The sequence below is a fragment of the Bhargavaea massiliensis genome (assembly GCF_018390575.1).
Classification (GTDB): domain Bacteria; phylum Bacillota; class Bacilli; order Bacillales_A; family Planococcaceae; genus Bhargavaea; species Bhargavaea massiliensis.
Window position 1 is genome coordinate 57672 of the sequence record NZ_JAHBCJ010000007.1, and the last position, 52161, is coordinate 109832.

The following is a 52161-nucleotide window of genomic DNA, read 5'->3' on the forward strand; positions in this document are numbered from 1 at the left end:
TCCGACATGATCCACATGATCATATGGGCGGATTCCTGGTTATTGGCGACAAAGTCCCAAAATGTATCATGCGCTGTGGACGCTTGCGGGATATCGTTGTCCGGTTCGGGTTTGAAGGAATGCACAACATCGGGGAATTTAATGGCATCCTGGATGAAGAAAACAGGGATGTTATTGGCAACCAGGTCGTAGTTGCCTTCCTCCGTATAAAATTTCGTTGCAAACCCTCTGGCATCGCGGGCAGTGTCCGCAGAGCCGCGGGAGCCGTTTACCGTAGAAAACCGGACGAATACAGGGGTCTTCTTGGAAGTGTCCTGCAGGAATTTCGCGCTTGTATACTTTTTCATGTTGTTGTAGAGCTGAAACTCTCCATGCGCCGCAAAGCCTCGAGCATGGACCACCCGCTCCGGAATCCGTTCGTGGTCAAAGTGCGTCAGCTTTTCACGGAAATGGAAGTCTTCCATGAGCGTCGGTCCCCGGGCACCCGCTTTCAGGGAAAATTCATCTTCTGACATTTTTAATCCCTGGTTGGTCGTCAGTGCCTTGCCTTTGTCATCCGTTCGGAATAACTCCAATTGCTTGTCTTTGCTGTTTTGCTCTTGGCTGCGATTGCGCTCATCTTGACGATCATCCATAAGAATCCCCCCTCATCGTTAAAAGATATGTATGACATGCCGAAATTATTGAAACGTTTTACGGCGACTTCCCGTTCCCCACATTCAAGGAAGTCGGGTCGAATCGTCATTCTCGGAGAGGGAATCATCATTCTCAGGAGCCGAATCGTCATTCTCGGAGACCGAATCATCATTCTCAGGTGCGCGTTCATGTGCAGATTACAAAAACACCCTCTCCGCCGTTTTAGGGAGAGGGTGCAGTAATGGGATCAGATCGAGTAGTTGTATTCCTCCGGCAGGACCCTGCGGAGGAACTGTTTGGTCCGTTCCTCTTTTGGCCGTCCGAAGATTTCATCGGGAGTGCCGGATTCCACGACGACTCCGCCGTCCATAAAAATCACTTTGTTCGCTACATCCCGCGCAAACTGCATCTCATGGGTGACGACGAGCATCGTCGTGCCTTCGGCGGCGATCTGGCGCATGACGCCGAGTACTTCGCCGACCAGTTCCGGGTCGAGCGCGGAAGTCGGTTCGTCGAACAGGATGATTTCCGGATTCAGCGCCACTGCGCGGGCAATGCCGACGCGCTGCTGCTGGCCGCCGGAAAGCTGGGAAGGGTAGGCGTCATATTTGTCGGATAGCCCGACTTTATTCAGTGCCTGCCTGGCTGTTTCCTGGGCTTTCTTTTTTGGGATTCTGCGTCCGGTGATGAGGCCTTCCGCCACGTTTTCGATCGCTGTTTTATTGTTGAACAGATTATAGTTCTGGAAGACGAACGCCGTTTTCTGCCGGACCGAATGGACTTCTTTTTTTGAGGCTGAGCGGAGGTCTACCTGCATGCCGCCGATCCTGGCTGTGCCTGCATCCGCCCGCTCCAGGAAGTTGATGCACCGCAGCAATGTCGTCTTCCCGGATCCGCTGGGCCCCAAAATGACGACGACATCACCTTTACCGACCTCGAGATCCACCCCCTTCAGGATCTCCAGGGGCCCGAATGATTTATGGATACCGGTAATTTCAAGCATGAGCGAAACTCCTTTCGTCAGGCATGCTGCACTTTATAGCGGGAAGCCCGCCGTTCATACCACTTAAATGCGAATTCAACGATGCTGCACAAAATCAGATAGACCAGGAAAATATCGATGTATGCCTCAATATAGTTATAACCGGCGTTTGCCGCGACTTTGGCTTTTAATGTAATCTCCTGCAGGCTCATCGCATACCCGAGGGAAGTCGCCTTGATCAGGTTGACAGTCGCTGTGGCGAGGTTCGGCAGCGCCGAAACGAGCGCCTGAGGGATGATGATCCGGCGGAATGCCTGGAACGAAGTCAGTCCTACAGACTGGGCGGCTTCCAGCTGTCCCCGGTCGACCGTACCGAGCGAGGAGCGGAACACTTCCGATAAAACCGCCGTCGTGCTGAAGGAGAAGACGATAAACGCGTACCAGATCGGGTGGATGTCATAGACATTCGCCTGAATGTCATACCTCTCAAAAAGGGCCGTCAGGAGCAGCGGCACGCTCGCATACGTGATGAAAATCTGGACGATGATCGGCGTGCCCCTGACAAAGGACACATAGACCTTGGTGATCTGTCGGATGACGGGGATCTCATTAACCCGCGAAAGGGCGAGAAGAAAGCCCGCCGGTATGGCGGTGAGGAGCGCCACGGCCGTCACGAAAAGTGTGACGGGCACACCGGACAAAGCGACAAAGAACGTGTCAATCATGAATGGGATATTAAGTCCTTGCTGCACGGGTGCTCCTCCTTACGTAGTCTTGATGGAACGTTTGCCTTTGCTGAACAATCGCTCAAGCAGGCCGAAAAATTGCTCGATGAAGATGGACAGCCCCCAGTAGATGAGAGCAAGGGCGATAAAAACCTCAAGTGCATGGGCATTGTAGTTGGATGCGATGATCAGGTTGGCCTTGCCGACAATATCGATCAGGCCGATCGTATAAGCGAGCGCACCTTCCTGCAGGAGGGCGAGCAGGCCGTTCGCGAAATTCGGCAGGGCGACGACAAAGGCTTGCGGAAACATGATCCGCCGGTAGGCCTGCATCGGTGTGAGGCCTACGCTGACTGCCGCCTCGAACTGTCCCCTCCCGACAGAGAGGTAAGCCGAGCGGATCACTTCCGACATGATTGCCGCAAACTGTAATGTGAACGTGATTACGACGAATACGGCAGTGTGCAGATCTTGCAGATACAGTCCGAACTGTCCGGCAAGAAACGGTACGCCGTAATAGACAAGAAACAGGAGGACAATCGATGGCGTACAGCGCATGATTGTCGTGTATCCTTCCGCGAAGGCTTTTGCCGGCCGGTTCCTTCCGAGCTTCATCGATGCAAGCAGCAGTCCCAGAAGCGTGCCGAACAAAACCGAGAGACCGGCGACCAGAAAGGTCACTTTGAGAAAGGGCAGGAGCGCGGGAATCGAGCTCCAGATATAAGAGGCATCAAAATACTTTTCCATCATCCCACTCCATATTCAAAGGTTGCGTGACCGCTCAGCGCTCGACCTCTTCAAGCACTTCGAACAGGTTGCGGCCGTAAAACTTCTCACTGAGTTCCTCGCGTTTTTTCTCGTCCGCAAGCTTTTTGATGGCTTCATCATAGGCAGCCGCCAGTTCCTGCTCATTTTTATTAAAGAGCGGCCATGTCTTGATGACTGCGAATTCGTTGTAAACGACTTCGTCTTTCAGATGGTGATAAGGGCCGTCTTCTGCAGTGACCTGCTTTTCAAACGGTCCTTCGATCATGACGCCTCCGTCTACACGGCCTTCATTGACCCACTGGACCACGTCGACCGTGAAGGAATCGCCCGCTTCAAGTTTTACAGGATTATCCGGGTTTGCTGTGTTGTATTCTTCGATGACCGTGTACTGGGCGTTGTTCGCTGCAATCGGAGCAAGCGAGTAGCCGGCTGACGCAAAGTCTTCCAAGGACTTGATGTTCTCGTCTTCTTTCCGGAGGACGAGTCCTGCGCTGCTCAGGCCGAGAAACTCTTCCGGATAAGTAAACTTCTTCGTTCGTTCTTCCGTCCAGAAGGCATTTTTCACGCCGGCCTGGAACTTGCCCTGCTCAACGCCGATCAGAAGATCATCGCTTGTTGTGCCGACAAATTCAAATTCATATTCCGGCAGCAGCTCATCGACCAGTTTCATCACTTCCACGTCATAGCCGGTCGCCTCACCGTTTTCGTCCAGCCAGGACATCGGCTTTGACTGCTGGTCATAAGCGATCTTCACTTTGCGGACATCCTGATCACCTTCGGTTGCTTCTCCTGACCCGCACGCCGCCAGCATCACTGCCGCGGCCGTTCCCAACAATGCCATTTTCAATCCTTTTCCGATCGTCATTTTCATTTCCCCCTTGGTTTTGTTTTGCCGCTCCGTGAGCGGAAGTTGTTCAGCATGTGCCGGTCGTTTATTTGCCGACAGAAGGTTCGTTAATCCCGTGGCCGAGTGCTTCTTCCGCAAGCGACCGGATGGTCATGTCATCGGCGGGCGGATTGTGAAGACCTGCCCGGACGTTCCGATAATAACGCTGGAGCGGATTGGTCCGCTGCAGGCTTTTCGCGCCGACAACGCGCATCGCTTTGTCGACAATTGAGATGGCGGCATTCGTGACAGCCGTTTTGGCAACCGGTACTTCATTTCCGAGATGCGGCCGGCGTGCAGGATCGTCATGCGCATCCGCCACGCTGTACAGCACATGGCGGGCCTGCGAGAGTTCCAGGTCGATTTCTCCGATCAGCTGGCGCACGTTCGGCAGCTGGCTGATCGGCCCCTTCACGCTGTTTGGCGCATGGCTTCCGGCAAATTCCACCGCGTAATCCCTGGCTGCCTGCGCAATCCCGAGATAGGTGGCAGGAAGGTGGAGCAGCCAGCCATCAAACTTCGGTCCGCCGGCATTCTTCACCGGAAGTTCGACCAGCGCTCCTTCGTCGACCCGAACGCCGTCCAGAACGAGGTCATGGCTTCCGGTACCGCGCATGGAGACGACATCCCACGTTTCATCAATAGAAAGTCCATCAAGGTCTTTATGCAGGAGGAAGAACCCGATGCGTTCTTTTTCCTCGATCCATGCCGATGTAAGAAAATAAGTCAGGGCAGGGGAACCGGTCGAGAACGATTTCCGCCCGCTGACGATGTAGGAATCGCCGTCCCGGACCGCGACGGTTCCCGGACGGCCGCCGCGTGACGGGCTTCCCGTGGCCGCTTCGCTCACGGCCCGGTTGACGAGCGCGCCTCCGAGCAGCTCGCCCGCGAAAAATTGGAGCATTTCTTCCGGCCAGCTGCGCTGTTCGAAAATGCCGCCGGGAACACCGAGGTTCCAGCCGATTGAGAGCGCGACATTTTCATCGTACTTGGCAAGGGTCTCCTGAAACAGGACCATGTCATGGACACCCGCGCCGGCTCCGCCGAACTCCTCCGGTACGGCAAGCGCCGTATAGCCGGAATCGGCCAATGCCCGGATCTGCTCTGCCGGATAAGTCCCTGCCTCATCCCGTTCCTGTGCGTCTTCAGCGAACACCATGCCAAGTGCATTTAACTTGGCCACCCATTCTCTCTGCAGTTCCGTCCTGATGAATAGTTCCATCTTTTTGCCCTCCTGCTGATCACCGAATTCCAAACTATTTATAATATAGTGGTTTAGTCGGTTTTTTGTGTAAAAAAGTTTTCTCCGCCGAGACGGAGAAAATTATGGAAAACGAAAGCCCTTCATCCCGCAGGAAGAAGGGACCGGTTTAGAAAAAGACGGAATCCCTCATCTTTCCGGCCGTGCCGGTCTGGAGTTAGCACCTTTCTGCCTTTGGCAGTGGTTGCTGAAGCATCACCGGGCCAGTCCCTCCGCTTCTCTCGATAAGGCAAATATTGTTGTCCGAAAACACTTTATATAAAATTACCTATAAAGTCAATAGGTATTGTAAAGTAAACGCTTTGGCTCAGTCAGGCCGCCGACGGGACGGCTTTCCGGCTCTTGGCCGTTACCGCAATGGCACACAGGAAGGCGGCTGCCATCAGGGTGCCGTCCAACAGAAGCGGGACGCCCCAGTTCCCCGAAGCATCCCGGAGAGCTCCGGAAACAACAGGCGAAAGGATTGCGCCGATTTCGGCGACCAGGTTCAGCATGCCGAACATGGAGCCACGCTGTGCTTCCGGTGCATGTTCCGATGCAAGCGCGTGGGCCACAGGCTGGAGAGCAAAGAAGAAGAGCCCTGAAGTGAACAGCAGCAGGGATAGGACAACCGGGTTGCTGTAACCGGCCATCACATATCCGGCGAAGGCAAATGTCAGGACTGCGACAATGCCGGTCTGAAGCGCAAGCACATTCCGGCGGCCATTCGGCCGGGATGCTGCCCGGTCCGAAATCATGCCCCCAAGCGGGAAACCGATGATGCCGGCCAGTCCGTTAAACGATGCAATCAGCGCAGCGGTGACGAGGGCGTTACTGCCGAAGTCCCTGACAATCGATACTGCCCAGAACCCGTAGAACCAAAGGTGCCACATGACCGGGATAAAGAACACGTACATGAGGAGAAGATTCCGGTTTTTCAGGATCGGTCCGATTTCTTCCTTTCTTCGCCGGTAGACGTACACAATCAGGATCGGGCAGAGTGCAGTCAGGAGAACGGCGATGCCGACATCGGAGACCCCGAATTTTGTGGCAAGCAGGTAAATGCCCATCACGATTACCAGGAAAACAGCGCTATAGCCGAATAGAGGGGGGAGCGCTTTGCGGTATTCCGCCTTGATGGCTGGTGATTGAGGATCCAGGTTGGCGGGAAGCTGCTTCGGTTTAAGGTAAATTGTGATCAGTACTCCTGATAATAGCGTGATGCTCCCGAGGACGAAAAACGGGACCCGCCATGCATGTTCGCCAAAATGAGGTTCCGCCCAGCTGAGCAGCAGTGGGACCCCAAGTGTCGCAACGGTCAATCCGACCGAGACCCCGGTAAGTGCAACTCCCATCCCCAGCCCGATTTTGTTTGGCGGGGAGTGGAAGGAGATGTAGGAACGGTCATTGGAATAAAAGACGCCTTCCCCAAGCCCGAGCAGCACACGCAGGAGGATGAAGGTGATGAGCCCGCCCGCGATGCCTGTGAGGAGCGTCGCAATGCCGGCCCAGAAAATACTCAGGACGATGATGGCGCGGTAGCCGAACCGGTCACCGAGATATCCGCCGGGGAACTGCATCAGCATGAATCCCGCAAAGAACAGGCTGCCGATCAGGCCGCCGATCGCATGGGGATTGTCCACGCCGGCAAAAAAGGCGACCTCATGCTCGATCATGTAGGTGATGAGCGGGCCGGTGGCCGTCCGGTCGATATATGAAACGAACCATCCGAGAAACAGCATGGTCCAGATGGTATGGTACTGCTTCCAGTTTCCAGATTTGATCATGTCGGTCACTCCGTCCGTTTAATTGGGTTGGAGCAAATGGCAAAAGCCCCGCAAAGCGCGGGGCTCCTCATTCCCATCGCTCTCATGTTCAGGCGAAATCACGCCTCCGGAATTGGCACCTTGCCGGAGTGGTTTCTCCGCGCGGTTGCCGGGCTTCAACGGGCCGGTCCCTCAGCCGCTCTTCATAAGAGTGTCATCTATTGGCGGTGCCTCTGTTCAGCAAACGATCAGTTGGTGTCTTTGCCCCAGATATCTTCTGCGATTTTCACGACGTGGCGGATCTTCGCCCATTGTTCGTCTTCCGTCAGGTTATTGCCTTCTTCCGTCGATGCGAATCCGCACTGGGGGCTGAGGGCGAGCTGCTCAAGCGGCAGATACTCGGACGCTTCCCGGATGCGGGCCTTGATGGCTTCTTCATCTTCCAGTTCCGGATGCTTGGACGTGACCAGTCCGAGAACAACGGTGAGGTCCGGGCGATTGACATGGCGAAGCGGTTCGAATCCTCCGGAACGCTCATCGTCAAACTCGAGGAACAGGCCGTCCACATCCAGGCCTCCAAAGATGATCTTGCCCGCATCCTCGTAGCTTCCGCTTGTGAAGAACGTCGAACGGAAGTTGCCTCGGCAGATGTGCATCGTGACCAGCAGGTCGTCCGGGCGATCCGCGATGGCCCCGTTAATGGCATCGGCGAACTGATGAATCAGCTGATCAGGGTCGGAACCTTCCGCCCTCAGCCGGTCGCGTTCTTCTTCCGTGAAGAAAGACGTCCAGGCTGTGTCGTCGATCTGCAAGTAGCGGCATCCGGCATCGTACAGGTCGCGGATCAGCGCGTGGTATGCCGGAATCACGTCACGGTAGAAATCTTCTTTCTTATCATAGAAATCCGTTTCCAGCACTGCACGGCCAAAAACAAGGTTCGGGCTAGGGATTGTGAACTTCACGGTTGTATCATCACCGGCAATTTCTTTCAGTTTCTTGAAATGGTCGATGAACGGATGGTTGCCGCTGTAGCCGATTTTCCCCGTGACTTTGATGCCGACGGGACGCACCTCAACGCCAGTGAACTTGCGCGTGCCGTTTTCGCCTTCACGGAACTCAATGCCGTCGAGCCCCGCAAGAAAGTCAAAGTGCCACCAGCTTCGGCGGAATTCCCCGTCCGTGACGCCGCGGAGGCCGTTCGCTTTCTGGGCTTCGACGAGCCGGCGGATCTCTTCGTCTTCGACACGTGTCAGCTCGTCTCGGGTAATCTCTCCCTGCTGGAACTTTGCGCGGGCTTCCTTCAGAGCAGCGGGGCGGAGGAAGCTCCCGACATGGTCGGCGCGAAATGGTGCACGGGTTTTTTTCTGTTCGTTGATGGATGTTGTCATTATGATTCCTTCTTTCTGTGGGTGATAGTCTATGATTCAGGGAAGCGATGTTCAGGCCTCAGGATCCCAGACGTCCTTGGCGATCTTGGCAACATGCCGGACCTTCGCCCATTGCTCTTCCTCGGTGAGGATGTTTCCTTCCTCAGTGGATGCGAACCCGCACTGCGGGCTGAGTGCGAGCTGACTGAGCGGCACATAAGTGGCCGCCTCGCGGATTCTTGCCTTGATCTGTTCTTCATCTTCAAGCTCAGGAAACTTCGAAGTGACGAGGCCGAGTACGATGGTCAGGTCCGGACGGTTGACGAAGCGGAGTGGTTCAAAACCTCCGGAGCGCTCGTCATCGAACTCGAGGAACAGGGCGTCGACGTTCAGTTTGCTGAAGATGACCTCTGAGGCACCTTCGTAGCTTCCGCTTGAAGCATAGGAAGAGCGGAAATTGCCTCGGCAAATGTGCATCGTCACCAGCAGGTCATCCGGCCGGCCATCGATGGCTCCATTGATCGCCTCTGCAAACTTGTGGACAAGCTGATCCGGGTCGGAACCGAAGACGCGTGCAAGCGCGCGGCTTTCTTCGGAGAAGAACAGCGACCATGCCGTGTCATCCAGCTGAAGGTAGCGGCATCCGGCATCATACAAGTCTTTGATGAATGCGCGGTAAGCCGGAATAAGGTCTTTATAGAAGTCTTCGCCGTTCTGATAAAGGTCGGTTTCGATTCCGCTATGGAAAAAGAGCATGTTTGGGCTCGGGATCGTATATTTCACTTTGACCCCTTCGCCTGCGATTTCCTGGAGCTTGCGGAAGTGGTCCAGGAATGGATGGTTTCCGGAATAGCCGATCTTGCCGGTCACCTTATAGCCGTGGGCTTTTGTTTTGACCCCGTTGAACGGGATGCCTTCGCCAGTTTCAGTGTACTCGATGCCGTCCAGGCCAAGAAGGAAGTCCATATGCCACCAGGTCCGGCGGAATTCCCCGTCCGTGACAGCGGTGAGCCCGTTTTCAAGTTGTGCACTGACGAGCTTTGTAATTTCTTCATCTTCCACACGGGTCAGTTCCTCACGGGGGATCAAGTCTTCTTTAAACTGCTCACGTGCTTTTTTCAGGCGTTCGGGGCGGAGGAAGCTGCCGACATGGTCGGCTTTGAAAGGTGTACGGACAGATTTTGTTTCCGGAAGATTGGCGGTCATCATGATTCCTCTTTTCGTTTGATTTTTTCGACTCAAACAGATGGCTGTCCGGCTTTGGCCAAGGCGACCTGGAAGGCCTGCTTCAGGTCATCGATGAGATCCTCTGCGTCCTCAATGCCGACGGACAGCCGAAGAAGCGTGCTGTCGATGCCGCGTCTCGTGCGTTCTTCAAGCGGGATGTCCGCGTGGGTCTGCGTGGAAGGGTAGGTGATAAAACTTTCGACGCCGCCGAGGCTTTCCGCAAACGCGATCAGGCGGAGTTCTTCAAGAAGCGGTGCGACGATGGCGGAATCCGCCGTCCTGAACGACAGCATCCCGCCCCGGCCGGGATAAAGGACCTCGGTCACTGCCGGCTCCGTTTCCAGGTAGGCGGCGATCTCTTTGGCATTGGCTTCATGTTGCTTCATGCGGAGCGGGAGTGTCTTCAGCCCCCGGATGACGAGCCATGAGTCGAACGGGGAGAGAACCGCCCCTTCCGCGTTGTGCTGGGCAGCAAGCTGTTCGCAAAGGGCTTCGCCTTTTGCCACGACAAGCCCGGCCAGCACATCATTGTGGCCGCCGATGTATTTGGTCGCGCTGTGGACGACGATATCCGCGCCCAGGGCGATCGGCTTTTGGAGGATCGGCGTGTAGAATGTGTTGTCGACGATCAGCAGGAGGCCGTGCTTTTTCGCGATCCCTGCATAGGCTTCGATGTCGATCTCCTGCAAAAGCGGGTTCGTGGGGGATTCGATGAAAAGCGCTTTTGTCGTGCCGGTGATCGCCCGTTCCACTTCATCGGGATTGCGGAACGTCAGGTAATCGACCGGAACCCCGTACTGCTTCCGGTAATGTTCCAACAGCCGGTACGTTCCGCCGTACAGGTCCTCGGGAGCCAGGATGCCGTCTCCCGGACGGAAAAGGGACAGCACGAGCCCGATTGCCGCCATGCCGGAACTGCAGGCAAACGCTGCGTCGCCCTCTTCCAGCTCCGCAAACCCTTCCTCAAGGAGGGAGCGGGTCGGATTCTTCGTGCGTGAATAGTCATAGCCGGTTGATTGCCCGAGCCCGGGATGCTCGTAGGCAGTGGACAGATGGAGCGGAGGATTCACCGCACCGGTCCGCGGGTCTTTCCGGTTGCCGAGTTGTGCCAAGAGAGTGGCTGTCTTTTTCGTAGTCATGGATTCGTCATCCTTTCAATGGTTGGGTCGGGAGGGTATAAAAAAGAGCCCTCCGAATAAGAAGAGGACTCTGCGGGTGAACAGATGATCTTCTTATCTTCCGGAACCTTGCAGGATCCGCTGGAAGTAGCACCTTTGCCTTGCGGCTGGTTGCTGAGACATCATAGGGCCAGTCCCTCCGTCTCTCTTGATAAGAATTGCCTGATTCAATTGTTTGAAAAAAGTGATTGCTCTCACTTTAGCACCCTTTCAGGCGGGCGGCAAGCCTTTTTTTGAAAATGAAAAATGTAAGCGATTCCTTTTCCGGGCGAGCAGTTTTGCGGATAGATCCGGACATTTCGTATATGATAACTTACGACATGAATACACAATTGCCGAAGGAGTGTCTGATCATATGCCGATTAAAGTGAAAGCAATCATCGGGAGCACCAGCTCCACTTCATATAACCTGAAAGTCGTCGAAGCCATGCGCAAACGATATGCGGACCGCCTGGAGATCATGCCGATCTTCATCAATGCCCTTGAGCCGTTTTCGATCGATAACGAAAACAATCCGTCTGAAGACGTTATCGACTTCAAGAAAGACGTGGCTGATTCGGATGCGGTGCTTTTTGCCGTGCCGGAATACAACTTCTCCATCCCGGGCCAGCTGAAAAATGCGATCGACTGGATGAGCCGGGGCGAACTCGTGCTGAACAATAAGCCGACATTCATCATCGGCGCGTCGATGGGCGTGCTCGGATCCGTCCGTGCCCAGCAGCATCTGCGCGAAATCCTGTCGAACCCGAACCTCGCTCCCGCGATTTTGCCGCAAAACGAAGTCTATATCGGGGCTGTCCATGAAAAGCTGGATGAAGCGGGCAACCTGACCGACGAAGGGACTGTCGCGTTCCTCGATATTGTCGTTGACAACTTCATCAAGTTTTACGAGAAGGAAAAAGCGGCTGCGGCTGCTAACTGACCATATCGTCCATCCGGCTTTGCCGGGTGGGCTTTTTCATTAGGGGTCCATGGCTGATTGCTTCCGGGCACTTGCGGGTAAACTATGGTTGAGAGATCAATGGAAGGAGCGATTGCCATGAACGATAAGAAAGACCGTGCGGGCAAGGCGGAAGACCAGGCGCTCGGACCGGACGGCAAAAATGACTTTACCGGCATGCCGGACAAGCAGATGCCGGACCTCGAGCCCGATCAGAGCCCGGAAGGACAGGTTGAACAGGCAGAACAAAGCATAAAGCGGGACAAGGGTGGGGAATAACCCATTCCGGTTCCCGAAATAGGGGGTAAACTCCCATGGGCCGCACGGCGATTGACACCGTGCGGCTTTTTATGTGCGCAAAACGGGCGAAATCATCGGAAGGCACCGATAGATTCGCCCGAGCTGGTGCTTGCTTTCCGAATACAGTGATAGAGCAAGGTGAAAAGGCCTTGCGAGAAAAAGCAGAGGAGGTGAGAAACATGGGAAAAGAACAACAACTGATGGCCATGATCAAGGACGAGATGCCAAGGATCATGTACAACATCGATGAGCAGATGGCCGTTGCAAAAGCAGCAGGCAATATGGAAGAAGTGCGGGAACTTCAGGCACTCCGCGCAGAATTTGCACAAACGGATATCAACGGGATCATTGACCGCCTGGTCTTCGATCTGGCCACCTTCACTCTGCCTGAGGCATCCATCATGGATGGACCTTACAGCTACGCGCCGCCTGTCATCTGGCCCAAAACCGATGCTGTTCTGGAGTGCTGCCTTGCAGCTGCATCAGCACCGGCTGCCGGCCAGACAAACGGCCAAGTCTACAATCCGTGCGGCTGTGGCCCAGGACCAGGCCCGGTTCCGACAGAGACATTCGACCTGAAAGCCTGCGGGTTCATCAACTGGTACCTCAAGCTTTGCCTCAACACAACACTGATCGGAAAATACGATGCCTGCGGCAGTACAAATTATCTGCCGTTCTCGGCTGCCGGCACGACTTGTGTCGACAACATTCTTTGCAGGAATGTAACAGACCTGGCAAGATGTCCGGAAATGGATCTGTGCAAAGTCCGTTCCATTGCGATCCGATGCAAGACTTGCCCGATTGCGCAATTGGCAGTCGACAACAAAAAGGTGGTCACGTACCTGATCATCTTCTTCCTGCCGCCGTGTGAAGCCCCGGCAAACGGAGCCCTGTGATGCAGCAACCGGAAAAGGAGGAGCCTTCCCGAAAAGGGGGGCTCCTTTGTTTTATTTTCGGCCGATACCACTCGGCGACGGACTGGATCCGCCGCTGATTGTGTCGGGTGATGGCGGGGTATAGTCATGTTACTATATAGTTAGTGTAAATTCTGAACTTGGAAGAAGGGATTCTGATGTCGACAAAATACGCAGACGACAGTCTGATGCTCCATACCGACTTGTATCAGATCAACATGGCCGAGACGTACTGGGCGGACGGCGTCCATGAGCGGCGCGCGGTTTTCGATCTGTATTTCCGCAAGTTGCCGTTCGGAAACGGTTATGCGGTGTTTGCCGGGCTGGAACGGGTATTGGAATATTTAAAGGGGTTCCGCTTCACGGAGAGCGATCTGGCTTATCTCCGGGATAATGTGGGCTACCGCGATGATTTCCTGTCGTATCTGGCAGATCTGCGCTTTACCGGGGATGTGTATTCCATGGTCGAGGGGGAGCTGGTTTTCAGCAATGAGCCGATCATCCGGATCGAGGCGCCGCTGATCCAGGCGCAGCTGGTCGAGACAGCTGTTCTGAATATCGTGAACTACCAGACGCTCATCGCGACAAAGGCAAGCCGCATCAAGCAAGTCGTGAAAGACGATGTCGTCATGGAGTTCGGCTCGCGCCGCGCACAAGAGATGGATGCGGCGATCTGGGGTGCCCGTGCTGCCGTGATCGGCGGTGTCGAGGCGACGAGCAATGTCCGGGCGGGCAAGCTGTTCGGCATTCCTGTCGCCGGAACGCATGCCCACTCGATGGTGCAGGCCTATGAGAGCGAGTATGAGGCGTTCCATGCGTATGCGCGCAGGCACAAAGATTGCGTGTTCCTTGTCGATACGTACGACACGATCAAGATCGGCGTGCCGACAGCCATCCGGGTGGCGAAGGAACTCGGGGATAAAATCAATTTTATCGGCATCCGCCTCGACAGCGGGGACATCGCCTATCTGTCGAAGGAATCCCGCCGCATGCTGGATGAGGCCGGCTTCCCGGATGCAAAGATCATCGTCTCGAATGACCTCGATGAGTACACGATCATGAACCTGCAGATGCAGGGGGCGAAGGTGGATCAGTGGGGAATCGGCACGAAGCTGATCACCGCCTATGACCAGCCGGCGCTCGGTGCGGTGTACAAGCTCGTCGCAATCGAAAACGACAAAGGCGTGATGGAGGACCGGATCAAGATTTCCTCGACCGCCGAAAAAGTGACGACACCCGGCGTCAAGAAAGTGTACCGGATCATCGACCGGGAAAACGGCCGGGCGGAAGGCGACTACATCACGATGTGGGACGAAAAGCCGGAAGAGGAAGAGCGCATAAAAATGTTCCACCCGGTCCATACGTTCATCTCAAAGTTCGTGACTAACTTCGAGGCGATTAACCTTCATCAGCAAGTTGTCCGCGAAGGGAAGATCATCTACGATCTGCCGGAACTTCCGGAAATCGCGGAGTTTGCCCGCGGACAGCTTGGCCTGCTTTGGGACGAGTACAAGCGCTCGCTCAACCCGGAGGAATACCCGGTTGACCTCAGCCAGAAGTGCTGGGACAACAAGATGCGGAACATCCACGAGGTCCAGGACCGCATCCGCGAGTTCCAGGCGAACGGAGCGGAAGGCTGACCCCTGCCTGAGTTAAAGGAGGAAGAAACACCATGACACTGCAGGAAGAGATTATCAGAGAACTGAAAGTAAAGCCCGAGATCGACCCGCGGGAAGAAATCCGCGTGTCGGTTGATTTCATGAAAGACTATGCGCGCGCCCATCCGTTCCTCGAAGGGTTCGTGCTCGGCATCTCCGGCGGCCAGGACTCAACGCTCGCCGGCAAGCTTGCCCAGATGGCGGTGGATGAGCTGAACGAAGAGGAGAACACCGACCGGTATAAGTTCCATGCGATCCGCCTGCCGTACGGCGAGCAATTCGACGAAAAGGATGTCGATGACGCCATGGCGTTCATCTCACCGTCCGAATCGTATCGGGTTAACATCAAGCCTGCGGTCGATGCAAGCGCGGCAGCATTGGCAGAAGCCGGAGTGCCCCTTTCCGACTATGTGAAGGGGAATGAAAAGGCACGCGAACGGATGAAGGCACAGTTCGCAGTTGCCGCAATGAAAAAGGCGGTCGTCATCGGAACCGACCACGGGGCGGAAGCGATCACCGGCTTCTACACGAAATTCGGCGACGGAGCGGCCGACATCATGCCGATCTTCCGTCTGAACAAGCGGCAGGGTCGGGCGTTGCTGAAGGAACTCGGATGTCCGGAGCATCTTTACAACAAGGTTCCGACCGCCGATCTCGAGGAGGACCGCCCGGCCATCCCGGACGAAGTCGCCCTCGGCCTGACGTATGATGACATCGACGATTACCTGGAAGGCAAAAAGATTTCTCCGGAAGCGCAGGAGAAACTGGAAGATTACTACATGAAGTCGCGCCACAAGCGCCACCTTCCGATTACCGTCTATGACGACTTCTGGAGAAACTGATGATTGAGGACAAACCCGCCTGGCTGGCCGCCGGCGGGTTTAGTTAATTGCCAAGAAGCGGGAACCTGGCCAAAGGGCTCCGGGTTTCGTCATTCGGGCTCCCGGTCTCGTCATTCGTCCGCGCAGTTTCGTCATTCGTGCTCCCGGTCTCGTCATTCACCCGCCCGCTTGCGTCACTCGCCCATCCAATGCCCCATCCATGGCATCCTCCTTTGGAACCTCCTCAGATTGACCCATGACCTGCCTTCCACTAAACTGAAAACAGACTAATAAATTTCCAGCAGACCGGCCGGAAAACCGGATAAAGACAGGGGGAACCCGATAGTGGAGGAACACCGAAAACTGCTTAAAGTCATTGAAAATATCGAACAAGTGATGATCGGGAAACGTGAGGTGGCGGAGCTGAGTGTGGTCGCCCTGCTCGCGGGAGGGCATGTGCTGCTTGAAGACGTTCCGGGCGTCGGGAAGACGATGATGGTGCGGGCGCTGGCACGGTCCGTCGGGGCCGATTTCAAGCGGATCCAGTTTACCCCGGACTTGTTGCCGTCTGATGTGATCGGCGTCTCGATCTATAATCCGAAGGAGATGGAGTTCCAGTTCCGTCCGGGCCCGATCATGGGAAATATCGTGCTTGCGGATGAAATCAACCGGACATCGCCGAAAACACAGTCTGCTCTTCTGGAAGGGATGGAAGAAGCTTCCGTCACGGTCGATGGCCGTACACTGTCGCTTCCGGATCCGTTTTTCGTCATGGCGACACAGAACCCGATAGAGCATGAAGGCACTTATCCGTTGCCGGAGGCGCAGCTGGACCGGTTCCTTCTGAAAGTGAAGATGGGCTATCCCGTCCGCGAAGATGAAGTGGAAGTGCTTCGCCGCGCAGAAAAGCAGCCGCCGATCGATCGGATTGAGGCGGTCATCACGCTTGATGAGCTGCGGGATATCCGCATCCGGGCAGCCGAGGTGCCGGTCGATGACACCGTAAAGGGTTATATCGTTGATCTTGCCGAAAGCACCCGGAAAAGCCCGGATATCCGGCTCGGCGTGAGCCCGCGCGGCTCGATCGCGCTCATGCGCGCGGCGCGTGCGCTCGCATTCCTGAAAGGGCGCGAGTATGTATTGCCGGATGATGTCCAGCATCTTGCGCCCTATGTATTCAGCCACAGGATGATCCTGCAGCCGGAAGTCCGCTACGAGGGGATCGACGCAGAAGAATTGGTGGAGCGCATCATCACAAGAACGAAAGTACCGGTCCGGAGAGCCGGCACGCGATGAAGCCGTTTCTCCGCAAGGCGGGTCCGCTGTTCCGCCTCATCGGGATCATTGCCGTCCTTGCCGGGGCGTTTGCCTACGCCCGGTTCCAGGGAGGCGCCGTCAGCTGGACGGTGTTTTATATGGTGTTGCCATTCGGACTTTACGGAATCCTTCTGTACATTTATCCGCTTCGGGCGGTCACCGCGGAGCGGGAAGTGGGCCGCAGGGAGATTCCGTACGGCAGCCCCCTCAGGTCGACCGTCCGGCTCGGCCGGCGGTTTATGTTCCCGCTTCTCTACATCTCCGTGAAAGAGGTTACCGGAAGCGCGACACAGATCCCGATGCCTTCGACACTGTTTGTTTGGGGATTCCGCAGACAGAAGGAATGGTCCTATGAAACAGAACCGCTAAGGCGCGGGGAGCATGTGCTGGAAGGGATCGAAATTGAAGCGGCGGACTTTTTCGGATGGATGAGGAAACGCCGGTTCATCCCGCTCCGCCAGACCATCACCGTCCTGCCGAAGGTGACCGACATGCAGGAGGTCCCCTCCGCCGCATCCGAAGAGCGGGGCAGCGCGGCGGCCTCATTCGCTTCGGTGAAGGAATCGTCAGTCGCGACCGGGATCCGCGACTATCAGCCGGGAGACCGGCTGTCCAGGATCCACTGGCCGGCGTTCGCCAGGACAGGCGAGCTCCACTCGAAAGAGCTTGAGGACAGGCGGGCTCAGGACCTTCTGCTCGTCCTGGACGGATCGCCGTCCCCGCAGTTTGAAGAACAGGTCGGATTTGCGGCGTCCATACTGAAAAAGTCGGTTGAAACGCGCTCGGCCGCCGGCTTCCTGAGCCTCGGGGAGTCGGGTATCGCGATCCCGCGGGTGGAAGGGCCGGACAGCCTGCGGGCGGCGATGCTTCACCTGGCGCGGTTCAGCCCAACGCCAGCCGGCGGGTACCTGCCGCCGGCTGGCAGCCGATCGCTTGCCGCGGCCCGCACGATGACCGTCATAACGGGTCCGCTCACGGAGGCGTGGGTGTCCGCGTTTCTCCGTGAAGCCCGGCAGGCATCGGGCGGCATCCTCTTTTCCGTCATCGGAAAAGGAGAGTACCCGGGACGTGGTGCCCTTGAAGCCGCGCGTGCAGCCATTGCCGCCGGATTTGACGTGCGGTTTGTCACGGAGCGGGAATTCGGGGATCCGGAAAGAGGAGGGGTGCGCAGATGAACCAGAAAGCGGTCGACCGGATATTTCTTGGCCTCATTTATGTTCTGGTGGTCCTCCTCGTCAGGGAGTGGCTCCTCCCGATCATCGAACTGACCGGGGCGGGCCACCTGGCACTCTTTGTTGTCTTCGTCGGCCTCTGTTTTGCCTTCCCGCTTTTCGGGGTGCCCTGGTGGGTCTCGGGGCCGGTGAAGCTGATCTATGCCGTCTGGTTTGTGGCGCATGCCCATATGGACGGACCGGCGACCCCTGCTGCGACGGTGTCCTTTTTCCTGGGAGACTTATTCAAGAATGCCGGGCTTCTCGTCACGGGCGAGCTCGGAAGAATCACCGACCCGTTCCGGACGGTGCTGTTTCTTGCGCTCTTATGGATGGCGTCCTACCTGATCCAGTATTGGATCAACCTGAAAATGTCGGTCCTCATTTTCTACGGGATGACCGTCGTCTTTATCACGGTACTGGACACATTCAGCCCGTACAGCGCGGATGCGGCGATTCTCCGCATCCTGGTGATCGGCTTCCTGCTGCTCGGGCTCACGTTCCTCGCGAAGCTGGCGGATGGCCAGAAAAAGCGTCCGGGCCTGCCGGCGTTCCTGCTGATGACGATCCCGCTGCTTGTGCTGGTCACGGCGGCGGGCGCAGTGAGCCAGTTCCTGCCAAAGTCCGACCCTGCCTGGCCGGACCCGGTTCCGTTTATCAAGTCGTTTGCCGAAGGGGCTGGAGACGGCCTCGGCCGCGATGCCGGAAAGATCGGGTACGGCGAGGACGACTCGATGCTCGGCGGGCCGTTTGTCGGAGACGATACGGTCGTCTTCGAGGCAACGGCGGAGCGGGGCCAATACTGGAAAGTCGAGACGAAAGACACGTACACGTCGCGCGGCTGGATTCATTCCTCGGAAGAGCAGGAACTGCATCCAGTCGGGGAAAGGCGGCCGATCGACGAGCCGCTGCTTGCCGGTACGACCCGCGGGGAGGATACGGCGACGCTTTCGATGCAGCTGGACTTTGAATTCATCGTCCGGCCGTACGGGGCGATTGCACCCTCAGGACCTGAAGGCACCGAGTTCCTGCAGGAAGCCGGCACGGGAAAAGTCATTCCATTCGTGAACAACGCCCCTGCCGTGCTGGACGCGTACAGCGTGACTTATGATGAGCCGGCATACAGCCTGACCGCCCTTCGGAACACGTCGCCGGACACGCTTCCGGAAGGGGAGTTCGACCCGTATCTGCAGCTGCCGGACGGGCTTCCGCAGCGCGTTCATGACCTCGCTCTTGAAATCACGGGCAGGGAAGAGACGTTATACGAAAAAGCCCGGGCGGTCGAGCAGTACTTCAGGCAAAACGGTTTCGTCTATGACCAGGCAAATGTGGCTGCTCCGGGAGCCGGAGAGGATTTCACCGACCATTTCCTGTTCGAGACGAAGCGCGGATACTGCGACCACTTCTCGACATCGATGGTCGTCCTTCTCCGCTCGGCCGGCGTGCCGGCCCGCTGGGTCAAAGGATTCAATGAAGGCGAGGAAGTCGGCCGCACGGATGCCGGCCGACAGTTTGAAGTGACGAACAACAACGCCCACTCCTGGGTGGAAGCGTACATGCCGGGTGTCGGCTGGATGCCGTTCGAGCCAACCATCGGTTTTGACGGCGCAGGCGGCATCGACTACGACCTCGATCTGGATGAAATGACCGAACAGGAAACACAGGAGATGGAAGAGTCAGCCAAGCCGGAGGAGCCTGAAGAGGATGAAGCTCCGGCCGTATCCAAGGGGGACGGATTCTGGAAATCCCTCGGGGACCGGATCGCGGAAAACAGCCGCGCAATCTACATCGGGCTTGCCGTGCTTGCGGCGGCGGCGTTTGCCGCGTTCCTGCTGCGGGACAAATGGCTGCCTAGAGTGATGGTCGCCCGGTTCCGAAAACAGGAGCTTGACCGTGAAGGATTCGAGCGGGCGTATGGCCGGCTGCTCGGAAGGCTCCGGCACTACGGACTTCCGAAGGAGGATGGCAAGACGCTGTCCGCCTTTGCGCGCGAAGTGGATGCGCACTTTGGCGGAACGGACATGAGGCGGCTAACCGAAGCGTACGAAGCGGTCGTCTATGGCGGGCGGGACGCCGTCCGGCAAGAGCAGGCGGTACGGGAAAGTTGGGAAAATTTAATCAACAGGACCATCGGTTGATTTTCTGGGCGGCAAGGGGTAAACTGACTAAAAATCGGATAGACCGGGTCGCCCTCATATAAGTCCGGAAATATGGTCCGGATGTCTCTACCAGGCCGCCGTAAATGGCCTGTCTATGAAGGCGGATGCTAGACGTGCGTGCACGGGGCATCCGCTTTTTGGATGGAGATGAGAACGCGCGGAAGCTTTTTCTGCGCTTTTTTATTTTGACCCGGTCTTACAGAAAAAGGTGGAATACACGTGTCTGCAGAATCCCTCTTGCTGGAACAGGAAAAGATTGTCGTCCTTGATTTCGGCAGCCAGTACAATCAGCTCATCACCCGCCGCATCCGTGAGTTCGGTGTCTACTCCGAGCTTCACCCGCACACCGTCACCGCAGAAGACATCAAAGGAATGAACGCGGCCGGCATCATCTTCTCCGGCGGTCCGAACTCGGTCTATGGCGAAACGGCCTTCACCGTTGACCCGGCTATCTTCGACCTCGGCATTCCGGTGCTCGGCATCTGCTACGGCATGCAGCTCATGGCCCATCACTTCGGCGGCAAGGTGGAGAGGTCGTCCCGCCGCGAGTACGGCAAAGCGGAAATGAACATTAAAGAAGGCGCTAGCCTGTTCGAAGACCAGCCGTCCGACCAGGTCGTCTGGATGAGCCATGGTGACCATGTCACGGCGGTTCCGGAAGGCTTCACGACGGTCGCGACCAGCCCGAGCTGTGCGATCGCTGCGATGGAAAACCCTTCCCTCGGCATGTACGCGGTCCAGTACCACCCGGAAGTCCGCCACTCCGTCAACGGCAACGACCTGCTCCGCCACTTCGTCTTCGGCATCTGCAAGGCGGAAGGCGGCTGGACGATCGGCAACTTCATCGAATTGGAGATCGAAAAGATCCGCCAGGAAGTCGGCGACAAGCAGGTTCTCTGCGCACTGAGCGGCGGAGTGGATTCCTCCGTTGTCGCAGCCCTCATCCACCGTGCGATCGGCGACCAGCTGACGTGCATGTTCGTGGACCACGGCCTGCTGCGCAAAGGCGAAGCGGACAGCGTCATGGAGACGTTCGTCGGCAAGTTCGATATGAAAGTGATCAAGATCGATGCGCAGGAACGCTTCCTTTCGAAGCTGGCAGGCGTATCGGATCCGGAGAAAAAGCGCAAGATCATCGGTAATGAATTCATCTACGTGTTTGACGAGGAAGCAGCCAAGCTGAAGGATATGGACTTCCTGGCGCAGGGCACGCTCTACACGGACATCATCGAATCGGGCACAGCGACCGCCCAGACGATCAAGTCGCACCACAACGTCGGCGGCCTGCCGGAAGACATGACGTTTAAGCTGATCGAGCCGCTGAACACGCTCTTCAAGGATGAAGTGCGGGCACTCGGTTCGGAACTCGGACTTCCAGATGAAATCGTCTGGCGCCAGCCGTTCCCGGGACCGGGCCTCGGTATCCGCGTCCTCGGCGAAATCACCGAAGAGAAGCTGGAGATCGTCCGTGAATCCGACTTCATCCTGCGCGAAGAAATTGCAAAAGCCGGCCTCGACCGTGATATCTGGCAATACTTCACCGTGCTCCCGGACATCCGCAGCGTCGGCGTCATGGGCGACGAGCGCACGTACGACTATGCGATCGGCATCCGCGCCGTCACCTCGATCGACGGCATGACCTCCGACTGGGCGCGCATCCCTTGGGACGTGCTCGAGAAGATCAGCACGCGCCTCGTGAACGAAGTGGACCACATCAACCGCGTCCTCTACGATGTCACGAGCAAGCCGCCTGCGACGATTGAGTGGGAATAACTACGGATTTGTAAATGGATAAAAATTACAATCTGGTCTACCTCTGTTAGTATAAGATAGCTGTTTACTTGGAATTATTTTATTAGAAAATAAAGGGACTCTCTTTCTTCGCATTATTTGTGAAAATAGGGGGTCTTTTTTATAACTGGAAAGTGATACGCCGCTTTACTCAGGATTATAGGCAGAACTTCGATATGCAATGGAATTGACTTTTATAATCTTGTTTGGTTACTGGGCACTGTGGTACCCAAATGCAGCTAAGTATCTAAGGGGATTAGAGCATGGATTTAACTTGGGATCTTTAGTCCTTTGAACGCGCTTTTGCACTAAAAGTGGAAAATTCAAATATTCTTATGTAGGTAATAAGAGGGGATTTGGTATACTAGACTTATTTAATGACTATACCAATTCACTCAAGGATATCCATAATTTAATGGCTATTTCCTAAATGTCTTAGTCTTAGATAGAGAACATCACCATAGAGGCATAAGCAATTTATTAGTTATTATATGTTAATAACTGAAAATCAGATATTTTAATGTGTTATTCGAAAGTTAAGGTGGTGTGATATTCGTGTCCGTAATATCAAATGGTTATAATAAGCTGTATAAAGAAAGTAAAGATGTGTCAATTGAAAACGTGAATATCTATGTGGATTTAGATACAAAAACGGGAATAATTAAATTGAAAAGTATCATGGTGTTTTTGTTTTTATTTCTATTTTTTGAATCCATATTAAACTTGTTTATGCCTTTGCATTTTAATTTAATTTCCCTTCCTCAATCATGGAATTATAATTTTAGTTTATGGAAATTAATTTTGACTGCCTTTGTAATTAAATCATCTAATTTCTCTATTAATACATTTTATAGCTTATAGAATTGTGAAAAGAGATAAAAACAATAAAATTCTTTCGTTTAAAGAAAGATGGATTTTACTTTGCTTGATCATAGAAATTAATTTTTCGAACTTGGTTAAGGAATTAGGATTAACAAAAGTAATGATATATTTTATCTTCTCGCCAGACTATTTATATGCCATATTATACAAAGTCAAACTTAAAAATGAAGTTGGTATTTCTTGTGTTTGGGGGGAATTTAGGGATAAGAATAAAAGAGGCGTAATGGAATGGGATAGAATTAAGATTGAAAGAAAATTTTTTGTGGAATATTCAAATTGGCTAAATGTTTGTATTATTATTGCTGTTACGTTTTTAATAGTGGGGATATGGGGTTTCCACGGATTTATTGTAGATATTGTTTTTTATTTCTTGTTAATTAGGTTGTTTTCTCGTTCAATTGAAATTGTTTACGCATACTATAAGGATGTTGTTAGAGTAGATTCAATAATATTTAATAAATATACAAATAACGGGATACACACTATTTATATAAACAATTGGAAATCCTCTGCTATAAGAAAGCCAGCAAGAATATCTCTTGCTTGTTATACGCTTTTTGAAATGATTTTAACTTTTGCATTATTGTATTACTTTGTTGCATCTATTGCCCCGAGTAGCCAACTACCAGTAGAATGTGATTCTTTGTATTGGGAATTTTTCATCTATAGTTTTTCAATTAATATTTTTAATTTTTCTTATACTACATATACTTTACCGATTTGGGGTATTTTGCATGTTTTTCAAGTCTTTATTGGTGTTGTATTAATTGTTTTGTCTCTCGCACGCTATCTAGGTTTAAGTGATGAAATTACAAATCGAGATGAAAGATTCTTTATTGAGATTGAGAAAAGGAAGTCATGCTTATAACTTCATCATGGGGGTGGGAGGTTTTGGAGCAATTTTTTCGTGTTATATCTACATCTGAATTTAGTGCAACCATTGCGATTCTTTCGGTGTTATTAACAATAGGTTTTTTTTCATTCCAAGAGGTAAGACAAAAAAAGCACAGTACAAAAGAAACAATTCGCTTAACAGAAGAGCTAGTGAATCTTATCATTCGTAATTCAGTAAACCGAGATCTTAACATATCGAATGTTAATTTAACTTATATGCTTGAGGGAATGATGTATTCGAAGGATTTCAACTTAAGGCATAATACAGAACAAATTCTTAAAATGGTGTATGCTAAAGTTTATGAAAACGAACATATAAGTATGGAGATAAGACCTAGTTTATTATCTGAAATTGAAGATAGAATTAATTATTTAACGTACGAAGAAGTTGACTTACCTAATAATGGTGATAAGAGAAGCGTATGGTCATTGTCTATTTCGGTTGTAACAGCAGCGACTGTATCATTAATTCCATCATGGATTATTGGATATGTAGAACCTGGTAAGGGTACAGTCAGTAACGTTTTATTGTTGCTTGTAGTATTAGTATTTATTGTGATTATTCCTTTGATAATTATAAAAATAGTACAGCCAATAGTAAGAAATTATAAGAATGCAAAAGAGAGTTCAACTTTAACGACTAATAGTAGTCAAATAAATGTGAACACTGTCCCGGCTATAATAAATAACACTCATAGTTTTTCTTCTCCTGATAAGGAAATAGAATTTACTAGTTTTGTTGAAGATGCACCAGCTTTGCTAGAGGTTTTTAAACAGCGGTTTATACTAGAAAATTTAATTAATGAATTATTAAGAAACACTGATAAAGATGTTCAAAAGAATTACTCTCCAATTAAGGCATTAATGATCTTACGGGATAACAAGACTATCGATAGGGATTTATATGCAAACTTAAGGGATCTATTAAGGTTCGCCAATTCTGTTATACACGAGGGTCTAAGTGAACATATGAAACCCGCCTATATTGAGGGAATTATAAAGAGCATGAAATTAGAAGCGGTTAAACTTAAAGAAATAATTGATAGTACCTCTAGTGAATAAAACCGCTTAGATTTGTTTGAAAACTTGCTTTGTATAAAGTTTTTTGTTTTTCGTTATTTAACATAATACAAGGGTTGATTGAAGCATTATTATTCTTTGGGTACTCACATTTCAAGCCTGATATAGGCGACAGGCACAATACTTTCTGCAGAGCGAGACCTGTCTCGCAGAGAAGAACAGCTATTGACACCGAGCCTCTGCCCGAAGCTGGACGGAAGAAAAGCGGAGGGCCCCAGGTCAAATTGAAAGTTGTTAGAAAACGAACATTACCCTGTTAATATTGGGTAATGTTCGTTTTTGTCTTGCCTATCTATCATTATTCCGCTATACTCTCTTTATCATCAAACATAATTTCACCCGTCGTATAATCCCGGAGATAGGGTCCGGAAGTTTCTACCGAGCCGCCGTAAATGGCTCGACTACGATCGGGGGCGTGCTTCTTTGTATTTTCTTCAGTTGGGCGCGCCTCCTTTCCGGAAGGGCATGCGACACAATATTGTGGCATGCCTTTTCCTATTTTCCGGGACGGCGGACAAAAATAGGAGGCACTCATGAAAAACTATTTCAACTTCGATGAGCTCGGCACGAACTACCGCCGCGAGATCATCGGCGGCCTGACGACGTTCCTGTCGATGGCGTACATCCTTGTCGTCAACCCGCTCACGCTGTCGCTCGAGTCCGTACCGGACCTTCCGGCGGATATGCGGATGGATGCGGGAGCGGTCTTCGTTGCCACTGCGCTCGCGGCAGCCGTCGGTTCCCTGTTTATGGGGCTGATCGCGAAATATCCGATCGGTCTCGCGCCCGGGATGGGGCTGAATGCGTTCTTCGCCTACACCGTCATCCTCACGTACGGCATTCCATGGCAGACGGCGCTCACCGGCGTCCTGTTCTCGGGAATCATTTTTATCCTCCTGTCACTGTCGGGTCTGCGTGAAAAAATCATCAATGCCATCCCGTCTCAGCTGAAGTTCGCGGTCGGAGCAGGGATCGGGCTGTTCATTGCTTTCCTCGGCTTCCAGAATGCCGGCATCATCGCGAACAATGACGCGACACTCACCGGTCTCGGCGATCTGTCGCAGCCGGCGACTCTCCTTGCCATCTTCGGCCTGATCCTGACAGTCGGCCTCATGGTGCTGAATGTAAAGGGCGCCATTTTCTTCGGAATGCTGATCACCGCGGTTGTCGGCATGATTTTCAAAGTCGTCCCGCTTCCTGACGGGGTTGTCGGAGCCATTCCGGATGTGAGCCCGACTTTCGGTGCTGCATTCCAGCCGCTCATGAACGATCCGGCTTCACTCGTAACGATTCAATTCCTCGTTGTCGTCCTGACGTTCCTGTTCGTCGACTTCTTCGATACGGCGGGGACCCTCATTGCTGTCGCCCAGAAGGCCGGGCTCATGAAAGGCGACAAGTTGCCGCGTGCCGGCAAGGCGCTTCTTGCCGACTCCCTCGCAACGGTGACCGGCGCCATCTTCGGCACCTCGACGACAACTTCCTACGTCGAGTCGACCGCAGGGGTGGCGGCTGGTGCCCGGACCGGGTTTGCAGCCGTCGTCACCGGCGTCATGTTCCTCGTCTCGCTGCTGTTTTATCCGCTCTTGTCAGTCATTACATCGGCAGTCACGGCGCCGGCCCTTATCATTGTCGGCGTGCTGATGGTGTCGGCGCTCGGCCATATCGAATGGAACCGGTTCGAGATCGCCGTTCCGGCATTCCTCACGGTGATCATGATGCCGCTCGGTTACTCGATCGCCACGGGGATCGCGATCGGCTTCATTTTCTACCCGATCACGATGATCCTGGCGGGCCGCCGCAAAGAGATTCACCCGATCATGTACGGCCTGTTCCTGATCTTTGTTGCGTATTTCGTCTTTGTTCAGGGCAGATGATCAATACCGCTCCTTCCGTCAAACGGCGGGGAGCGGTTTTTTGATTTACTCCCTTGTCCGGGAAGGGCAGTTCCGATAACATTGGGGGCAACGGCATAGAGCGGGAAAGGGTGATTGGAAATGACGATGGTGCTGATCATCTTTGCGATCAACGTCGTCTACGTGACGTTCTTCACGGTACGGATGATTTTGACACTGAAAGGCTACCGTTATGCGGCGGCCGGGCTCAGCATGGTGGAAATTGTGATTTATGTCGTCGGGCTCGGGCTCGTTCTGGACAACCTGAATGAAATCCAGAACTTGATCGCCTACGCGGTCGGCTATGGAACAGGTGTTATAATCGGCTCGATCATCGAAGAAAAGCTGGCCCTCGGCTATGTGATGGTCAATGTCATCACGGAAGACATCGAGCGCAAAATGGTCCGGGTGATCCGCGAGAACGGCTATGGCATCACCGACTGGGAAGCGAACGGGCGTGACGGAGCGCGGCACGCGATGCAGATCCTGACCCCGAAGCGCTATGAACTCAAGCTCTACATGCTGATCAAGGAACTCGATCCGAAAGCATTCATCATTACATATGAAGCCCGGAACATCCATGGCGGCTTTTGGGTCAGGCAGGTACGGAGAGGAAAATTATTCAAATGAGCAAAAAAACCGTGTGGTTCGAAGTGCAGGAAGGCGAGACAATCGAGCAGTGCCTGGAACGGATGCAAAAAGAAGGCTACATGGCCGCCGGCCGCAAAGAAGAACCGGTTTTCGAAGAGCGGAACGGAAAACCCGTCCCCATCCGCCAGCGCATCCGATTCAAAGGTGTGCGTATAGAAGAATCCTAAGCTTATCCCGGTGAAGCGCCGGGATTTTTTGATTGAAATCCGAGAATTCCCTTTGATGTCATATGAAGTAAGGGGACAGCGCTTTCATGCAGAATGCCGAATAAATACGAACGATCTATGACGTTCTAAAATTTATTGTTCGGTTATTGCGTTGACTTCAATAAAAACCACTGTTAAAATAAAACACGTTAAGAACATTCCCCATATATCCCGAGGAATCGGCCTCGGAGTCTCTACCCCGGCACCGGAATGCCGGGACTATGCGGGAAAGCGGATTTCAGGACTCGGAATGGAAGGTGTGCGACGCATGGAAATGATCATGACGCTACCGACTTATCTGAACATGTTCAGGTCCCGGATCGACTGCTTTCCTCCTATTGAATAGGAAGCAGTCTATTCGGGGCTTTTATTTATTGGCGGCAAACTGCCGGAAGGAGCGATTGCAATGGACGTGAAAGTGGGCGTCATCATGGGAAGCAAAAGCGACTGGGAAACGATGAAGAAAGCATGCGATATCCTGGACGAACTGGGAGTCGGATACGAGAAGAAGGTCGTCTCCGCGCACCGAACGCCGGATGAAATGTTCACCTATGCGGAACGGGCACATGAGCGGGGAATCGAAGTCATCATCGCGGGGGCGGGGGGCGCAGCCCACCTGCCGGGAATGGTCGCCGCAAAAACTCTCGTGCCGGTCATCGGCGTTCCGGTCAAGTCGCGCGCGCTGAGTGGCATGGACTCGCTCCTGTCGATCGTCCAGATGCCGGGCGGCGTCCCGGTCGCGACGATGGCAATCGGCGACTCCGGCGCTACAAACGCCGGCCTATTTGCGGCTCAGATGCTCGCAGTGCAGGACGAAGCGCTCCGCGGACGCATCCAAGAGCGGCGCAGCCGGCTCGCAGAGCAATCTATTGAAAGCACAGGTGATCTCGTATGACCATGATTCTTCCCGGACAGACGATCGGCATCATCGGCGGCGGGCAGCTCGGCCGCATGATGGCCCTTTCCGCCAAGGAGGCCGGCTTCCGCGTCGCAGTGCTTGACCCGGCGGAAGACTCTCCGACAGGCCAGGTGGCCGATGTGAAAATCGTCGCCCCATACGACGACGAAGAAGCGCTCGACCGCCTTGCGGAAGTGAGCGACGTCATCACCTTTGAATTTGAGAATATCGACTACGAAGGGCTCAAGCGGCTGACCGGGAAAGCCTACGTCCCGCAGGGCGCGGAAATCATCCGCATCACCCAGGACCGGATCGCGGAAAAAGCGGCGATCCACGATGCGGGCGCACCGGTCGCTCCCTATGTGGAAGCCCGGACATTTGAAGAGCTGAAGGAACGCATCGGAGAGATCGGCTTCCCGTGCGTCGTAAAGACCGCGCGTGGCGGTTACGACGGCAAGGGGCAGGTCATCCTGAAAGAGGAATCCGAACTTGCCGGAGCGGAAGAGCTGTTCGCTCATTCCGCATGCGTGGCCGAGAAGTTCATCCCATTCAAAATGGAAATCTCGGTCATCATCCAGCGCGGAACAAACGGCGAATCCCGCTGCCTGCCGGTTCAGGAGAACATCCACAAAAACCATATCCTGCACGAGACGATCGTCCCGGCACGGATCGCGGATGCTACGGCTGAGGCCGCCATCACAGCGGCCGGGCAGATCGCCGACCACCTGGACCTGATCGGGACGCTGGCGGTCGAGATGTTCGTCCTCGAAGACGGCAGCATCCTCATCAATGAGCTTGCGCCGCGCCCGCACAACTCGGGCCACTATTCGATCGAGGCATGCACGATCTCCCAGTTTGGCCAGCACATCCGCGCCATCTGCGGATGGCCGCTCCGCACGCCGGAGCTCCACCGCCCGGCAGTCATGGTGAACCTGCTCGGCCAGCACGTCGCGCCGGTCCTCGATGCCATCCCTGAACAGCCGGACTGGTCGATTCACCTGTACGGCAAGGCCGGGGCCAAGCACAACCGCAAGATGGGCCATGTGACCATCCTTGCAGATGATAATGAAGAAACGCTTCGCCGGATCGACGAAAGCGGAATCTGGCGCTAATGGAGGCAAAAACCGAATGATCGAACGCTATACACGCCCCGAAATGGGCAATGTCTGGAAGGAAGAAAACAAATACAATGCGTGGCTGGAAGTCGAAATCCTCGCATGCGAAGCATGGGCGGAGCTTGGCGATATCCCGAAGGAAGACGTGAAAAAACTCCGGGAAAACGCCTCGTTCGACGTAGCGCGAATCGCGGAGATCGAGAATGAAACCCGCCACGATGTCGTCGCCTTTACCCGCGCGGTATCCGAAACGCTTGGGGAAGAGCGCAAATGGGTCCATTACGGCCTCACGTCAACGGACGTCGTCGACACGGCGCTCTCGTATCTCATCAAGCAGGCAAACGAAATCATCCGGAAAGACCTGCACAACTTCATCGACATCCTCGCTGCGAAGGCGAAAGAGCATAAGTACACCGTGATGATGGGCCGCACGCACGGCGTGCACGCGGAGCCGACGACATTCGGCCTGAAGATGGCCCTTTGGTACGAAGAAATGAAGCGGAATCTTGAGCGCTTCGAAGCGGCGGCTGCCGTGATCGAGACGGGCAAGATGTCCGGCGCGGTCGGCACATTCGCCAACATTCCGCCGTTCGTCGAGGAGTATGTGTGCGAGCGGCTCGGCCTCGCGCCGGCGCCGGTGTCCACACAGACCCTCCAGCGTGACCGCCACGCCCAGTACATCTCGACACTTGCACTGATCGCGACATCGATCGAGAAGTTCGCAGTCGAGATTCGCGGCCTTCAGAAATCGGAAACGCGCGAAGTCGAGGAATTCTTCGCGAAGGGCCAGAAAGGCTCGTCCGCAATGCCGCACAAGCGCAACCCGATCGGCTCCGAGAACATGACCGGCCTGTCCCGCCTGATGCGCGGCTACATGGTCACCGCCTTCGAAAACGTCGCCCTCTGGCATGAACGCGACATTTCGCACTCGAGCGCGGAGCGTGTCATCATCCCGGACGCCACGATCACGCTGAACTACATGCTGAACCGCTTCGGCAACATCGTGAAGAACCTCACCGTCTTCCCGGAAAACATGAAGCGCAATATGGACCGCACGCTCGGGCTCATCTACTCCCAGCGCGTCCTTCTGTCGCTCATCGACAAAGGCATGGCACGAGAAGCAGCCTACGACACCGTCCAGCCGCTCGCGATGCAAGCCTGGGAAGAACAGGTTCCATTCCGGGACCTCGTCGAATCCGACCCGGTCATCTCCGAAAAACTGACCAAAGAAGAACTCGACGACGCCTTCGACTACAACCACCACCTCCAGCGCATCGACGACATCTTCGAACGCTGCGGACTGAATGACTGACAGAGAGTAACCCGATGGACGGCAATACATTTTCTTGAAATTGATTAAACGCAGCGCAGGGCTCGAAGACTCCTGCGGGAAAAGCGGGACAGCCGAGACCCCGCAGGCGGGACGCCGAGGAGGCTTGGCGCCCGCCCGCGGAAAGCGAAGAGCCCGGAGCGGAGTATCTCCGCACTTCATCTAAACCACCACACACTCACCAATTGGGAGGCCAACCAAAATGAAAAAAGCAAATGTGTACGTGACGCTCCGTGAAAGTGTAATCGATCCTCAGGGGACTGCAGCCATCAACGTCCTCCACGCCAAAGGCCATGACAACGTAAAAGACGTCCGCATCGGCAAATACATCGAACTGACCATCGAAGACACGGGGCAAGATCTCGACACGGCCGTCAGGGAAATGTGTGAAAAGCTCTTCGTAAACACCAACGTCGAAGACTACCGGTACGAAGTGCTGGAGGTTGAAGAGGCATGAAATTCGCCGTCATTCAATTTCCCGGATCCAGCTGCGACCTCGACCTCTACCATGCCGTAACCGACGTTCTTGGAGAAAAGGCGGAATACGTCCCTCACCATGAAACGGACCTGTCCGCCTATGACGCTATCCTCCTGCCGGGCGGCGCTTCCTACGGCGACGCCGTGCGTGCGGGAGCCCTTGCGCGGACAGCACCTGTCATGGAAGGAATCATCGCTGCAGCGAAAGAAGGCAAGCCCGTCCTCGGGGTGGGCAACGGCTTCCAGATCCTGACGGAAGCGGGCCTGCTGCCGGGCGCATTCCTTAAGAACCGTGACCAGAAATTCATCTGCCGCAACGTCAAAGTCCAGGTCGTGAACAACCGCACCCTGTTCACAAGCGAGTACACCGAGGGCGAGGAGCTCAACATCCCGATCGCCCACGGCGAAGGCAATTTCTACTGCGATGAAGAGACCTACGGCCGACTCAAAGAAAACAACCAGATTGTCTTTGTTTACTCGGACGGCAATCCGAACGGATCCGTCGGTGACATCGCGGGCCTCGTGAACGAAAAGGGCAATGTTCTCGGCATGATGCCCCACCCTGAGCGGGCTGCCGAGTCCATCCTGGGCTCCGAAGACGGACTGAACGTATTCAAATCGATTGTGAATGAGTGGAGGGAATCCCATGCCAACCAAGCTTGAGCCGACGGCGGAACAAATCCGCGATGAACAGATCTACGCACAGATGGGCATGACCACGGAAGAATTCGAAATGGCGGTCAAGCTTCTCGGACGCCTGCCGAACTATACGGAAACCGGCCTGTTCTCCAGCATGTGGTCGGAGCACTGCTCGTATAAGAGCTCCAAGCCCGTTCTCCGCAAGTTCCCGACCGAAGGCCCACAGGTTCTCATGGGACCCGGCGAAGGCGCGGGCATCGTCGACATCGGCGATAACCAGGCAGTCGTCTTCAAGATGGAGTCGCACAACAGCCCATCGGCGATCGAGCCGTATGAAGGGGCAGCGACCGGCGTGGGCGGGGTTCTCCGTGACGTCTTCTCGATGGGCGCCCAGCCGATTGCGGCAGTGAACTCGCTCCGGTTTGGTGAACTCGACAACGACCGTGACCGCTGGCTGTTCGAGGAAGCCGTCGCGGGAATCGCCGGCTACGGCAACCGCATCGGCATTCCGACAGTCGCCGGTGAAATCCAGTTCGACCCTTCCTATGCAGGAAAGCCGCTCGTCAACGCGATGGCAATCGGCCTTCTTAACCACGAAGACATCCAGCGCGGCTTGGCTGCCGGCGTCGGCAACACCGTCATGTATGTCGGCGCGAAAACTGGCCGCGACGGAATCCACGGCGCAACTTCCTCGTCGGAAGAAATTTCGGATGACCCGGGCAAGGAACGCGCGCCGGTCCAGGCGGGCGATCCGTTTACTGAAAAACTCCTCATGGATGCATGCCTTGAACTCGTCAAATCCGACGCGCTTATCGGCATCCAGGACATGGGAGCTGCCGGCCTGACGTCTTCTTCCGCCGAAATGGCTTCGAAGGCGGGCTTCGGAATCGAGATGAACCTTGATCTCGTCCCTCAGCGCGATGAAGACATGACTGCCTACGAAATGATGCTTTCCGAATCCCAGGAGCGCATGCTGATCGTCGTGCAGAAAGGCCGTGAGCAGGAAGTCATCGACCTGTTCTCCAAGTACGATCTTGAAGCGGTATCGATCGGTCATGTCACAGAAGACAAGATGCTGCGCCTGCTCCACAAAGGTGAAGTCGTCGCGGAAGTCTCTGCCGATGCGCTTGCAGAGGATGCACCGGTCTACCACAAGCCGTCCCGCGAGCCGGAATACTTCCGCGAATTCCAGGAGATGGAGCAGCAGGAGCCGGAAGTGGACGACTACAGTGAAACACTGGCTTCCCTCCTGAAGCAGCCTACGATCGCGTCGAAGGAATGGGTGTACAGCCAGTTTGACCATCAGGCGCGCACCAACACGGTCGTTGCCCCGGGTTCGGATGCTGCTGTCGTGCGTGTCCGCGGTACCGAGAAGGGCCTGGCCATCACCGCCGACTGTAACTCCCGCTACATCTATCTTGATCCGGAAACAGGCGGAAAGATCGCGGTCGCTGAAGCGGCGCGGAACATCATCTGCTCTGGCGGCAAGCCGCTTGCCATCACGGACTGCCTGAACTTCGGCAGCCCGGATAATCCGGAGATCTTCTGGCAGCTGGAAAAGTCGGCAGACGGCATCAGCGCGGCCTGCCTCGCACTCGACGCGCCGGTCATCAGCGGGAACGTCTCCCTTTACAACGAACGCGCCGGCAAGCCGGTCTACCCGACACCGACAATCGGCATGGTCGGCCTCGTCGAGAACCTGGAACACACGACGACTCAGGTTGCGAAAGCGGCCGGGGACATGGTTTACCTGATCGGCGAGACAAAAACCGAATTCGGCGGTTCCGAGCTGCAGAAAATGCTGAACGGCGGCAAGATTTCCGGCAAGGCGCCGGCAATCGACCTCGATGTGGAAGCATCCCGCCAGGAAGCGCTCCTCGCGGCAATCCGTGAAGGCATCGTCCGCTCCGCGCATGATGTCGCGGAAGGCGGCGTCGCAGTGGCGCTTGCCGAGAAGGTGTTCGGTACCGGGCTCGGCGCTGATGTGAAACTCGAAGGCTCCGCCGTCACTGCACTCTTTAGTGAAACACAGTCCCGCTTTATCGTGACCGTCAAGCCGGAGCACGCGGCCCGCTTCGAAGAACTGGCTGCAGATGCACGGAAAATCGGTGAAATCACGCAAGCGGGACGCCTGGTCATCCGCGACACAGAAGGCAATCCGTTGGTCGACCAGGACGTCTCCCTGCTCGAATCCGCCTGGAAAGGGGCGATCCCGTGCTTAGTGAACTCAGAGGGCTAAATGAAGAATGCGGCGTGTTCGGCATCTGGGGCCATGACAATGCGGCCCAGATGGCGTACTACGGCCTTCATGCCCTCCAGCACAGGGGGCAGGAAGCAGCCGGGATCTGCACGGTGCATGACGACCATCTGCTCGTTGAAAAAGGGGAAGGGCTTGTCAACGACGTGTTCCAGGGCGACCGGCTAAACAAGCTGCCGGGCCATGCGGCGATCGGCCATGTCCGCTACACGACGGATGGCGGGCGCGGCATCGAGAACGTCCAGCCTCTTGTGTTCCGCTCGACAACAGGCAGCCTGGCGATTGCGCACAACGGCAACGTCACGAATGCGGGCGAACTCAAGCGCCATCTTGAGCGCCAGGGCAGCATCTTCCAGTCGACTTCCGACACGGAAGTGCTTGCCCATCTGATCAAGAAAAACATCAGCTATCCGCAAAACGAGCGGCTGAAAAAGGCACTTGCCCAATTGCAGGGCGCTTTTGCCTTCGTCCTCCTGACCGAGGATGCCCTTTATGTCGCGCAGGACCCGAACGGCATGCGCCCGCTGTCCCTCGGCTGCATCGGCGGGGAAACGTGGGTCGTTGCATCCGAGACGTCTGCGTTCGACCTGATCGGCGCGGAGACGGTGCGTTCGGTCGAGCCGGGTGAGCTCGTCATCATCGATGACAACGGCATCCGGAGCGACCGCTTCGCACCGAAGGCGAATCGTGCCATCTGCTCGATGGAATATATTTATTTCTCCCGTCCCGATTCCGACATCGACGGCATCAACATCCACATGGCCAGGAAGCGCCTCGGCAAGCGGCTTGCGCAGGAAGTCACCATTGATGCGGATGTCGTCACGGGCGTGCCGGACTCCAGCATTTCCGCAGCAATCGGATTTGCGGAGGAAAGCGGCATCCCGTACGAGATGGGCCTGATCAAGAACCGCTATGTCGGCCGGACATTCATCCAGCCGTCCCAGGAACTGCGGGAGCGCGGAGTGAAGATGAAGCTGTCTCCGGTCCGTCAGGTTGTCGAGGGCAAGCGGGTCGTCATGGTCGACGACTCGATCGTCCGGGGCACCACTTCGAAGCGGATCGTCAAAATGCTGCGTGACGCGGGCGCGAAGGAAGTCCACGTCGCGATCAGCGCACCGCCGCTGATCTCACCGTGCTTCTACGGCGTCGATATCAGCACCGACTCCGAACTGATCGCGACAGGGCGCACGCCGGAAGAAATCTGTGAACTGATCGGGGCGGACTCGCTCCAGTTCCTGTCGGCGGAAGGGCTGATCGAAGCGGTCGGACGGAACGACCAAGATCCGAACCGGGGCCACTGCCTCGGATGTTTCACAGGCAATTACCCGACGGACATCTTCGCGGACACGAAACTGCCGCATGAAAAGGAACTCGTTTAAGAGGAGGCCACTGGCATGTCAAAAGCATATGAACAGGCCGGCGTAAACATCGAAGCCGGATATGAGTCGGTCGAGCGGATGAAATCCCATGTCGCCCGTACAGAGCGAAAGGGTGTCATGGGGGCGTTCGGCGGATTCGGCGGGATGTTCGACCTGTCCGAGCTCGGCTACAGCCAGCCGGTCCTCGTTTCGGGGACAGACGGCGTCGGCACGAAGCTGAAAGTCGCCTTTATGGCGGACAAGCATGACACAATCGGCGTCGACTGCGTCGCGATGTGTGTGAATGATATCGTCGCACAGGGCGCGGAGCCGCTTTATTTCCTCGACTATGTCGCACTCGGCAAAGCCGTACCGGCACGGGTCGAAGCGATCGTCAAGGGAGTCGCCGATGGCTGCGTCCAGGCAGGGGCGGCGCTGATCGGCGGCGAGACGGCGGAGATGCCGGGTCTGTATGACGAGGACGAATACGACCTCGCAGGATTCGCTGTCGGCGCTGCCGAGAAGAAGAATATTGTGACCGGCGAAAAGGTCGCAGAAGGCGACGTCCTCGTCGGCATCGCGTCCAGCGGCATTCACTCAAACGGCTACTCGCTCGTCCGGAAAATTGTCTTCGATCAAACTGGTGTCAAAGCGGACGAACCGGTTCCCGGGTATGAGGAGCTGGGGAGTTCGGCGGAAGCGCTGCTGACCCCGACGAAGATTTACGCAAAGCCGGTTCTTGAGATGGCACGGAGCCTGGACGTCCACGGCATGGCGCACGTGACAGGCGGCGGATTCTATGAGAACGTCCCGCGCATGCTGCCGGAAGGCTTGGCTGCCGAGATCGACCTCGGCTCGTGGGAAGTGCTCCCGGTGTTCCGCATGCTGAAGGAAAAAGGGCAGCTTGCCGACCGTGACCTGTACTCCGTCTTTAACATGGGCATCGGATTCATCGTCGCCCTGCCCGAGTCGGAAGCGGCGGAAGCGATCCGCATTGCGGAAGCCCACGGCGAGAAGGCGTCGGTCATCGGCCGCGTTGTTGCGGGCGAAGGTGTCCGCTTTAACGGCGAACATGACGGCACGCTTGCGGGAGGTCCGGAAGCATGAGCCGGAAACCGCGTATCGCCGTCTTCGCATCGGGAAGCGGTTCGAACTTCGAAGCGATCGCCCAGGCGGCGGCAGACGGCGAGCTGGAAGCGGAAGTCGTGCTTCTCGTCACCGACAAGCCGCTCGCCAAAGTGATGGAGCGGGCGGAGCGGTTCCGCATCCCGTCTGTCGCCTTTAATCCGAAAGCCTACCCGGACAAGGCTGCCTATGAGCAAACCGTCCTCGGGCGGCTACAGGAAGAGGAAGTGGACTGGATCGCCCTGGCCGGCTATATGCGCCTGATCGGCCCTACACTGCTCGACGCCTATCCGAACCGCATCATCAACATCCACCCGTCGCTCCTCCCGGCCTTTCCGGGCAAGGACGCGATCGGCCAGGCGATGGACGCCGGAGTGGACGTAACCGGCGTCACCGTCCACTACGTCGACGAAGGGATGGACACCGGCCCGGCGATTCTTCAGCGCGAAGTCCCCGTTGTGGCGGGTGACCGCGAGAAGACCGAAGCCGCCATCCATGCGGTCGAGCACGATCTTTATAAGGAAGCTTTGCGGAAAGTGCTGGCGGAAAGTGCGGTTACGGAATAGGGCGTGTCTTGGGCGAGAGTGACGATTGCCCGCCTGAGAGTGATGATTCGTCCTGTGAGAGTGACGATTGCCCGCCTGAAAGTGACGATTCGCCATCCGAAAGTGACGAACCGCTCCGCTTCTGAATCTGACGACGACTTTACAACAGCCGCCGGCACCCAAAAAGCCGGCGTTCTGATTTACATAAGGAGGCCCCAACCGTGAAAAAACGAGCATTGCTCAGCGTATCGGATAAATCCGGTGTCCTCGAGTTCGCGAAAGAACTTGAAGGGCTCGGCTATGAAATCCTGTCGACCGGCGGGACGATGAACCATCTGAAGGAAAACGGCGTCGCCGTCACCGCAGTCGGGGATGTGACCGGCTTCCCGGAAATCCTCGGGGGACGCGTCAAGACGCTCCATCCGTATATCCACGGCGGCCTGCTCGCCAAGCATGACGACCCGGGACACCAGGCCGAACTGGAGGAGCACGGAATCCTTCCGATCGACATCGTCTGTGTGAACCTGTACCCGTTCAAGTCGACGATCTCGAAGCCGGATGTGACGGTCGAAGACGCCATCGAGAATATCGACATCGGCGGCCCGACGATGCTGCGCGCATCCGCGAAGAACCACGCGTATCTCACCGTGCTCGTCGACTCGGCGGATTACCCGGCGGTTTTGGAAGAGCTGAAAAATGACGGGGCGACGACTTCTGAAACCCGCCGCCGGCTTGCGGCAAAAGTGTTCCGTCATACAGCCGCTTACGATGCGCTCATCTCCGGCTACCTGACCGAGCTTTCCGGAGAGGAATTCCCGGAAAGCGTCACGATGACCTACGAACTCAAACAGCCGCTCCGCTACGGCGAGAACCCGCACCAGAAAGCGGCATTCTACAGCCGTCCGCTCGGCGGGCAGTTCTCGATCGCCCGCGCGGAACAGCTTCACGGGAAGGAACTCTCCTACAACAATATCCAGGACGCCAATGCCGCGATCGGCATCGTCCGCGAATTCAGCGAGCCGGCAGCTGTTGCGGTCAAGCACATGAACCCTTGCGGCGTGGGAACAGCGGCAACACTTTCCGATGCGTTCAAGGCAGCCTACGAAGCGGATCCTGTCTCAATTTTCGGCGGCATCATCGCGCTGAACCGGGAAATCGATGCGGCGACGGCCGAGCAGCTGGCGGGCATCTTCCTCGAGATCATCATCGCGCCCGCCTACACGGACGAGGCATTCGAGATCCTCACCCAGAAGAAGAATATCCGTCTCCTGAAACTGGACGGGGCGGAAGGCAAGCGCGACGAGTGGGCGACCGTTTCCGTCGAGGGCGGCCTCCTCATGCAGAATCCGGACACCGAGTCACTGGAGGACGCGGATATTAAAGTTGCGACCAAGCGCAAGCCGACCGAAGAAGAATGGGAAGCGCTGAAGCTTGGCTGGAAAGTCGTCAAGCACGTGAAGTCGAACGCCATTGTCGTCTCGGACGCCAACCGCACGCTCGGCGTCGGTGCCGGACAGATGAACCGTGTCGGTGCGGCCAAGATTGCACTTGAGCAGGCAGGCGACCGCGCGAAAGGCGCAGGCCTTGCATCCGACGCATTCTTCCCGATGGACGATACCGTCGAAGCGGCTGCGAAAGCCGGCATCACGGCAATCATCCAGCCGGGCGGCTCGAAGAAGGATGAAGACTCCATCAAGAAAGCCGATGAATACGGCATCGCGATGGTCTTCACCGGCATCCGCCACTTCAAGCACTGATTCCCGGCGGGCCGAGTGTTAAGCAAACGACCTCACCAATCAAGAAAAACAACCTGCCGGCTGTGCAGGTTGTTTTCATAAGGAGTGACCCCAAATGGATGTACTCGTCATCGGAAGCGGCGGCCGCGAGCACGCGCTCGTCCGCCAGTTTAAAAAGTCCCCGTCGGTGGGCAAGGTTTACGTCGCGCCGGGCAATGACGGCATGCGGGATGACGCCGAAATTGTCCCGATCGGTGTCATGGAATTCGGCAAGCTCGCAGAGTTTGCGAAAGAAAAAAACATCGGCCTGACATTTGTCGGGCCTGAGCAGCCGCTTGCCGGCGGCATCGTCAATCACTTTCAGGAGGCGGGCCTGCGCATCTTCGGACCTGACAAAGCAGCCGCCCGGCTTGAAGGCTCCAAGGCATTTGCCAAAGAGCTCATGAAGAAATACAACATCCCGACTGCGAAGTACGAGACGTTTACCGATGCGGAGCAGGCAAAAGAATACATCCGCGAACAGGGTGCGCCAATCGTCATCAAGGCTGACGGGCTCGCGGCAGGGAAGGGTGTCGTCGTCGCGATGACAATGGATGAAGCGCTCGCGGCAGTCGACGACATGATCGGCGGACGCAAGTTCGGCGACTCCTCCTCCCGTGTCGTCATCGAGGAATTCCTCGACGGGGAAGAGTTCAGCTACATGTCGTTCGTCCACGGCGGCAAGATTTTCCCGATGCCGATGTCGCAGGACCATAAGCGTGCGTTCGACAATGACGAAGGACCGAACACGGGCGGCATGGGCGCCTATTCTCCGGTTCCGCATTTGCCGGAAGAAGCCGTCCGCACAGCACACGAACAGATCGTCGAAGCGACCGTCCGCGCGATGGACGCGGAAGGCACGCCGTTCACGGGAATTCTTTACGCCGGCCTGATCCTCACCGGAGACGGCCCGAAAACGATCGAATTCAACGCCCGCTTCGGAGACCCCGAAACCCAGGTCGTCCTGCCGCAGCTGAAATCCGATCTTGCGGAATTCCTGGTCGGACTGCTTGACGGCAACCCGATTGAACCGGAATGGGAAGGAGGCGCCCGCCTCGGCGTCGTGATCGCCGCGGACGGTTATCCGGGCGACGTTCAGAAAGGCGCACTGCTTCCGGACCTGAAACCACTTGAGGAAGCCGGCCTCGATGTGTTCCACGCCGGAACAAAAGCGGAAGGCGGACGCTTCGCAGGAAGCGGCGGCCGCGTCATCCTCGTCTCGGCGGAAGGCGAAAGCCTCCGGGAAGCAAGCGAAAAAGCATACGCTGCGCTTGATTCGATGGAATGGAACGGATTCTTCTACCGCTCCGACATCGGAAAACGCGCGATGAAATGAGAAACAAGCCGTCCCGTGATTGATGGGGCGGCTTTTGGTTTAATGATTCATTTCAACCCTTACAACATTCAGAAAAATGCGATAGAATAGGACTGACGGAGAACATAAGAAAAACGGACGGGCATTGCCGTCCGCCGGTTTTCAGATTGATTGCATCGGGTCTTTTTTCTGGCCTTGCCCTGATCCGACACCATTTTTGTAAGCGGATTCATTCTGTCCGGAGGGGACGTTCCGTTCCGACCCGGCCCCGTCAAAACCGCCGTATGAAAATGCCTGGATTTTCTCGCCGGATTCACCGGACTCTGTTCCGCCTGCGGAAATGGCCGGCAGCGTTCCGCCGCTGACTTCCGGCTTCATCAGGGCGTCCATGCCGCCGCTCATCATTTCCTTCATCGGGCAATAGCGGGCGATGCCTTCCGCGGTCTTGCAGGCGCCGGACAGGACAAGGATCGGGCCGGCCATGCTGCGGGGATCCTTAATCATGCGCGTCGTGCCCCAGGCAAGCATCGCGAGTCCGGAGCTGATGCGGAGGTAGGCGCTTTTCGTACCGACGTTGATCGTCTGGTCAGTTGGTTTCATAGAAAACTTCTCCTTCCGAACACACGGTTTCGGCCGCGTGCCTTTTTTTCACTTTCACACTGTGATAAGATGAAGTAACAGATAGATAAGTCAGGGGGCAGCGACGATGGCTCAAGCACCATGGAAAATCAGGGAGCTCCGTAACCACACTGCGGTCATCGACGGCAGGCGGGCACCGGATCTCCTGATCACGAATGCTACATACCTGCACGGGATCCTGAAAAAGTGGATTTCCGGCAACATCTGGATTTCGGGCGACCGGATCGTTTATGCGGGTCCGGACATGCCGAAAAAAACGGAAGGCACGGAAGTGATCGATGCGTCCGGCAAGGTGATCGTGCCGGGGTATATCGAGCCGCATGTGCATCCGTACCAGTTATATAATCCCCAATCTTTTGCGGAATATGCATTACGCCGGGGAACGACGACCTTTATCTCGGACAACAGCGTTCTATTTTTGACGATGGAGAATTGGAAAGCGTTTGCAATCCTTGACCAGCTGAAGGCTTTGCCGTTTTCGTTCTACTGGTGGTCCCGGTTTGATTCGCAGACTCAGATGGATAGAGAAGAGGAGCTGTACTCAACCCAGTCTGTCGGTGAATGGATCGCGCGTCCGGACGTCCTCATGGGCGGCGAACTCACCGCCTGGCCGCGGCTTGTCGCGGGCGACGACCAGATGCTGTACTGGATGCAGAACGCCAAGCAGTCCGGCATGAAAATCGAGGCGCATCTTCCGGGGGCTTCCGAGCGGACGCTCGCTCGGCTCCGCCTGCTCGGGGCGGACGGCGACCATGAGGCGATGACAGCGGAAGAAGTGGAACGGCGCATCCTGCAGGGCTACGCCGTGACGCTACGCTATTCCTCAATCCGGCCGGACCTTCCGGAGATGCTGAAAGGGATCCTTGAGAAGGACCTCGACATCTTTGACCACCTCATGATGACGACCGACGGCTCGACGCCTTCGTTCCACGAGGACGGCGTCATGGACAAGTGCATCCGGGCTGCGATGGATGTCGGCGTCAGGCCGGAAGATGCGTATGCAATGGCAACATACAACATTGCGCGCTATTACGATATGGAGAACCTGCACGGCCTGATCGCAACCGGGCGCTATGCAAACCTGAACTTCCTGGAGAGCCCGGACAACCCGGTACCGACCGATGTCCTGTCCAAAGGTGTGTGGATGAAGCGGGACGGAGAAGACGCTTATGAATTCCCGGAAATCGACTGGTCGTGGCTCGAGCCATACAATCCGCCGTACGAGCTGGATGAAAACGATTTCCAATTCTCGTTCCCATTCGGAATCGAGATGGTGAACGACGTCATCACGAAGCCGTACAGTGTCGATGTCGACCCGTCGGATCAGAGGCTGCCGTCCGGTCAGGACCAAAGCTTCCTGCTCCTGATCGACCGGGAGGGCAATTGGCGGGTGAACACGCTCATCAAAGGATTCGCCGACGATGTTCTCGGGTTCGCTTCGTCCTATTCGAACACCGGCGACATCATCATGATCGGCAAGAACATGGCCGACATGAAGCTGGCGTTCGACCGCCTGAAAGAAATCGGCGGAGGGATGGCGCTGGCCGAGAACGGAAAAATCATCTCAGAACTTCCGCTCACGCTCGGCGGCCTCATGTCGGATCTCCCGATGGACAAACTGATCAGCCAGGAAACAAAACTCAAAGAGGAACTGAAGGCGCGCGGATACAAGCACGGTGATGCGGTCTACACGCTTCTGTTCCTCCAGGCGACGCATCTGCCGTATGTCCGCATCACACAAAAAGGCATTTACGATGTCATGAACGGCAAAGTGATGTTCCCTGCACTCATGCGGTAGGACAAGGTCGGCATATACATGGATGACCGAGTTCAAGCATAGGGGGAACCAATTTGAAGAAAAGGAACTGGATCGCGGCGGCTGCCGTCTCGATGTTTCTAGCCGGCTGTTCGGAAAGCACAGATGATGGGCCCGGCTCCGAAAAATCGGAGGAGGCCGTTGCAGACGTCACCTATACCGAGCCGTTCACGGGGATGGAGGCCGAAGAGATTCCGGATATGCGCCCGGTGATGGCGACCATCAATAACCATCCGAAAGCGCGGCCCCAGTCAGGCCTTTCGGAAGCGGATGTCGTCTATGAAATGCTGGCCGAAGGAGACATTACCCGGCTCCTTGCGCTTTACCAGTCGGAGCTTCCGGAATCGATCGGGCCGGTGCGGAGCGCCCGCGATTATTTCGTGGAACTGGCGGCGGCCCACAATGCGCTTTATCTTGCACACGGCTACAGCCCGGATGCGGAGGCGCTGCTTGGCACGGGCACAGTCGACCACCTGAACGGCATGCGCTTTGACGGGACGTTGTTCAAGCGCTCGCCTGACCGGGTTGCGCCGCACAATTCGTATATCACCGGAGACGCGGTGATGGAGGGCGCCTTGGACAGCGGTTTCCGGATGGACAGGCCGGATTCGCCGGACTGGGTGTTTGACTCCTCGCCTCCTGCCGGCGGTGAACCGGCCGGTGAGACGGAAGTGACCCATGGTGCCGATTCCAATTTCACGAGCCGCTATGCGTTCGACTCCGCCGAAAGCATGTATTCACGGGAATCCGGCGGGGCGGAAACGGTGGACCTGGATGATGGCGAGGCGGTCCGCCTGTCGAATATACTCGTCCTCCAAGTCCCTCACCGCACCATTGACGGGAAGGGCCGGCGGGCACTTGACCTGGAGGCGGGCGGCACCGCGCTCGTCTTCCGGGACGGCAACGTTTATGAAATGTTATGGGAAAGCCGCGGCGGCATCCCGACTGTCACGGACGGATCCGGACCGTTCCCGCTCGCGCCGGGCAAGACGTGGATCCACTTCGTGCCCGAAACACCTTCACAGCATGTGACCTATACACCGTAAGTGATTGAACAGAGATAAAGGAGGTGCCGATATGGCACTCGAAAAGCTGCGCGGCCCACAGACCGACGCCCTGTTTGAGGCAATCCTCGAACTGCGAGATCTGGACGAATGCTACCGCTTCTTTGACGACCTCGCGACCATCAGCGAGGTCCAGTCGCTCTCACAGCGGCTGAATGTCGCGCGGATGCTGAAAATGGGCTATACCTACGAAAACATCAAGAACGAAACTGGCGCCTCCACCGCCACCATCTCCCGCGTCCGCCGCTGCTTCGACTACGGCTCCGGCGGCTACGGTGAGATCCTGGCTCGCATGGAGGAAAAGGAAAAAGAGGAAGAGGAGGCGTAATTGCCTTCTCTTTTTCGTTTCGGAAGGGAGGGGCAGGATGCGGAGGCTGGAAATCTGGCCCTATCAGAAAGAGTGGGCGCTGCAATTCAAAGAGGCATCCGAAAAGCTGAAAGGGGTTTTGGGAGATGTACTGATGGACATCCAACACATCGGCAGCACATCGATCCCGGGGATGGCCGCCAAACCGGTGATCGATATTCTTGCAGAAGTGCGTGATATCGGAGAAGTGGATGCATTTGTTTCTGAAATGGAACGTGCGGGATTTGTGCCGAGGGGAGAGCACGGTATTCCCGGAAGGCGGTATTTTGTCAGGGCAACGGAAAATGTCCACACTCATCATGTTCATGTGTTCGGAAAAGGATCGGAACACGTAATGCGCCATCTCGCATTCCGTGATTATCTCAGGGAGTATCCCGATGAAGCGGAGCGGTACCACAACCTGAAAATGCAGCTTGTAGACGATGGCGTGGAGGACGTTAAACTTTACCAGGATCTGAAAGCACCAACGGTCCTTGAATTGCAGGAGAGAGCTGAAAAGTGGATGGACGGTCGGAAAGGCAAGACGCCCTGACTCAAATCAGTCGGGGCGTCTTTTTCATGATGTCGGCTATGATCGAATTCACGATATGCAGGGAGTCCCATTCTCCGCCTGAAACGTTGATGATCGGGTAGTCTTTCGGGTACAGGGACTTTCGGATTTCTTCAGCCGGCAGTCCTTTTTTGTGGAGCGTTTCCACTTCGCTATAAATATACTCAAGATGGTCCAGCTTTTGCCGCAGTTTATCTTGGCCATCCGCCACATAGCCGGCATGGCAGCAGAACAGCGGCCCGAAGTCGAGAGAAAGCAGCCTGCGGATCGAGTCCATCCGCTCAGGAATCGATTCATCCGCCATAATGACCTTTGTCTTTGTTGCGACGAAAAGGTCACCTGAGAAGAGAGTGCCTGTTTGCGGGTTAAACAAGCTGATATGATCCGCCGCATGCCCCGGCGTTTCAATCACTGTCCACTCGTGCGTGCGGGAACGGAGGGGATCGGGAATCGGCCGGGCTTTGAAGGGCTTGCGCTTTCCCCAGACCGCCTGACGGTATGCCGGATACGGCGTGTCCTCGGCACAGATATCGATTCCTTTCTCATGAATGAAGACCGGTACATCCCGGCGCCCAAGGATGGCCGGCACATTCCCGGAATGGTCTTCGTGGCTATGTGTCAGGACAATCTGATCGAATGATGCCTGTTCAAGATACGGCATGAGATCAGCTTCAAGTGATTGCGGCCCGGTGTCGACCAGCAGGCCATCCGTGAGAAAAGCAAACACCTTTCCCATGACGGGGTGCGTCAATTCAAGACAGGTCACGCCATCGTGTTCATACGAACGGAGCAAAACCTTCACTTCCTTTTTGGTGAATAGTCATTCATTTCAAGAAGTTCGAGAAAGTTTGCGGGATTCCTGCTTTAATAGAGAGAGGGAGATTGTGAAGGGGGAAAAGTCTTGAAAGAAAGGTCTTGGATCAGGCGTTTTGTCGATACCGCCAGAGGAACCTTCGAGTTTTTTGAATTTGGGGAGGGGCCGCTGTTAGCCGCCACCCACCTCTACAGTGAATTTGATGAAAGAGGCCATACTTTTGCCGCTCCTTTTTCTGAACATTATCATGTTTACCTGATTAACCTGCGCGGTGCCGGAAATTCTTGCCACGCCGAAGATCCGGAGGAATATAGCATGGATGCATCTGTTCTGGATCTTGAGGCAATCCGCAAAGCGCTGGGATGCAGGAGCTGGTCATTTGCCGGTCACTCTACAGGTGGAATGCTTGCACTGAAATACGCGATTGCCGCTCCCGATTCTTTGGAAAAAATCATCGCCGGAGGAACGGCGGCCAGTTATGAATACTGTATGGACCCGGATAGCATTTATTGCAAAGAAAATCTGCACTTCAGCCGGATAGTAGAAATAATGGACTTGCTTAACGATCCAGCCACCAACACAGAAAAGCGAAAAGCACTAAGCTTCGAGTGGGCGCTGATGTCTTATCATTCTGAGGAAAAACTTCTGCAGGCCATGAAGAAAATAAATAGTGGCAAGACAGTTGGCCAGCGTTTGGATTATTTCAGACAGCATGACTGCGCTCGCTTTGATGTTCGTAAGGAATTAAGGAGTGTTCAGACTCCGGCTTTTATTTATTGCGGTAATTACGACGCCCAATGCCCGCCGAAGTTTGGAAAAGAAGTTGCAAATCTGATGCCGAACGCTTCTTTTACACTTTTTAACCATAGCAATCATCATCCTTACGATGAAGAAGAAGAGGCTTTTCGGCGTTTCGTGAAAATGACAATTTAGTCTGGGGGAAAAGCATTATGAAAAACATTGCAGGAAAGACCATTGATGAATGGACCGGTGCCTATCCGGTTATCGGCGAGATGATGAAGGCGGAAGAAGTGTTTTGGGTTAACCCGGCATATGGGCCGGTCGGGGAGGCGGAGACCGGATTGTCGATTGATGATATGAAAGACGCCGAAGCGCGCCTGCGGCGGTTTGCGCCTTACATCGCGACGGTGTTTCCTGAGACGGGGCCTTCAGGCGGAATCATCGAATCGCCTTTAAAGGAAATCCCTGAAATGAAGAACTGGCTGGAACGGGAGGCGGGCGTCCGAATTCCGGGACAGCTGATGCTCAAGTGTGACAGCCATCTGCCGATTTCCGGTTCCGTGAAGGCGCGCGGCGGCATCTACGAGGTGCTGAAGCATGCGGAGGACCTGGCGATCGGGCATGGCCTCCTAAGCGAGTCAGATGATTATTCGGTGCTTGCCGAACCGCGTTTCCGCGAATTCTTCTCCAAGTATTCAATCACGGTCGGCTCCACCGGGAACCTCGGGCTCAGCATCGGCATCATGAGCGCCAAAATGGGCTTCCGCGTGACGGTGCATATGTCGAGTGATGCGAAAGAGTGGAAAAAGAACATGCTCCGTGAAAAGGGCGTGAACGTCGTCGAGCATCCGGACGATTACAGCAAGGCAGTTGAAGAGGGACGGCGCCAGTCGGAAGCGGACCCGAACGACCACTTCGTCGATGATGAAAACTCGAAGACCCTGTTCTTCGGCTATTCCGTCGCGGCACTGCGTCTGAAGGGGCAGCTTGAGGATCAGGGAATCGAAATCGGCGAGGAGCGGCCGCTGTTCGTCTATCTGCCGTGTGGTGTCGGTGGCGGGCCCGGTGGCATCGCGTTCGGGCTCAAGCAGGTGTTCGGCGATCATGTCCACTGCTTCTTTGCGGAGCCGACCCATGCCCCGTGCATGCTGCTCGGCCTCGTCACCGGCAAGCACGACGAAGTGTCGGTACAGGAATTCGGTCTGGACAACAAGACGGATGCGGACGGCCTCGCAGTCGGCCGCCCGTCAGGGTTCGTCGGCAAAGTGATGGAGCGGCTGCTCGCCGGTTCGTTTACCGTCAGCGATGACAAGTTGTATAGCCTTCTGGCGAAAATGAGCGAACTTGAAGGCATCCGGCTCGAGCCGTCCGCATTAGCCGGTGTGCCGGGGGCGGTGCATGTTGCCGAGTCCGGATTCGAGGCAGCGTTGCAACCGGGGATGACGGACCGGATGGACCGCGCCGTCCATATCGCCTGGGCGACCGGCGGGGGCATGGTGCCGGATGATGTGATGGAGTCGTATATTGAGAAGGGAAGAGAATAAAAGGATTGGGCGCCTGCCATGTGCCGGCGCTTTTGGCGTTCGTCTTGGGGAAAGCGCGCATAGGCTTGCCGCAAGCGCGCATAGAAACCGGCTGAGCGCGCATAGAACTGCTTCAACCGCGCATAACACCATTCAAACCGCGCATAGAAACCTATGCGCGGTCACGCGTTTTATTAACAATTTTCCCAAATAAGATGTAACTGCTTAACATCTTTGTAGGCTGTTTTGAATACAATTCTCGGTAGAGGTGATGTAAAGTGCCGAGAGTGAAATATAGGGAGAAGGACATCGATTTAATTGCACGAATGATGCGGGCAGAGGCTGAGGGTGAAGGGCGACTTGGGATGCTTATGGTTGGGAATGTCATTGTAAATCGAACTGTAGCTGATTGTTTAGATTTTAGGGATGTAAGAACCATAGAGGATGTAATTTTTCAGGTTCAAGGCGGAAATTATTCCTTTGAAGCAGTGCAAAAAGGTAATTTATTTTATAGTCCAGCAAGAGAAGTAGAGAGAAGATTGGCACGACAAGTAGTAAATTATTGGGGACAACATCCTTCTAAGTATGCTCTTTGGTATTTTAATCCGTATGCTCCGTGCCCGCCTACATGGTATGGGCAACCATTTTCAGGACAATTTAAACAACATTGTTATTATGAGCCACAGGCTAATACATGCGAAAGTGTTTATAGTTACTAAAAAAAGCTTGGTGAGGTTGTTGCTTGTTCTTCACATATGACTTTTGGCTGTATTCGTGATCTCGAAGTTCACCAAATCACCGGGCTTCTCTCATGGAGGAAGGCGGGCTGGGCGTGGGCATCGGACCCCCGCCATCCCGGCATCAGGCGCTATGTCGCCTGATGTACGCTTTGCCTTCGGACGAAAGGTCTCTCTCTCCCGTCTCACTCCACAAGAATACCCGCAATGAAACACTCCTTTCCGGACGGCTCCAAAACAGCCGCCGGATGGAGTCTTTTTTGTTATAATGGGGGGACGCAAACTATAGACAGGTGGTACTGCATCATGGAATTTCTAGAATGGCGGCATGTGTTTAAACTGGACCCGGCCAAGGAGATCAGTGATGAGGCGCTGGAGCGGTTGTGCGAGTCGGGGACGGACGGGCTGATCGTCGGCGGAACGGACGGCGTCACGCTCGATAATGTGCTGGCGCTTCTCATGAGGATCCGCAGGTATTCGGTGCCGGTCGTCCTCGAGGTGTCGGACGTGGAGGCGATCACGCCGGGCTTCGACGGCTTCCTCATTCCGACTGTCCTGAACACCGGCGACGCCTCGTGGATCAAGGGGCATCAGTTCGCGGCGATCCGGGAGTACGGCGACCTGATGGACTTCAGCGAGATCTTGGCGGAAGGCTATGTCATCCTGAATCCTGACTGCAAGGCGGCACAGCTTACCGGTGCTGATGCGCCCCTCGAAACAGAGGACGTTATCGCCTATGCCCGGCTCGCGGAGCATTTCTTCCGCTTGCCCGTCCTATACCTGGAGTACAGCGGCACTTATGGCGACCCGGAGACGGTGAGCCGCACGGCCCAAGTGCTGAAAGACACCCGCCTCGTTTACGGCGGCGGCATCCGCGGGACGGAACAGGCCGCAGAGATGGCGCGATACGCCGACACGGTCGTTGTCGGCAATATTGTGTATGACGACCTGAAAGCAGCTCTGAAAACCGTCCGCGCTGTGAAAGAAATGAAAAAGACTATTTGATATAAAAATAGAGCAGACTGGAGCCAAACTCCCGTCTGCTCGCACGCTTCATCAGAAAGGAGCCACCCATGGAAACCATCTCAAACAACCTCCTCAATGGCATGAACCCCGAACAGGCGAAAGCGGTCCGCACCACCGAAGGGCCGCTTCTCATCATGGCGGGAGCGGGATCCGGCAAGACGCGTGTCCTGACTCACCGGATCGCCTATCTGATCGTGGAGAAGCAGGTGTATCCTTCGAAGATCCTCGCGATCACGTTCACGAACAAGGCGGCACGCGAAATGCGGGAGCGGATCGATGGCCTGCTCGGGCCGGGCACGGGCGAGCGCATGTGGGTTTCGACATTCCACTCGATGTGCGTCCGGATCCTGCGCCGCGAGATCGACAGGATCGGCTACTCGAAAAACTTCTCGATCCTCGACGGCTCCGACCAGCTGACTGTCATCAAGAACATCCTGAAAGAGCAGAACCTTGACCCGAAGCAATATGAGCCGCGCTCGCTGCTCGGGACAATTTCAAATGCGAAAAACGAACTGATCGATGCAAAGTCATTCCAGGAGCAGGCGAATCCGTTTAACCCGTTTGAGAAAACGGCAGGAGAGGTGTATGCCGCCTACGAAAAACGTCTCAGGAAAAACCAGTCGCTCGACTTTGATGACCTGATCATGGTCACGATCAAGCTGTTCGAGCAGATGCCGGAAGTGCTTGAGTTCTATCAGAACAAGTTCCAGTACATCCACGTGGACGAGTATCAGGATACGAACCACGCGCAGTACAAACTGGTCCGCATGCTTGCCGACAAGTTCAAGAACCTGTGCGTCGTCGGCGATTCCGACCAGTCGATCTACAGATGGCGGGGGGCCGACATCGGCAACATCCTGTCGTTCGAGAAAGACTATCCGGACGCCAAAGTCATCATGCTCGAGCAGAACTATCGTTCCACACAGCGGATCCTGAAGGCGGCCAATGACGTCATCAAGAACAATGCGAGCCGCTACGACAAAAACCTCCGGACGGAAAACGCCGAAGGGGAGCACATCTACGTCTACAAAGCGTCCGATGAAAAGGACGAGTCCCAGTTTGTCGTCTCGAAGATTCTCGAGCTGCAGGAAAAGGAGAACCGCAAGCTCACCGACTTTGCGGTCCTTTACCGGACAAACGCCCAGTCTCGGATGATCGAGGAATACCTCGTCAAGTCGAACCTGGAATATACGATCGTCGGCGGCACGAAGTTCTACGACCGCAAGGAGATCAAGGACCTGCTTGCCTATCTCCGTCTGATTGCAAACAATGACGACGACCTGTCGCTTGCCAGGATCATCAATGAACCAAAGCGCAGCATTGGGGCGACGACATTCGATAAGATTGCGACTTACGCGATCCAGAACGACCTGTCAATCTTCGATGCACTTAAAGAAGTCGACTTTATCCCGGGCCTTCAGCCGCGGGCGATCAACCAGGCGGCCGAGTTCCGCGACCTGATCGCCGGATTCACGCAGATGCAGGAATACCTGTCGGTCACCGAACTCGTCGAGGAAGTGCTCGAGAAGTCCGGCTATCGCGCGATGCTGCACAATGAAAAGACGATCGAGTCGGAAAGCCGCCTCGAGAACATCAACGAATTCCTGTCCGTCACGGAGTCGTTCGAGAAGCGCGCCGATGAAGACGAGGGCGACAAGTCACTGGTCGCATTCCTGACCGACCTCGCGCTGATCGCGGACATCGACTCCCTTGATAAGGAAGAAAATGCGTCGAACGAGCAGATCGTCCTCATGACGATGCACTCGGCAAAGGGCCTCGAGTTCCCGGTCGTCTTCATCATCGGGATGGAAGAAAACGTCTTCCCGCACTCCCGTTCAATCGGAGACGACGAGGAAATGGAAGAAGAGCGGCGGCTGGCCTATGTCGGGATCACCCGGGCGGAGGAGAAGCTTTTCCTCACGGCCGCGCAGTATCGCACGCTCTACGGACGGACAAGCTATAACAGCCCGTCCCGTTTCATAAATGAAATCTCCCAGGACATCATCGAAACCGTCGGCGCCGGCGGCTCACAGCCGGACTACAGCCGCACGCCGATCTCCGGCGGCTTTGGCGGCCGCCCTGCGGCACGCCCTGCCGTCCGGCGCCCGGCCGCCCGTAAAAACGGCGCATCCGTCGGCTGGCAAGCCGGCGACAAAGCCAAACACAAAAAGTGGGGAGAAGGGATGGTCGTCAGCGTCCGCGGCCAAGGCGAAGACCAGGAACTCGACATCGCCTTCCCGGAACCGGTCGGCATCAAGCGCCTCCTCGCCAAATTCGCACCGATCGAGAAGGCTTAAGTGGGCGCGGAATTGCCACTAGGGGCTTGAAATTGCCGCATGGCTGCCCGTTTTGCCACATGGCACCCGGAGTTGCCACATGGCGCCCGGATTTGCCACATGGCTGCCCGATTTGCCACATGGCACCCGGAGTTGCCACATGGCGCCCGGAGTTGCCACATAGCGCCCGGAGTTGCCACATGGCGCCCGGAGTTGCCACATGGCGCCCGGAGTTGCCACATGGCGCCCGGAGTTGCCACATGGCGCCCGGAGTTGCCACATG

Annotated in this window: 47 protein-coding genes and 6 riboswitches (1 of these 53 cut by a window edge); of the genes, 35 read left to right on the forward strand and 12 right to left on the reverse strand. The window is 55.5% G+C overall.

Going from position 1 to position 52161, the window contains the following annotated elements; translation table 11 throughout:
• From KHA84_RS11460 to KHA84_RS11505, 10 genes are all read right to left on the reverse strand, one after another.
• A protein-coding gene (locus KHA84_RS11460) for a catalase (protein WP_213423656.1) crosses the window boundary here: on the reverse strand, nucleotides 1-635 show its 5' portion. The gene continues 1429 nt to the left of window position 1, outside the view; only the first 635 of its 2064 coding nucleotides appear in the window; it begins with the start codon at nucleotides 633-635; the stop codon falls past the left edge of the window.
• A 248-nt stretch (nucleotides 636-883) separates the two neighbouring features.
• Nucleotides 884-1639 (reverse strand): amino acid ABC transporter ATP-binding protein, encoded by a 756-nt coding sequence (locus KHA84_RS11465; RefSeq protein ID WP_213423657.1) that lies wholly within the window; start codon nucleotides 1637-1639, stop codon nucleotides 884-886.
• Nucleotides 1640-1656: 17 nt separating this feature from the next.
• On the reverse strand, nucleotides 1657-2370 hold the full coding sequence (locus KHA84_RS11470) for an amino acid ABC transporter permease (protein WP_336511144.1): 714 nt from the start codon (nucleotides 2368-2370) through the stop codon (nucleotides 1657-1659).
• 12 nt (nucleotides 2371-2382) lie between these two features.
• Nucleotides 2383-3090 (reverse strand): amino acid ABC transporter permease, encoded by a 708-nt coding sequence (locus KHA84_RS11475; RefSeq protein WP_213423658.1) that lies wholly within the window; start codon nucleotides 3088-3090, stop codon nucleotides 2383-2385.
• A gap of 34 nt (nucleotides 3091-3124) precedes the next feature.
• Complete coding sequence (locus tag KHA84_RS11480) at nucleotides 3125-3976, reverse strand: transporter substrate-binding domain-containing protein (RefSeq protein WP_213423659.1); 852 nt, start codon at nucleotides 3974-3976, stop codon at nucleotides 3125-3127.
• Between the two features lie 67 nt (nucleotides 3977-4043).
• The gene (locus tag KHA84_RS11485; protein WP_213423660.1) at nucleotides 4044-5219 is read right to left on the reverse strand and encodes an acyl-CoA dehydrogenase family protein; all 1176 of its coding nucleotides are present in this window, start codon (nucleotides 5217-5219) and stop codon (nucleotides 4044-4046) included.
• Between the two features lie 165 nt (nucleotides 5220-5384).
• Nucleotides 5385-5489: riboswitch (SAM riboswitch) on the reverse strand.
• Between the two features lie 80 nt (nucleotides 5490-5569).
• Nucleotides 5570-7024, reverse strand: coding sequence for an MFS transporter (locus KHA84_RS11490; RefSeq protein ID WP_213423661.1), 1455 nt, complete (start codon nucleotides 7022-7024; stop codon nucleotides 5570-5572).
• 79 nt (nucleotides 7025-7103) lie between these two features.
• Nucleotides 7104-7215: riboswitch (SAM riboswitch) on the reverse strand.
• Between the two features lie 36 nt (nucleotides 7216-7251).
• The gene (locus tag KHA84_RS11495; RefSeq protein WP_213423662.1) at nucleotides 7252-8391 is read right to left on the reverse strand and encodes a 5-methyltetrahydropteroyltriglutamate--homocysteine S-methyltransferase; all 1140 of its coding nucleotides are present in this window, start codon (nucleotides 8389-8391) and stop codon (nucleotides 7252-7254) included.
• 51 nt (nucleotides 8392-8442) lie between these two features.
• Nucleotides 8443-9576, reverse strand: a complete 1134-nt coding sequence (locus KHA84_RS11500; RefSeq protein WP_213423663.1) for a 5-methyltetrahydropteroyltriglutamate--homocysteine S-methyltransferase — start codon at nucleotides 9574-9576, stop codon at nucleotides 8443-8445.
• A 32-nt stretch (nucleotides 9577-9608) separates the two neighbouring features.
• Nucleotides 9609-10736, reverse strand: a complete 1128-nt coding sequence (locus KHA84_RS11505; RefSeq protein WP_213423664.1) for a methionine biosynthesis PLP-dependent protein — start codon at nucleotides 10734-10736, stop codon at nucleotides 9609-9611.
• A 90-nt stretch (nucleotides 10737-10826) separates the two neighbouring features.
• Nucleotides 10827-10933: riboswitch (SAM riboswitch) on the reverse strand.
• Between the two features lie 197 nt (nucleotides 10934-11130).
• Between KHA84_RS11505 and KHA84_RS11510 the strand changes: the two genes are divergently transcribed.
• The 26 genes from KHA84_RS11510 to purD all read left to right on the forward strand — a co-directional run bounded on the left by KHA84_RS11510 (nucleotide 11131) and on the right by purD (nucleotide 40346).
• Nucleotides 11131-11697, forward strand: coding sequence for an NADPH-dependent FMN reductase (locus KHA84_RS11510; protein WP_213423665.1), 567 nt, complete (start codon nucleotides 11131-11133; stop codon nucleotides 11695-11697).
• Nucleotides 11698-11814: 117 nt separating this feature from the next.
• Nucleotides 11815-11994, forward strand: coding sequence for a hypothetical protein (locus KHA84_RS11515; protein ID WP_213423666.1), 180 nt, complete (start codon nucleotides 11815-11817; stop codon nucleotides 11992-11994).
• 200 nt (nucleotides 11995-12194) lie between these two features.
• On the forward strand, nucleotides 12195-12911 hold the full coding sequence (locus KHA84_RS11520) for a hypothetical protein (RefSeq protein WP_213423667.1): 717 nt from the start codon (nucleotides 12195-12197) through the stop codon (nucleotides 12909-12911).
• Nucleotides 12912-13087: 176 nt separating this feature from the next.
• Nucleotides 13088-14569, forward strand: a complete 1482-nt coding sequence (locus tag KHA84_RS11525; RefSeq protein ID WP_213423668.1) for a nicotinate phosphoribosyltransferase — start codon at nucleotides 13088-13090, stop codon at nucleotides 14567-14569.
• A gap of 32 nt (nucleotides 14570-14601) precedes the next feature.
• On the forward strand, nucleotides 14602-15429 hold the full coding sequence (nadE, locus tag KHA84_RS11530; protein ID WP_213423669.1) for an ammonia-dependent NAD(+) synthetase: 828 nt from the start codon (nucleotides 14602-14604) through the stop codon (nucleotides 15427-15429).
• Nucleotides 15430-15804: 375 nt separating this feature from the next.
• Nucleotides 15805-16704, forward strand: coding sequence for an AAA family ATPase (locus tag KHA84_RS11535; RefSeq protein WP_213423810.1), 900 nt, complete (start codon nucleotides 15805-15807; stop codon nucleotides 16702-16704).
• Nucleotides 16701-17900: a DUF58 domain-containing protein gene (locus KHA84_RS11540; protein ID WP_213423670.1), complete on the forward strand. Its 1200-nt coding sequence runs from the start codon at nucleotides 16701-16703 to the stop codon at nucleotides 17898-17900. Before KHA84_RS11535 ends, KHA84_RS11540 begins: the two co-directional genes overlap by 4 nt.
• Nucleotides 17897-20074, forward strand: coding sequence for a DUF4129 domain-containing transglutaminase family protein (locus tag KHA84_RS11545; protein ID WP_213423671.1), 2178 nt, complete (start codon nucleotides 17897-17899; stop codon nucleotides 20072-20074). Before KHA84_RS11540 ends, KHA84_RS11545 begins: the two co-directional genes overlap by 4 nt.
• Nucleotides 20075-20108: 34 nt before the next feature.
• A riboswitch (purine riboswitch) is annotated at nucleotides 20109-20210 on the forward strand.
• 104 nt (nucleotides 20211-20314) lie between these two features.
• Nucleotides 20315-21868 (forward strand): glutamine-hydrolyzing GMP synthase, encoded by a 1554-nt coding sequence (gene guaA, locus KHA84_RS11550; RefSeq protein ID WP_213423672.1) that lies wholly within the window; start codon nucleotides 20315-20317, stop codon nucleotides 21866-21868.
• Between the two features lie 883 nt (nucleotides 21869-22751).
• On the forward strand, nucleotides 22752-23636 hold the full coding sequence (locus tag KHA84_RS11555) for a hypothetical protein (protein ID WP_213423673.1): 885 nt from the start codon (nucleotides 22752-22754) through the stop codon (nucleotides 23634-23636).
• Between the two features lie 23 nt (nucleotides 23637-23659).
• Complete coding sequence (locus KHA84_RS11560; protein ID WP_213423674.1) at nucleotides 23660-24724, forward strand: hypothetical protein; 1065 nt, start codon at nucleotides 23660-23662, stop codon at nucleotides 24722-24724.
• Nucleotides 24725-25064: 340 nt separating this feature from the next.
• Nucleotides 25065-25166, forward strand: a riboswitch (purine riboswitch).
• A gap of 109 nt (nucleotides 25167-25275) precedes the next feature.
• Nucleotides 25276-26616, forward strand: a complete 1341-nt coding sequence (locus KHA84_RS11565; protein WP_213423675.1) for an NCS2 family permease — start codon at nucleotides 25276-25278, stop codon at nucleotides 26614-26616.
• A gap of 120 nt (nucleotides 26617-26736) precedes the next feature.
• Entirely contained in the window at nucleotides 26737-27264 is a 528-nt protein-coding gene (locus KHA84_RS11570; protein WP_213423676.1) for a DUF2179 domain-containing protein, read from the forward strand.
• On the forward strand, nucleotides 27261-27452 hold the full coding sequence (locus KHA84_RS11575) for an NETI motif-containing protein (protein ID WP_092095499.1): 192 nt from the start codon (nucleotides 27261-27263) through the stop codon (nucleotides 27450-27452). Before KHA84_RS11570 ends, KHA84_RS11575 begins: the two co-directional genes overlap by 4 nt.
• 181 nt (nucleotides 27453-27633) lie before the next feature.
• Nucleotides 27634-27733, forward strand: a riboswitch (purine riboswitch).
• A 164-nt stretch (nucleotides 27734-27897) separates the two neighbouring features.
• Entirely contained in the window at nucleotides 27898-28386 is a 489-nt protein-coding gene (purE, locus tag KHA84_RS11580; protein ID WP_213423677.1) for a 5-(carboxyamino)imidazole ribonucleotide mutase, read from the forward strand.
• A complete protein-coding gene (gene purK, locus KHA84_RS11585; protein WP_213423678.1) occupies nucleotides 28383-29501 on the forward strand; it encodes a 5-(carboxyamino)imidazole ribonucleotide synthase in 1119 nt (372 codons plus the stop codon). The genes purE and purK overlap by 4 nt, the downstream gene beginning before the upstream one ends.
• Before the next feature lie 16 nt (nucleotides 29502-29517).
• Nucleotides 29518-30816, forward strand: a complete 1299-nt coding sequence (gene purB, locus KHA84_RS11590) for an adenylosuccinate lyase (protein ID WP_213423679.1) — start codon at nucleotides 29518-29520, stop codon at nucleotides 30814-30816.
• A gap of 220 nt (nucleotides 30817-31036) precedes the next feature.
• Nucleotides 31037-31291, forward strand: coding sequence for a phosphoribosylformylglycinamidine synthase subunit PurS (gene purS, locus KHA84_RS11595; RefSeq protein ID WP_063181450.1), 255 nt, complete (start codon nucleotides 31037-31039; stop codon nucleotides 31289-31291).
• Entirely contained in the window at nucleotides 31288-31974 is a 687-nt protein-coding gene (gene purQ, locus KHA84_RS11600) for a phosphoribosylformylglycinamidine synthase subunit PurQ (RefSeq protein ID WP_213423680.1), read from the forward strand. The genes purS and purQ overlap by 4 nt, the downstream gene beginning before the upstream one ends.
• Nucleotides 31958-34189, forward strand: a complete 2232-nt coding sequence (purL, locus tag KHA84_RS11605) for a phosphoribosylformylglycinamidine synthase subunit PurL (RefSeq protein ID WP_213423681.1) — start codon at nucleotides 31958-31960, stop codon at nucleotides 34187-34189. The genes purQ and purL overlap by 17 nt, the downstream gene beginning before the upstream one ends.
• Entirely contained in the window at nucleotides 34165-35586 is a 1422-nt protein-coding gene (gene purF, locus KHA84_RS11610; protein ID WP_213423682.1) for an amidophosphoribosyltransferase, read from the forward strand. The genes purL and purF overlap by 25 nt, the downstream gene beginning before the upstream one ends.
• A gap of 15 nt (nucleotides 35587-35601) precedes the next feature.
• Nucleotides 35602-36672 carry a phosphoribosylformylglycinamidine cyclo-ligase gene (gene purM / locus KHA84_RS11615; RefSeq protein WP_213423683.1) on the forward strand — a complete coding sequence of 357 codons (1071 nt, stop codon included), beginning with the start codon at nucleotides 35602-35604 and terminating at the stop codon, nucleotides 36670-36672.
• Nucleotides 36669-37256: a phosphoribosylglycinamide formyltransferase gene (gene purN, locus KHA84_RS11620; RefSeq protein WP_213423684.1), complete on the forward strand. Its 588-nt coding sequence runs from the start codon at nucleotides 36669-36671 to the stop codon at nucleotides 37254-37256. Before purM ends, purN begins: the two co-directional genes overlap by 4 nt.
• A gap of 3 nt (nucleotides 37257-37259) precedes the next feature.
• The gene (locus KHA84_RS11625) at nucleotides 37260-37460 is read left to right on the forward strand and encodes a hypothetical protein (protein ID WP_213423685.1); all 201 of its coding nucleotides are present in this window, start codon (nucleotides 37260-37262) and stop codon (nucleotides 37458-37460) included.
• Complete coding sequence (gene purH, locus KHA84_RS11630; protein ID WP_213423686.1) at nucleotides 37457-38992, forward strand: bifunctional phosphoribosylaminoimidazolecarboxamide formyltransferase/IMP cyclohydrolase; 1536 nt, start codon at nucleotides 37457-37459, stop codon at nucleotides 38990-38992. Before KHA84_RS11625 ends, purH begins: the two co-directional genes overlap by 4 nt.
• 94 nt (nucleotides 38993-39086) lie before the next feature.
• Nucleotides 39087-40346, forward strand: a complete 1260-nt coding sequence (gene purD / locus KHA84_RS11635; protein ID WP_213423687.1) for a phosphoribosylamine--glycine ligase — start codon at nucleotides 39087-39089, stop codon at nucleotides 40344-40346.
• Nucleotides 40347-40487: 141 nt separating this feature from the next.
• Here the strand turns inward: purD and KHA84_RS11640 are convergent, their stop codons facing one another.
• Complete coding sequence (locus KHA84_RS11640; RefSeq protein WP_213423688.1) at nucleotides 40488-40925, reverse strand: YgaP family membrane protein; 438 nt, start codon at nucleotides 40923-40925, stop codon at nucleotides 40488-40490.
• Between the two features lie 106 nt (nucleotides 40926-41031).
• Here KHA84_RS11640 and KHA84_RS11645 point away from each other — a divergent pair, with 106 nt between their 5' ends.
• From KHA84_RS11645 to KHA84_RS11660, 4 genes are read left to right on the forward strand one after another with little or no spacing between them, the layout of a single operon-like run.
• Nucleotides 41032-42762 carry an adenine deaminase C-terminal domain-containing protein gene (locus KHA84_RS11645; protein WP_213423689.1) on the forward strand — a complete coding sequence of 577 codons (1731 nt, stop codon included), beginning with the start codon at nucleotides 41032-41034 and terminating at the stop codon, nucleotides 42760-42762.
• A 53-nt stretch (nucleotides 42763-42815) separates the two neighbouring features.
• Nucleotides 42816-43826 (forward strand): DUF3048 domain-containing protein, encoded by a 1011-nt coding sequence (locus KHA84_RS11650; RefSeq protein ID WP_213423690.1) that lies wholly within the window; start codon nucleotides 42816-42818, stop codon nucleotides 43824-43826.
• Nucleotides 43827-43857: 31 nt separating this feature from the next.
• A complete protein-coding gene (locus tag KHA84_RS11655; protein ID WP_213423691.1) occupies nucleotides 43858-44172 on the forward strand; it encodes a YerC/YecD family TrpR-related protein in 315 nt (104 codons plus the stop codon).
• A 37-nt stretch (nucleotides 44173-44209) separates the two neighbouring features.
• Nucleotides 44210-44743: a GrpB family protein gene (locus tag KHA84_RS11660; RefSeq protein ID WP_213423692.1), complete on the forward strand. Its 534-nt coding sequence runs from the start codon at nucleotides 44210-44212 to the stop codon at nucleotides 44741-44743.
• Between the two features lies 1 nt (nucleotide 44744).
• Here the strand turns inward: KHA84_RS11660 and KHA84_RS11665 are convergent, their stop codons facing one another.
• The gene (locus KHA84_RS11665; protein WP_213423693.1) at nucleotides 44745-45554 is read right to left on the reverse strand and encodes an MBL fold metallo-hydrolase; all 810 of its coding nucleotides are present in this window, start codon (nucleotides 45552-45554) and stop codon (nucleotides 44745-44747) included.
• Nucleotides 45555-45662: 108 nt separating this feature from the next.
• On the opposite strand from KHA84_RS11665, the gene KHA84_RS11670 reads away from it, so the two are divergent.
• The 5 genes from KHA84_RS11670 (at nucleotide 45663) to pcrA (ending at nucleotide 51899) form a co-directional block, all read left to right on the forward strand.
• A complete protein-coding gene (locus KHA84_RS11670; RefSeq protein WP_236823261.1) occupies nucleotides 45663-46508 on the forward strand; it encodes an alpha/beta fold hydrolase in 846 nt (281 codons plus the stop codon).
• A 17-nt stretch (nucleotides 46509-46525) separates the two neighbouring features.
• Nucleotides 46526-47860: a D-serine ammonia-lyase gene (locus KHA84_RS11675; protein ID WP_213423694.1), complete on the forward strand. Its 1335-nt coding sequence runs from the start codon at nucleotides 46526-46528 to the stop codon at nucleotides 47858-47860.
• Between the two features lie 257 nt (nucleotides 47861-48117).
• On the forward strand, nucleotides 48118-48558 hold the full coding sequence (locus KHA84_RS11680; protein ID WP_336511146.1) for a cell wall hydrolase: 441 nt from the start codon (nucleotides 48118-48120) through the stop codon (nucleotides 48556-48558).
• A 321-nt stretch (nucleotides 48559-48879) separates the two neighbouring features.
• Nucleotides 48880-49581 (forward strand): heptaprenylglyceryl phosphate synthase, encoded by a 702-nt coding sequence (gene pcrB, locus KHA84_RS11685; protein WP_419465603.1) that lies wholly within the window; start codon nucleotides 48880-48882, stop codon nucleotides 49579-49581.
• 68 nt (nucleotides 49582-49649) lie between these two features.
• Nucleotides 49650-51899 carry a DNA helicase PcrA gene (gene pcrA / locus KHA84_RS11690; protein WP_213423696.1) on the forward strand — a complete coding sequence of 750 codons (2250 nt, stop codon included), beginning with the start codon at nucleotides 49650-49652 and terminating at the stop codon, nucleotides 51897-51899.
• The last annotated feature ends 262 nt before the right edge of the window (nucleotides 51900-52161 follow it).

Bases quoted from the DNA above. Each gene is read 5' to 3' on its own strand.
- KHA84_RS11480 (WP_213423659.1), bottom strand. From the start codon at position 3,976: ATGACGATCGGAAAAGGATTGAAAATGGCATTGTTGGGAACGGCCGCG.
- KHA84_RS11565 (WP_213423675.1), top strand. From the start codon at position 25,276: ATGAAAAACTATTTCAACTTCGATGAGCTCGGCACGAACTACCGCCGC.
- KHA84_RS11570 (WP_213423676.1), top strand. From the start codon at position 26,737: ATGACGATGGTGCTGATCATCTTTGCGATCAACGTCGTCTACGTGACG.
- pcrA (WP_213423696.1), top strand. From the start codon at position 49,650: ATGGAAACCATCTCAAACAACCTCCTCAATGGCATGAACCCCGAACAG.
- KHA84_RS11515 (WP_213423666.1), top strand. From the start codon at position 11,815: ATGAACGATAAGAAAGACCGTGCGGGCAAGGCGGAAGACCAGGCGCTC.
- KHA84_RS11510 (WP_213423665.1), top strand. From the start codon at position 11,131: ATGCCGATTAAAGTGAAAGCAATCATCGGGAGCACCAGCTCCACTTCA.
- KHA84_RS11640 (WP_213423688.1), bottom strand. From the start codon at position 40,925: ATGAAACCAACTGACCAGACGATCAACGTCGGTACGAAAAGCGCCTAC.
- KHA84_RS11525 (WP_213423668.1), top strand. From the start codon at position 13,088: ATGTCGACAAAATACGCAGACGACAGTCTGATGCTCCATACCGACTTG.
- KHA84_RS11475 (WP_213423658.1), bottom strand. From the start codon at position 3,090: ATGGAAAAGTATTTTGATGCCTCTTATATCTGGAGCTCGATTCCCGCG.
- KHA84_RS11500 (WP_213423663.1), bottom strand. From the start codon at position 9,576: ATGACCGCCAATCTTCCGGAAACAAAATCTGTCCGTACACCTTTCAAA.
- KHA84_RS11535 (WP_213423810.1), top strand. From the start codon at position 15,805: ATGATCGGGAAACGTGAGGTGGCGGAGCTGAGTGTGGTCGCCCTGCTC.
- KHA84_RS11545 (WP_213423671.1), top strand. From the start codon at position 17,897: ATGAACCAGAAAGCGGTCGACCGGATATTTCTTGGCCTCATTTATGTT.
- nadE (WP_213423669.1), top strand. From the start codon at position 14,602: ATGACACTGCAGGAAGAGATTATCAGAGAACTGAAAGTAAAGCCCGAG.
- KHA84_RS11485 (WP_213423660.1), bottom strand. From the start codon at position 5,219: ATGGAACTATTCATCAGGACGGAACTGCAGAGAGAATGGGTGGCCAAG.
- KHA84_RS11660 (WP_213423692.1), top strand. From the start codon at position 44,210: ATGCGGAGGCTGGAAATCTGGCCCTATCAGAAAGAGTGGGCGCTGCAA.
- KHA84_RS11495 (WP_213423662.1), bottom strand. From the start codon at position 8,391: ATGACAACATCCATCAACGAACAGAAAAAAACCCGTGCACCATTTCGC.
- KHA84_RS11540 (WP_213423670.1), top strand. From the start codon at position 16,701: ATGAAGCCGTTTCTCCGCAAGGCGGGTCCGCTGTTCCGCCTCATCGGG.
- KHA84_RS11520 (WP_213423667.1), top strand. From the start codon at position 12,195: ATGGGAAAAGAACAACAACTGATGGCCATGATCAAGGACGAGATGCCA.
- KHA84_RS11655 (WP_213423691.1), top strand. From the start codon at position 43,858: ATGGCACTCGAAAAGCTGCGCGGCCCACAGACCGACGCCCTGTTTGAG.
- purE (WP_213423677.1), top strand. From the start codon at position 27,898: ATGGACGTGAAAGTGGGCGTCATCATGGGAAGCAAAAGCGACTGGGAA.
- purS (WP_063181450.1), top strand. From the start codon at position 31,037: ATGAAAAAAGCAAATGTGTACGTGACGCTCCGTGAAAGTGTAATCGAT.
- KHA84_RS11490 (WP_213423661.1), bottom strand. From the start codon at position 7,024: ATGATCAAATCTGGAAACTGGAAGCAGTACCATACCATCTGGACCATG.
- KHA84_RS11675 (WP_213423694.1), top strand. From the start codon at position 46,526: ATGAAAAACATTGCAGGAAAGACCATTGATGAATGGACCGGTGCCTAT.
- KHA84_RS11505 (WP_213423664.1), bottom strand. From the start codon at position 10,736: ATGACTACGAAAAAGACAGCCACTCTCTTGGCACAACTCGGCAACCGG.
- purD (WP_213423687.1), top strand. From the start codon at position 39,087: ATGGATGTACTCGTCATCGGAAGCGGCGGCCGCGAGCACGCGCTCGTC.
- purK (WP_213423678.1), top strand. From the start codon at position 28,383: ATGACCATGATTCTTCCCGGACAGACGATCGGCATCATCGGCGGCGGG.
- purN (WP_213423684.1), top strand. From the start codon at position 36,669: ATGAGCCGGAAACCGCGTATCGCCGTCTTCGCATCGGGAAGCGGTTCG.
- KHA84_RS11645 (WP_213423689.1), top strand. From the start codon at position 41,032: ATGGCTCAAGCACCATGGAAAATCAGGGAGCTCCGTAACCACACTGCG.
- KHA84_RS11575 (WP_092095499.1), top strand. From the start codon at position 27,261: ATGAGCAAAAAAACCGTGTGGTTCGAAGTGCAGGAAGGCGAGACAATC.
- KHA84_RS11465 (WP_213423657.1), bottom strand. From the start codon at position 1,639: ATGCTTGAAATTACCGGTATCCATAAATCATTCGGGCCCCTGGAGATC.
- purB (WP_213423679.1), top strand. From the start codon at position 29,518: ATGATCGAACGCTATACACGCCCCGAAATGGGCAATGTCTGGAAGGAA.
- purL (WP_213423681.1), top strand. From the start codon at position 31,958: ATGCCAACCAAGCTTGAGCCGACGGCGGAACAAATCCGCGATGAACAG.
- purQ (WP_213423680.1), top strand. From the start codon at position 31,288: ATGAAATTCGCCGTCATTCAATTTCCCGGATCCAGCTGCGACCTCGAC.
- purM (WP_213423683.1), top strand. From the start codon at position 35,602: ATGTCAAAAGCATATGAACAGGCCGGCGTAAACATCGAAGCCGGATAT.